General features: G+C 53.3%; 41 protein-coding genes. 14 read left to right on the top strand and 27 right to left on the bottom strand.

The window, feature by feature from the left end; genetic code table 11:
• Window positions 1-276: PD-(D/E)XK nuclease family transposase (locus HQL63_06185; GenBank protein MBF0176423.1), on the bottom strand; the 276-nt coding region annotated here is incomplete at its 3' end.
• 242 nt (window positions 277-518) lie between these two features.
• Between HQL63_06185 and HQL63_06180 the strand changes: the two genes are divergently transcribed.
• The gene (locus tag HQL63_06180; GenBank protein ID MBF0176422.1) at window positions 519-1,472 is read left to right on the top strand and encodes an FkbM family methyltransferase; all 954 of its coding nucleotides are present in this window, start codon (window positions 519-521) and stop codon (window positions 1,470-1,472) included.
• A 33-nt stretch (window positions 1,473-1,505) separates the two neighbouring features.
• Here the strand turns inward: HQL63_06180 and HQL63_06175 are convergent, their stop codons facing one another.
• The 6 genes from HQL63_06175 to HQL63_06150 form a co-directional block, all read right to left on the bottom strand.
• Window positions 1,506-2,600, bottom strand: a complete 1,095-nt coding sequence (locus tag HQL63_06175; GenBank protein MBF0176421.1) for an SGNH/GDSL hydrolase family protein — start codon at window positions 2,598-2,600, stop codon at window positions 1,506-1,508.
• A gap of 77 nt (window positions 2,601-2,677) precedes the next feature.
• Window positions 2,678-4,030, bottom strand: coding sequence for an MBOAT family protein (locus tag HQL63_06170; protein ID MBF0176420.1), 1,353 nt, complete (start codon window positions 4,028-4,030; stop codon window positions 2,678-2,680).
• Window positions 4,031-4,032: 2 nt separating this feature from the next.
• Entirely contained in the window at window positions 4,033-4,983 is a 951-nt protein-coding gene (locus HQL63_06165; GenBank protein MBF0176419.1) for an SGNH/GDSL hydrolase family protein, read from the bottom strand.
• Between the two features lie 12 nt (window positions 4,984-4,995).
• Complete coding sequence (locus HQL63_06160) at window positions 4,996-6,069, bottom strand: hypothetical protein (GenBank protein ID MBF0176418.1); 1,074 nt, start codon at window positions 6,067-6,069, stop codon at window positions 4,996-4,998.
• A 378-nt stretch (window positions 6,070-6,447) separates the two neighbouring features.
• Window positions 6,448-7,209 carry an FkbM family methyltransferase gene (locus tag HQL63_06155; protein MBF0176417.1) on the bottom strand — a complete coding sequence of 254 codons (762 nt, stop codon included), beginning with the start codon at window positions 7,207-7,209 and terminating at the stop codon, window positions 6,448-6,450.
• Window positions 7,210-7,274: 65 nt separating this feature from the next.
• Window positions 7,275-8,813 (bottom strand): hypothetical protein, encoded by a 1,539-nt coding sequence (locus tag HQL63_06150; protein MBF0176416.1) that lies wholly within the window; start codon window positions 8,811-8,813, stop codon window positions 7,275-7,277.
• Between the two features lie 318 nt (window positions 8,814-9,131).
• Here HQL63_06150 and HQL63_06145 point away from each other — a divergent pair, with 318 nt between their 5' ends.
• Complete coding sequence (locus HQL63_06145; protein MBF0176415.1) at window positions 9,132-10,139, top strand: NAD(P)-dependent oxidoreductase; 1,008 nt, start codon at window positions 9,132-9,134, stop codon at window positions 10,137-10,139.
• Here the strand turns inward: HQL63_06145 and HQL63_06140 are convergent.
• From HQL63_06140 to HQL63_06095, 10 genes are all read right to left on the bottom strand, one after another.
• Window positions 10,132-11,115 carry a class I SAM-dependent methyltransferase gene (locus HQL63_06140; GenBank protein MBF0176414.1) on the bottom strand — a complete coding sequence of 328 codons (984 nt, stop codon included), beginning with the start codon at window positions 11,113-11,115 and terminating at the stop codon, window positions 10,132-10,134. The genes HQL63_06145 and HQL63_06140 overlap by 8 nt on opposite strands.
• 37 nt (window positions 11,116-11,152) lie before the next feature.
• A complete protein-coding gene (locus HQL63_06135) occupies window positions 11,153-11,905 on the bottom strand; it encodes a glycosyltransferase family 2 protein (protein ID MBF0176413.1) in 753 nt (250 codons plus the stop codon).
• Window positions 11,906-11,971: 66 nt separating this feature from the next.
• Window positions 11,972-13,072 (bottom strand): hypothetical protein, encoded by a 1,101-nt coding sequence (locus tag HQL63_06130; GenBank protein ID MBF0176412.1) that lies wholly within the window; start codon window positions 13,070-13,072, stop codon window positions 11,972-11,974.
• Window positions 13,073-13,145: 73 nt separating this feature from the next.
• Window positions 13,146-13,943, bottom strand: coding sequence for an FkbM family methyltransferase (locus HQL63_06125; GenBank protein MBF0176411.1), 798 nt, complete (start codon window positions 13,941-13,943; stop codon window positions 13,146-13,148).
• A gap of 618 nt (window positions 13,944-14,561) precedes the next feature.
• Window positions 14,562-16,094, bottom strand: a complete 1,533-nt coding sequence (locus HQL63_06120) for a radical SAM protein (GenBank protein MBF0176410.1) — start codon at window positions 16,092-16,094, stop codon at window positions 14,562-14,564.
• Window positions 16,087-17,073: a glycosyltransferase gene (locus tag HQL63_06115; protein MBF0176409.1), complete on the bottom strand. Its 987-nt coding sequence runs from the start codon at window positions 17,071-17,073 to the stop codon at window positions 16,087-16,089. The genes HQL63_06120 and HQL63_06115 overlap by 8 nt, the downstream gene beginning before the upstream one ends.
• Before the next feature lie 106 nt (window positions 17,074-17,179).
• The gene (locus tag HQL63_06110; GenBank protein MBF0176408.1) at window positions 17,180-19,015 is read right to left on the bottom strand and encodes a carbamoyltransferase; all 1,836 of its coding nucleotides are present in this window, start codon (window positions 19,013-19,015) and stop codon (window positions 17,180-17,182) included.
• Between the two features lie 40 nt (window positions 19,016-19,055).
• On the bottom strand, window positions 19,056-19,205 hold the full coding sequence (locus HQL63_06105; protein ID MBF0176407.1) for a hypothetical protein: 150 nt from the start codon (window positions 19,203-19,205) through the stop codon (window positions 19,056-19,058).
• 41 nt (window positions 19,206-19,246) lie between these two features.
• Window positions 19,247-19,663, bottom strand: a complete 417-nt coding sequence (locus HQL63_06100) for a hypothetical protein (protein MBF0176406.1) — start codon at window positions 19,661-19,663, stop codon at window positions 19,247-19,249.
• A gap of 13 nt (window positions 19,664-19,676) precedes the next feature.
• Window positions 19,677-20,855, bottom strand: coding sequence for an acetylornithine transaminase (locus HQL63_06095; protein ID MBF0176405.1), 1,179 nt, complete (start codon window positions 20,853-20,855; stop codon window positions 19,677-19,679).
• Between the two features lie 218 nt (window positions 20,856-21,073).
• On the opposite strand from HQL63_06095, the gene HQL63_06090 reads away from it, so the two are divergent.
• Complete coding sequence (locus HQL63_06090) at window positions 21,074-21,337, top strand: hypothetical protein (protein MBF0176404.1); 264 nt, start codon at window positions 21,074-21,076, stop codon at window positions 21,335-21,337.
• Window positions 21,338-21,464: 127 nt separating this feature from the next.
• On the opposite strand, the gene HQL63_06085 is transcribed toward HQL63_06090, so the two are convergent.
• Window positions 21,465-22,013: a methyltransferase domain-containing protein gene (locus HQL63_06085; GenBank protein ID MBF0176403.1), complete on the bottom strand. Its 549-nt coding sequence runs from the start codon at window positions 22,011-22,013 to the stop codon at window positions 21,465-21,467.
• Between the two features lie 349 nt (window positions 22,014-22,362).
• Between HQL63_06085 and HQL63_06080 the strand changes: the two genes are divergently transcribed.
• From HQL63_06080 to HQL63_06070, 3 genes are read left to right on the top strand one after another with little or no spacing between them, the layout of a single operon-like run.
• On the top strand, window positions 22,363-23,418 hold the full coding sequence (locus HQL63_06080; protein MBF0176402.1) for a glycosyltransferase: 1,056 nt from the start codon (window positions 22,363-22,365) through the stop codon (window positions 23,416-23,418).
• Window positions 23,419-23,436: 18 nt separating this feature from the next.
• Window positions 23,437-24,789 (top strand): glycosyltransferase, encoded by a 1,353-nt coding sequence (locus HQL63_06075; protein ID MBF0176401.1) that lies wholly within the window; start codon window positions 23,437-23,439, stop codon window positions 24,787-24,789.
• A complete protein-coding gene (locus tag HQL63_06070) occupies window positions 24,782-26,581 on the top strand; it encodes a hypothetical protein (protein MBF0176400.1) in 1,800 nt (599 codons plus the stop codon). Before HQL63_06075 ends, HQL63_06070 begins: the two co-directional genes overlap by 8 nt.
• A 12-nt stretch (window positions 26,582-26,593) precedes the next feature.
• On the opposite strand, the gene HQL63_06065 is transcribed toward HQL63_06070, so the two are convergent.
• The 3 genes from HQL63_06065 to HQL63_06055 all read right to left on the bottom strand — a co-directional run bounded on the left by HQL63_06065 (window position 26,594) and on the right by HQL63_06055 (window position 30,073).
• Complete coding sequence (locus tag HQL63_06065; protein MBF0176399.1) at window positions 26,594-27,814, bottom strand: glycosyltransferase; 1,221 nt, start codon at window positions 27,812-27,814, stop codon at window positions 26,594-26,596.
• Window positions 27,811-29,073 (bottom strand): glycosyltransferase family 4 protein, encoded by a 1,263-nt coding sequence (locus HQL63_06060; GenBank protein MBF0176398.1) that lies wholly within the window; start codon window positions 29,071-29,073, stop codon window positions 27,811-27,813. Before HQL63_06060 ends, HQL63_06065 begins: the two co-directional genes overlap by 4 nt.
• Before the next feature lie 250 nt (window positions 29,074-29,323).
• Window positions 29,324-30,073, bottom strand: coding sequence for an RNA pseudouridine synthase (locus tag HQL63_06055; protein ID MBF0176397.1), 750 nt, complete (start codon window positions 30,071-30,073; stop codon window positions 29,324-29,326).
• A gap of 191 nt (window positions 30,074-30,264) precedes the next feature.
• On the opposite strand from HQL63_06055, the gene HQL63_06050 reads away from it, so the two are divergent.
• Window positions 30,265-33,384, top strand: coding sequence for an SEL1-like repeat protein (locus HQL63_06050; GenBank protein ID MBF0176396.1), 3,120 nt, complete (start codon window positions 30,265-30,267; stop codon window positions 33,382-33,384).
• A 237-nt stretch (window positions 33,385-33,621) separates the two neighbouring features.
• Here HQL63_06050 and HQL63_06045 read toward each other — a convergent pair whose 3' ends face one another.
• Entirely contained in the window at window positions 33,622-34,326 is a 705-nt protein-coding gene (locus HQL63_06045; GenBank protein ID MBF0176395.1) for a hypothetical protein, read from the bottom strand.
• Window positions 34,327-34,434: 108 nt separating this feature from the next.
• Entirely contained in the window at window positions 34,435-34,950 is a 516-nt protein-coding gene (locus HQL63_06040; protein MBF0176394.1) for a hypothetical protein, read from the bottom strand.
• A 624-nt stretch (window positions 34,951-35,574) separates the two neighbouring features.
• On the opposite strand from HQL63_06040, the gene HQL63_06035 reads away from it, so the two are divergent.
• The 4 genes from HQL63_06035 to HQL63_06020 all read left to right on the top strand — a co-directional run bounded on the left by HQL63_06035 (window position 35,575) and on the right by HQL63_06020 (window position 38,815).
• On the top strand, window positions 35,575-36,225 hold the full coding sequence (locus tag HQL63_06035) for a prepilin-type N-terminal cleavage/methylation domain-containing protein (protein MBF0176393.1): 651 nt from the start codon (window positions 35,575-35,577) through the stop codon (window positions 36,223-36,225).
• A 121-nt stretch (window positions 36,226-36,346) separates the two neighbouring features.
• Complete coding sequence (locus HQL63_06030) at window positions 36,347-37,429, top strand: GNAT family N-acetyltransferase (protein ID MBF0176392.1); 1,083 nt, start codon at window positions 36,347-36,349, stop codon at window positions 37,427-37,429.
• On the top strand, window positions 37,413-38,528 hold the full coding sequence (gene thiO, locus HQL63_06025; GenBank protein ID MBF0176391.1) for a glycine oxidase ThiO: 1,116 nt from the start codon (window positions 37,413-37,415) through the stop codon (window positions 38,526-38,528). The genes HQL63_06030 and thiO overlap by 17 nt, the downstream gene beginning before the upstream one ends.
• Window positions 38,528-38,815 (top strand): HNH endonuclease, encoded by a 288-nt coding sequence (locus HQL63_06020; GenBank protein MBF0176390.1) that lies wholly within the window; start codon window positions 38,528-38,530, stop codon window positions 38,813-38,815. The genes thiO and HQL63_06020 overlap by 1 nt, the downstream gene beginning before the upstream one ends.
• Before the next feature lie 30 nt (window positions 38,816-38,845).
• Here HQL63_06020 and HQL63_06015 read toward each other — a convergent pair whose 3' ends face one another.
• The 4 genes from HQL63_06015 to HQL63_06000 all read right to left on the bottom strand — a co-directional run bounded on the left by HQL63_06015 (window position 38,846) and on the right by HQL63_06000 (window position 44,053).
• A complete protein-coding gene (locus tag HQL63_06015) occupies window positions 38,846-40,081 on the bottom strand; it encodes a cation:proton antiporter (protein ID MBF0176389.1) in 1,236 nt (411 codons plus the stop codon).
• A gap of 82 nt (window positions 40,082-40,163) precedes the next feature.
• The gene (locus HQL63_06010; protein ID MBF0176388.1) at window positions 40,164-42,491 is read right to left on the bottom strand and encodes a diguanylate cyclase; all 2,328 of its coding nucleotides are present in this window, start codon (window positions 42,489-42,491) and stop codon (window positions 40,164-40,166) included.
• Between the two features lie 283 nt (window positions 42,492-42,774).
• Window positions 42,775-43,170: a hypothetical protein gene (locus HQL63_06005; GenBank protein MBF0176387.1), complete on the bottom strand. Its 396-nt coding sequence runs from the start codon at window positions 43,168-43,170 to the stop codon at window positions 42,775-42,777.
• A 226-nt stretch (window positions 43,171-43,396) separates the two neighbouring features.
• Window positions 43,397-44,053: a hypothetical protein gene (locus tag HQL63_06000; protein ID MBF0176386.1), complete on the bottom strand. Its 657-nt coding sequence runs from the start codon at window positions 44,051-44,053 to the stop codon at window positions 43,397-43,399.
• Window positions 44,054-44,853: 800 nt separating this feature from the next.
• Here HQL63_06000 and HQL63_05995 point away from each other — a divergent pair.
• The 3 genes from HQL63_05995 (at window position 44,854) to HQL63_05985 (ending at window position 48,075) form a co-directional block, all read left to right on the top strand.
• Entirely contained in the window at window positions 44,854-45,495 is a 642-nt protein-coding gene (locus HQL63_05995; protein ID MBF0176385.1) for a helix-turn-helix domain-containing protein, read from the top strand.
• A gap of 893 nt (window positions 45,496-46,388) precedes the next feature.
• Window positions 46,389-47,570, top strand: a complete 1,182-nt coding sequence (locus HQL63_05990) for an acetyl-CoA C-acetyltransferase (GenBank protein MBF0176384.1) — start codon at window positions 46,389-46,391, stop codon at window positions 47,568-47,570.
• Window positions 47,571-47,781: 211 nt separating this feature from the next.
• On the top strand, window positions 47,782-48,075 hold the full coding sequence (locus HQL63_05985; GenBank protein MBF0176383.1) for a PilZ domain-containing protein: 294 nt from the start codon (window positions 47,782-47,784) through the stop codon (window positions 48,073-48,075).
• The last annotated feature ends 76 nt before the right edge of the window (window positions 48,076-48,151 follow it).

Genomic DNA, 48,151 nt, shown 5'->3' with positions numbered 1-48,151 from the left:
CTGGATTCGCTTCAGGAAGGCGGCCACCTTCTGGACCTGCATCTCGACAATGTAGGATACCCCCCGGTGATCCCGGCACTTCACGTCCAGGATGGAATATTTCAACTCCTTGATCTTCGGGGCCAGGAAGGGATCAAGGATCGTCAGTTCGGCAATGCGGCGTTCCCCTTCCAGCTCCAGGAGGCTCTCCAAAAAACTGACGAGGATATCCTTGGCATCCTCGCTGCCGAAGATTTTTTTGAAGGCAAAGTCGATTCTGGGGTCAATGAATTTCATGGTGAGCTCGTGCAATCAGCGTCGGTTATTCTCGCCACCATGATACGGGAAAGTAACACGGCGGTCATGATGAAAATTGGTTATCATCGTTCATCGGGATCATTTCTGGATAAATGGTTTGACAAGTGGTACAGTCGGCGCCGAGTTCAGCCTCTTGGCTGCCGACAGAGGCAAGGGGGTGGGTGTGATGGCAAATATTCTTTGTAGGACGGTCGCGTTTTTATAAGAGAAAATAGAGAAACATGAAACTGATCAGACTCTTGTGCTTTCTTTATCAACATCCTTATAATCGTAAGAAGCCTGTTTCAGCGCTGCTGCGTTTTGTCGACTGGCATATACGTAAGCGTCTGCTGCATCGGCCATGGACGCACAGAGTTTGGGATAGTTGCGAGGCTTGGTTCTATTCTGACTCCCGGGAGTCCATGTTCCTGGCTTACAATTCTGTCATGGATTGGTCCGATTTTTTGTTTATAAAAAATTTTCTACGACCCGGAAACGTCGTCGTCGACGTGGGGGCTAACATTGGCATCTATACCTTGTGGGCCTCGACCTGCTTGCGTTTCCAGGGGCAAATTTTTGCCTTTGAACCAGATCAAGTCAATTTCGACAGGTTGGGACAGCAAATTATTCTCAATCGTTTGGACATGGTGCATATTGAACGACAAGCCCTCTGGAACGAACCAGGTGTCAAGACTTTTACCGTGGGCAAAGACATGGAAAATCACATCCCTTTCAATGGTGTTGAAGTGGAAGATGGACCGGAAAAGACAGTGAGCATTAAAGTGGATTCTTTGGATAACTACGCAAAAACACACCATATTGAAAGAATAGATCTGATTAAAGTTGATGTGGAGGGAGGTGAATATTTTGTGCTGGAAGGCGCAAAAAATTTTCTTTCCGAGCAAAAAATTGTCTCCATACAATTGGAGTTCAATGAAAATCTGGGTCACGGCAATGTTCTTGGTGCCGAAACCGTCAAAAATTATTTACTGGGTTTTGGCTATCATTTGTATGAGTTCGATCCAGGCATGAACACTTTGCATCCGTTTAAGCTATTTAAGGGCATGGGACAAAAAAATTTATTGGCGATTGCCGACCTTTCACTGGTCCAGACATTGTTGAAAGAAAAGGGCACCGACCTTCGTTTTGGCTGTGCCCCCGAGAAAAACCAACTGACCATGAAAAGGCCCTCCTGAAAGGGGGCTTGCAGGAAACGTTTATCTCACAAACTATTTTGGCACAGTCGAAGCCCGGTGGCCCAGCAGAATGGTATTGACAAATGGCCAACTGGCCCGCCCAATAAGAGAAGCACCGTCTGCGTTGGGGTGTCCGTCGCCTGGAATCCTGAGCTTTGCCTGCTCTTTTTGGTGCGAGCCCAATACGTATGGATACAGATCCTCGTAAGATACTCCAACCTGCTGAAAAAAGGTTCGGGATTGTATGAAAAAGGAGTGATCCCCGCCTCGGGTGTCCACCTCTGGATCAAAAAACCCAGGCGTCAGAACCAATAAGGGGAGATTGCGCCGGTCGGTCCAACTTTTCAGGCGCACAAAGATGGCATTTCCCAACCGTGCCGCATCGACCTGCGGAATGTTCTCCTGCTGCAAAGCATCAGACGCTGCCATGGTAAAGGCATGTGCTGCTGGTTCCGGTTTTTTCCGGTTCAAGAAGGACATTCGAACCCATTGAAAAGCATGGCTGTGCTCCAATAACCACTGATACCCGGGCACTGCATTCATGATGTTTTTAATTTTCATGTTTGTAGATACCGGAAGAGGGCGGAAAGCAAGTTCAAAATTGTGATCGTTTTTTAATTGATAAAAACCATTCCTGATACTGCTGCTGATGTCGTTGATGTTCAGATAAACCAGGATAGCATCCGGTTTGATCAAGTCGCCGTAGCTTTCGATAAAACGGAGGTAGGAATCTGCACCCCAACCACCACCACCTGCGTTTAAAAATTGTACAGTTCCTTTGCCATGTACCGCATGAGCCATGATCTGCAATTGGTTGACGAAGGTGTGATCTTGGGGAAGCAGGAACCCAAATGTATAGGAATCACCCACCACCAGGATTTTTTTGGCATCCGATATCCCTTCCACACCCCTTATGCCAAAAGGGCCAAAAGAGTATTCGATAACTCTTCCATTTTCCTGTTGTCGTGCAGAATGTAAAGGCTTGTTGATCATCAACCCATCAGAATCATAGATCCTCCAAGTGCCCGAAAGATTTTGGGGTGCGACGACACGAACGACAATTTCCGCAAGAGAGAACAGGATAATATTTAAGACGGCAAGTGACAATAAAAAACGAAGTTTTTCCATGACGCGCCCCTGTGTATACGGTTACTGACAGCATAACTAAGATAAAAATACAGGTTGTGTTATGCAATAACACGCAGTCAAAAATCGAAATAAATAAAAGCGCTCGGATTTTCGACCGTCATTGCGGCGCAAACAAGAATCAGCATTAAAATCCCAGGGTAGGCCATCCGGGAGGGAATACGGTGCGCCAGCCAGCGCACGCGGGAGGGATTGTCGTAGGGGTGCCAGATCCAGGTTAAAAAAATCAAAAGTACGGGCAAAGGGTTTGCAAGCAGGGCGCCGACATCCCCGGGAGAGAAGGCGCTGAGAATTAATCGGGCAGCGCTGGTGACATCCGGGGCACGGAAAAGGATCCAAAGTGCGCCAACACCATGAACCACAAGCAGAATGCGCAGCCATCGCGGCAGGTGAATGCGCCAATGACGCCCCACGGCCTCAACGACCAGAAACAAGCCGTGCAGACCACCCCACAGGACAAAGGTCCAGGCTGCACCGTGCCAAAGACCTCCGATCAGCATGGTGGTGAAGAGGGTGAACAAGGTTTGTGCCAGGGAACCTCGCCCCCCACCCAAAGGAATGTATAGATAATCCCGCAGCCACTGGGACAGGGAAATGTGCCAGCGTCGCCAAAATTCCCGGAAACTCGCAGAGAGATAAGGAGAATTGAAATTGATAGGAAACCGCACACCCAACAATAGGGCCAGGGCCATCGCCATGTCGGAATATCCCGAAAAATCACAATAAATCTGGATTGTAAAACCATAAAAAGCCAGCAGAGCCTCTCCTTGGGTCAAGGTTGTCAGACCACGAAATGCCTGTTCCACATGGGGAGCAATCTGATCGGCGATCACCACTTTTTTGAATATACCCAGGGAGAAGAGAAGGCCGGAAAATTTCAATGCTCTTCGGTTCAGTCCCAAGTGTGGCAACTGAGGCAGAATCTTGCGGGCGCGCAAAATGGGGCCGGCAATCAAATGGGGAAAGAAAGCAATATATAAAGCCGAATACCAGAAGCGGCCTTCCCGCGAAGTGCGCCCGGACTGAATATCCAAAATATAAGCGATGACTGTAAACGTGATGAACGAGATGCCCAATGGCAACCGCCAGTCGGCATGAAAATGAATCTCAAACCCACTCAACCGGGCAAAATTTTCCAAAATGAAGTTGGTGTATTTGAAGAGTGCCAAGGGCACCAAACCCAGGGCGACGACAATCCATTTTTGGTGGCGGTTTAAATGGACACGGTTGGCGAAATGGTGGGCAAACAGAGTCAGCAGCAACAATACCGGGACAAACCGGGGTTCCCACCAGGCATAGAAGATGTAACTGGCTACCGTGACGTAAATACAACGCGCCAAACCATGAAACAAAGGCAGTGCCACAAGAAAGGTGACAAAAAACACCAAAAATGGCAGAGACTGGAAAAGCATTTCTACAAACCTTTGATCACTTTTGCCAAACGTTCCGCCATGATGGCGTGTGCGGTGGCATTCGGGTGGGGGTCACCAGGAATGGTCCACAGATCCGGTCCGCTGAACTTCCCCAGATCATCAAGAAAATCAGCGCATGTCCACCCCAATGATCGGGCTTGCTGACACATTTTGGCATGAATGTGAGCAAAGGGATAATGGGTCAGTTGATGTACATCCGGAATGAGTGCCAGAATGACCTTGAATCCATCGTCATGAGACATCTGGTTCATCTGTTCCATCGCGTCTTTCAAGGAGAGGAAGGTCTCTGAGGAGTCGTCGTAAATGGCATCATAGTGCTCCTTCAGGCTCCTCAAATCTCGGCTACCGTACAACAATTTGCTGGCAATATAGTAGAGTGTGACAGCAAACTCACTGTGCCGCATGATCCAATTGCCGCTGGCGGAATCCATGGGTTTTGCATCGTCGATGAAGTAGTCGATGACGACGATCTTGGGTTTGATGATTTGCCGCAAGTCCCGCTCGAACAGACGGATATAACGCGGCAAATTAAAATTGCCGACCGCTGCGTTCAAAACCTGATGGGTGCCACCAAGGTGCCGCTCCAGTTGTGCCCTGGAGCCCTTCTCTTCCGGAACCCCCCAGGCCAGGGTGATGGAGCTGCCAAGCAACAGAATGCGCGGCCTGGCATCGGACTGTAGTTCTGGTCCGCGCATGCCCAAGGAGTTGATGGAAATGGGTATGTTTTGCAACAAAGACGATTTTCCACGCTGGTGGATATGTCCCAGTTCAGGATCCATTTGCTTGAGTTCTCGGGCGTAGCGCCACATCTCAATGGTATAGCTCTTCTGGTTGGCATTTTTTATCCTGACCAGTCCTTCGCCGACCAGTGCGGAGACCAGCAAAGTAACGATGACCGTGGCCATGGAGGCAAAAAGCCGACGCAGGTTCATGATGAGCTCCAATCAGGGGCGCAAAAATGGGTGGAGTTCAGGATGGCGCACGAGCAGATGTCGGGTCATCTCTTCTGCCACCCAGGTTGTGGCCTGGGGGTTGTAGTGGTCGTCCTTCGGCATGCCAAGATCGTGCTCTTTCGAGGCTGTACGACGCAAATCAAGGAGATCCAATTTGGCGTTGGCCTTGTCGAGAAGAGCAAGAAGGCGCTCCGTGGCTGGCTCAACGACTCCGAAACGTGCTTCCCATCGGCTGGGTAGTATGATCATCGTGAAATCCGCACCACACTCCCTGGCCAAAAAATCTATTTTTTGGATGATCCGGGCTGCACGCTCGATATCTTCTGGAGAGTGATCCGGCGATGTGGTTTGGCGAAAACGGACAGCGGGGTCGCCTTTGTTCCCGATTACGCGGATACGGGAGAGGATCAATTCCGACACATGGTGCAACCGTACAACATCCGCCCAGTACAGAGTCTCCTGCGAACGGGCTTCTTCCAGTTTTTTCAGCAACGTTTCCCTGGTCAGACGGTGTCCGTGACGATCCATGGTATGGACCACATGTCCATTCAAGATGGTGGTGGCATCGGCGCGGATATTATCCCATGCGGTATCGTTCAGGTAGAACATATAGTAAACGGCCCGTGGGCGAATGACCGGGCACTCCCGGGCCAGAGTCACTTCGTGGTGCGCTGGACCGTAACCGCTGACGCCGAGATTATAATATCCCACATGATCATCAAATCTTGCCGCAGCTTTGGCGACAAACCCCTCTGCAATGGGCAAAGGCTCGCCGAAGACAAAGGAATCCCCTAAAACCGCTACCCGGAACGATTCATGGAACCGCCACTCGTCACCCCGATAACCGTGGCGATTGATGCCGACCCAAAAGGGGTAACGGGTAAAAATCTCACCCCGAAAACCGGGTGTATGGGCGTGTCCTCTTTCTGGATCCTGTTGGTAAAGCGCACCCGTTTGTCGCGGCGGTTGCGTAAATAAGACGGCCACGGCCAAGTCTGCCATCAGCAAAGCCACGTAAAGGGATCCGATCAGGGCAGCCGGAATAGCAAAAAAATGGTGAAACACCGCATTGCCACCGATCAAAAAAGCGCATAACGGAAAGGCATATGCAAATCCGCATCCGACAGAAGCAATACGGTTCCTACGATGATGGCCACGATCGCCAGCTCAATGATGATCAATCGCATCCATTTTTTTTTCCCCCCTGTTTTGTCAAGCACATTCCACCCCCACCCGAGTCCAGACCATCATGCCCCCATTTTTGGTTTACCTGCGAAACCATGCTAGAAAAAAACGTGCCACATTCGTGGGCGCCAAAAAAAATTAGTCCAGGTTTGATTGATGCGGTTACGTTCGCTGTTGGGAAGCTGTTGTTGAATCGATGACCGGTGGTTCTTTAATGAAGAGATGAAAGATTTGGGTTTGCAGAAAAAAGCTGCATGACTATCGAGGTAAGGCCAATGTGCTGAAAGGGGCTAGGTCAACTGGTTTATTGTCATTTTTTTCCCAATCAAAAATTTGATAGTGATTTTTCTTGAATAGATCAGAAATGAAAGGGCTGTTGAAATCCGACACCTCGCACAAGAAAACAGGGCGAGCATCTCGCAAAACACGTTCCCCTCCTTGCATGACCAAATGTTCGGCGCCTTCTACATCAATTTTGATGATATCAGGCTTTCCATACTTTTCCAGAAGCCAATCGAGAGTGACGGTGACGACAGGATATGTTGTGGAAGTGCCACCTGTCTGACTTGACCCTTTTGCCACGGCCAAATGATTGGCACTGCGTCCACGGGCAGCGATGTGAAAATGGCTGATGCCCAGATCGCTGGCTACCGAAACAGGTAGGACATCAAGCCGTAAATCGGCATTTTCTTGTAATCGTAGACTTTTTCTGATCACTTCCACCAGTCGGGTGTCCGGTTCGATGGCCAGGACACCCCCCTGGGTTCCGGTGAGACCGGCTGCTGCAAAAGAGAGGAGACCGACGTTGGCCCCGATATCCCATACCTGGTGGCCAGGATGGACATAGGTTTGGACAAATCGCAGCAGGTCCGGATCGATCCTGCCAAGATCTAACCTCCAATATTTTAGCGCCGACCCAGGTGTCACATAGATCGGACGACCACCAAATTGCCGAGGCATTCTTCTTTTAAAAACAAGATGATCGCTTACTCTTTCCATAGTCCAGCGTAAAATTGGCATGATGGCACTCTTTGTTGTAGAACAGTGTTGGGTTTTTTATAGCAAAAACGCAAACATCATACCCATTAACGGTTGCTTTTTTGATGTCTGAAAAGCCAGCCATAGATCAGAAGCAATAAAACACCGATTTGTATCAGAGGGATAATGATTTCGACAAGGGCAAATTCAATTTTTGTGACAGAATTTAAAAGTCCGATGAGAACGAAACTGCGCATGGACAAGGGAGGGGCAGTGATATCAACGCGATGGGCGTACCCTAAAACCCATCCAATGAAGATTGAAAAAACAACGATGCCGAACATTCCGAAATTTGCATAGGATTCACCCAGAAGACCTATGCCGATACTTGTCGCGATGACCTCATTGAGCGTGTGGATGCCGTAGTGTATTCCTAAAAAAATAGTGGCGGCATGTCCATCCGGTTTTTCAGGCCAGATAAAACGGGGCACAATCATGGAGATCAGCATGGCATAGGTCGTCCCACCTATAAAAGGAACTTCTTCAGGCGTGCGCTGTATAACCATGCCCAGAACTCCAGAGAAATTGAGTCTGTCCGTCAGCATGGATGTGCTCGTGGTTGACTCCGCCTGGAAAGCGACGAAGGAGATGTTGGTCCAGTCAGTAAATCTCTGAAAAATATCAACAACGGAGGTGATAGGGGTTCCCCAATAGATGCTCCGCGCTGTTCCTTTGCCAATACTGAGAACAGCGATCATGCCCACCAAAAGGACAATGACCTTCAAAGGGATGCGTCCGTGCCCCAGGGTGTACCCAAGGATGGGAGGTAAAATCCACAGAATAATGTTGATGAGCATGAGTCCGCTGGAAATGACGATTGTGCTAAAGAAAATAAGGATGATCGTGCCATAGACCTGGTTCTTCGACAGCTTGCCCTCGCCGATCAAACGGAAAAGGATGTAACTGGAGATGGTTCCAAGAACGTTTGTCGAAAGGATGTTCATGGTGGCGAGAAAATTGCCTATGAGAGGTTGAACAACCCCGAGAACGAATAATAGGTTGTATATGGTCGATAATGCTAGAAATGTTTGGAATATTCCGACGGCAGTTCTGTGAGGAATGACCTTGATGGTCCTGTACGTGTCCCGTCTGGTTGGTTTTTCTGTTAATCGGTAAAACATAGAAGTGATAATGAGGCTGAGTAATACGACAAGGCCTGTTTTAACACGGTTTTCTTGAGTTACAAAAGTGCTGACAAACGCATCGTTTGTGCCAAATATCATAGGGAGTCCATAGTAGACTCCAACGACAAGAGAGTATATCTCAACGAAAGGTAGAAACTTTTTTCTTGATATGTACCATTTAAATGAATAGTACAGCGATATTACAATAATAGACAGTCCAACAAGATTTTCTTCAGTAGATAACGGTTTGTTATTCAGGAATGCCCAGGAACCTATGCTTGCACTGGCCAACGCGGATAAAACGAAAGCGTAAAGTTGAATATTTCTCTGTGGAGTCAGAAGAAAGGGGGGAGTGGACAGGCCCGCAGGGCCAGCGGACGACCCGCTGTCAGATCTGAATGACCTGTGTCCGGCAAGGCCGACAGAGCGATAGGCTTGGGGCTGTGGTCTGCGTTCCATCATTCGACTTCCCTGAGGCCCCCATGCACGCCCAGTGAAAAACACACGCCAGAGGTGAAGAGACTTTCCGCTGGAGCATTTTCGTGCCTGATGCTAGAATCCGACGCTGTCTTTGCGAAGATGGCTGCTGTCTGAACCGACGACCTGAAAGCTTTGATCCCGAGCATGCTAGTTCATTGGAGTTGCCGGGGTCAACGGTCGATTCTTCGTGTAAGGTTTCTCATGGCACACCCTTTCCGGAAAGGCGCTGAATGGCGATGGGCTTTGAATGATTGCTGAATTTTTGACGACATCTCGTCCACGTACTACCGGGGGAAGACCGTGAAGACAATTTTGATTACAGGCGGGTTTGGTTTTCTGGGAACACATTTGACGGAGCTTCTGACGCAGGATCAAGAAGATCGGGTACATGTGGTGGACGACCTTTCCACCTCACCTCTCAGTTTGGAGTACTATTTTTCCAAAATTGGCAACAGACCCAACCTGACCTGGGACATTTTGACCATTCAGAATTTTTTTGCCAGGGGCGTCAAAACCAAATTTGATGAGGTCTACCATCTGGCTTCTCCGGTTGGCCCGGCAGGGGTCTTGAAGTTCAGTGGCGAAATGGTGCGGCAGGTGGTGACGGACAGTTATCTGGTCATGGACTATTGCGTCCAGAATGCGGCAAAATTTTTGAATGTTTCCACCAGTGAGGTCTATGGAGGCGGTCAGGGAGGATATTGTCCCGAGACCACGCCCAAAATCGTGCCGCCGGTTACGACAGTACGCCTTGAATATGCCATTGCCAAGTTGGCTGCCGAGACATCCATCATCAACACCTGCCGGGTCAAGGATCTGCACGCAGTGATTGTGCGTCCCTTCAATGTGGCCGGTCCCCATCAGTCACCCCGGGGTGGGTTTGTGCTTCCCAGATTTCTCCGCCAGGCCCATGCGGGCGAACCTCTGACAGTTTTCAATGAGGGCAATGCCGTGCGGGCGATCACCCACGTTCAGGATATGGTGGATGGCATCGTGCGTGCCCTGCGGTTTGGACGCTCGGGAGAGGCCTACAATATCGGCAATCCGGCCAACAAGGTTTCGGTCCTCGATTTGGCACGCAAGGTTCTGGAAGTGACGCGCAGCCCGAGTGCCATCATCAAGGTGGATCCAAAAACCATTCATGGGCCTCTGTTCGAAGAAGCCAATGACAAATTTCCAGATAACGAAAAAGCCAAAAAAGAGCTGGGGTGGTTTCCCAAATTTACCTTGGAGGAGGTTATCAAGGACGCCTATCAGGATTTTTTGGAGCAACTGGAGAAAAAAGCCACGCTCGATCCCGTTACGTGATTCTGCATCGCCTTTGGCAGCGGAATCCAGTCTGTCCAATCCCTTGTGGCAGGGAGGGCTTGACTGCCACAACCAGCATGGCGTCACCCAAATTGACCGGCACGATGGCGCTCATCAGGGGGCTGTGTCCTTTTTTTCCGTTGCCCTCGGGAGAAACAGCGAGAAAGCCCGCACGTTCGAGCAGATAGCGCAAGGAGAAGTGACAAGTGTGGGTCGAAATACTCAGCACCCGCAGGCCTGACGCTTCGAGCAGTTTTGTGAGACTCCTTTGGGTAAAGAAAAACAGGTGATGTCGTACCAGGTGAGGCCATCTCGGACCGGTGAGGCGCGCAAACAGGCTGCCGAAATCTGGTGTCACCAAAAAAAGTGCCCCCCCGGGACGCAGACGGCTGACGAGGTGGCGCACCGTCCCCGCCGGGTCCGACAGGTGTTCGATGACGTCCCACAGCGTGATGGCCTGGAAGTGGTTTTGGGGGAGTTCGGTCTTCTCCAGAGGCATGTTGATCACAGCATGTTCGCCAAGAAGTTTCCTGGCTTCTGTCGCCGCAGCCACCGAAGGCTCTATTCCCAGGGGGGGGTATTCCGGGGGCAGGGCGTGCAAAAAAAGTCCGGCAGAACACCCGACGTCCAAAACCGGTCCTGGGGAAACATGCCTGCAAACCAGGGCGGCATCGGCTCGGGCAGTTTGTTCTCGGGCACCCTTCTCCGCCAGATAGTGGGTTACGGGCGTCCTCAAGTATTGCCGGGCAAGCCACTCCCCATCATCCGGTGGGTTCGCGTAGACCAGGCCGCACTGCTCGCATTGTACCACAGGCGGATGCTCTCCAGCCGAACCAAAAACGGAAAAATCAGCCTTCTCATCGGGAGTGCGCAACGTTGAGGGGAATATCTCCCGGCAAGCGCTTGTACCACACAGGTTGCAGGGAACCAATCTCGGTGATGAAAAAATTCGATCCTTCAAGAGTGGTGCTTCCATGCCCAACCTCCAGTGTGAGAAGCGAGAACAAACGGCCTCATGTTTCGTCGAGGTTCAAGGATGATCGTATTTTCCAAGTGTTTTTCAGAGTGTGCATGCCATATTTGATCGGCGGGGCGGAACTGTGTACGTTATCAATATAGTTGGGAGGTACACCGACTTCAGAAATGCGGAGCCCCGCCTTATAGGCATGAATCAAGAGCATCATGTCATATTCATACCAACTGGGAAACTCATGTTCCAGAATCCACTTCACGGCGGCACGGTTGCACCCACGCATTCCTTCATGAAAAGAGTGAAGGGACGTTCCCAAGATCATGTTTTGCATGACTGTCAAAGCCATGTGGCCAAACAGCCGGTTGTATGGCATGTTGTGTCTTGCCTTGGCATCGAGAAGTTTCAGCCAACCCTCTTTTTCGACCATCTCCTGGATGAAAATCAAACGGGAACCAATCACGATATCGACATCACCCTGATGCAGACGCTCCAGAACTTTGGGCAAGTTCTCCGGTGGGTGTCCCAAATCACCGTGTAAATTGACGGTAAAGTCCGCATTATGTTCCATGGCAAGTTGATACAACCTTTGGCTGGTGCCGCCGTAGCCAAGATTGGCCTCATTGCGATAAACGTGAACTCTGGGCAAAGATGCGGCGACGTTGAAGGTCTCATCGCAACTGGCGTCATCCACCACGATAATCTCGTCTTCAGCACCCTTCAGTTCGAGACGTTCGACCATTGGCGTCAACAGATGGCAGCAGTTCCACGCTGGAACAAGAATACATGTCTTCATGATCGAACCTCTTCTGAACGGATGCAACGCAAGTGGCGCAGCGCAGATGGTTGATTTTATGTACAATTACACAGGTGCCCTCTTCATGCCTTGCCAGCCCTTGAGGCAGACATGGATCAGATAAACAGACGATACGATCATGGTGAAAGAGTAGTATCTCCACTCGTACAAGGGGAGAAACGTCAGGCGAACAAGAAGAAAAACGATAGAGATGATAAGAATATAATCAAGACGATTTATTTGTTGATTGATTGCCTTGCCAAGCAATATAAAGGCAGAGAAAAAATATATAGAGAAATTGCAGTGACGAAAAACATCAAGAGCGCATTTCATGTAAGGCTTTACGTAATCAAGAACAAGCTTTGAAGCAACAAATTTTGAAGGATAAGGCTCTATTTTGATAAACGTATAGTTGAAGTAATAGAGGAATCCATAGTTAGCGCCATGACTTATCGCAAAAAAATAAGCCATGGTTGACGCGATAAGCGAGATTAATGATGCTGTTTTTGAGACAAAGAAAAACATATACAAAAGTGCAAAAGCGGATAAAATAATATAATCCATCCTTACAAGAGGAAGAAAAGAGATTGTAATAAATGCCAGAGTGTTTCTCTCAGACAAAATACAATACAGGGTTAATGTAGAGAAAAAACATGCCATCGCATCAGCTGTGGAAATTTCAGCCAGATGGTGAATGCCAGCGTAGTAGATGACAAGGATGATAAAAAACTGTGGAATCTCAAGTTGGGAGAGGATCATCGATATCAGGATGACACATGATGACGCAAAAATAATACTCGAAATGCGGGATGCACGAGAGCACGAGACTCCCGTCTTGGAAATAAGACGAATGGACTCAATGTACATGACACGCACGGAAAAAGATTTTGACATCTCGTAAAGCGATCTCCAGTCACGATAAACCGTTGCGGGCAGATATCCAGTTGTGAGTTCGGTAAATTTCTCGGAATCGACCTCATTTTTTACGTCATCATAAGTTTTGGACCTAAGATCCTCTTCTGAATACCCGTCAGAAATATAGGCGGATGCAACATACGGTATCATGTCCCAGTTGTGTGCTGGCCGCAAGGCACCGCTCAGAATGACTCCAATAAAACAAATCAGGACAAACAAATAATCTTTTGCAAGGCGAATATATGTATTCATGATCGAATACCTATTCCAGAACGGGCTGGTGTATGATGATGCAGGGCAAAAGCAGCGGCATGTTTTATGATGGTCATGAGTCAGACGGAACAAAAAGTCCATTGTCATGGAAGCCGACAATATTTTCCGGTCCAGGATCGCGCCCCCAAGAGGAAAAGGTCAGAATTCGGTAGCCAAGGCGTTGCAAAAATTCACGAATGGCCAGACCATTGTCGCCATGCAGTTCAGCATAGATGGCACGAATGCGATGCGACTCCAAAAACTCCATGGCCCCCTCCATCGCCGGGATTTCATGGTCTTCGACATCCAATTTCCAGAGGTCGACGTGCCGGATACCCCGCTCATTGAGAAACCTGTCCAGGCGTACCATCTGGACAGGTTCACCCCTCAATGGGCGTATTTGACTCTGGCCACCGTGGGTATCTTCCGAGCCATGATTTTGCAGAAAAAGTTGCTCCTCTTTGTTGCCTAAACCCAGGCGATGGAGTTCCACCGAGGGGAGGTGTCGGCGATTTTTTTCCAACTGCCCGGCAAGCCAATCAGCCTGGTGTGATCCAGGTTCAAAGGCAAACAAACGACCAACGGGATTCATCTGCCCAAGATACATGGCCATTTGGCCAATGTTGGCACCGGAGTCGACGATGATCCCGTCTTTTGGCACAAAGCGCTTGGCCCACATCAGAAAGTTTGCGTCATAAAGACCATAGACGATCCAGCGGGATGGGGAGTTGCGCAAGTCGAGCTTCCAGGTCAGATGGGCGCCGGTCTCGATGTCGACAATGCCCAGACGCGCCAAAGATTCGCCGAAAAGCCGGTCATAAAGACCATATTTGCGGGGAAACTCAAAACGGCGCACCACCTTTAACAGCATTCTAAGCCACAATGGAGTCGTTCCTTCCTGACGCGCTTGATGGATTGGCAAACTGCAACCCGAAACGGGGATGATTTCACCCCAACACCCAAAGGAAGAATCTGCACCGGAGGGCGTTGTGAAGCAGAACCTGACAGACTCATCCCCGGCAGAAGCCCCCCCCGAATGAGTCATCAGTAGTACAGGAGTTTGGTGTGTGGTGTCAATTCCTTTCCAATATTCTGATGGATCCTGCCCGACCCGTTTTTCTGCTCTTGGTCTAATTTTATATCTTACGTAATGTAGAACTTAACGCGATGATGCGCCGTCCCTCTATGGTTACAAAAAAGATTGCATTGACCAATAGACGCCCTGGACCCTGCAACGTGGATTTCTGACAAGATAATAGAGAAATTCGATCAACCGGGTTGGAAGGTGGTGCCCGACAGGCTTTTCTTGAAAGGGTGGTGAATAGTTGCAACGGAATAATCTGCATCAGCGATGTGGCACAGAGCAAAACCAGACAGACCAGCCCCAGACCGAAGCAACCCCTGCATGACCCCTCGGTAGTACAGGAGTTTGGTGCGGGGTGTCAATTGCCCTGCCGGTGAACACTGCGCGGAGGCAGTTTGCACAGAATCATTTGATTCCCTGCAAGATGCGTCGCGTCACTGGCGCCAGAGTTTGCGATTGCAGAAACAGACTGTATAAACGTCGTTGGGTATTTTGTGGAATATGCGTGCGCGCAAGAAAGAACGCAAATAAACGAAGGAAATAAAACACAGAACTTGCCCTGGAGTGTGTTTGACGATACAATCGCATCTTGTGTTTGAGATCCTGAAAATAAAGATATTGACGTAAGCTTTGGACCATGCGAACACAAGCGCGTTTTTCCCGGAGCGTACCCGGTATGATCGGGAGGGTGTTGTAATTGGTGGGTTGAGATGGAGTGTCCTGCTCGGGCGGGAGCAAACCTTCGCGCTGGCACAAATCATAAAGCTCCGTGCCCGGAAAGGGATAAAAAAATGTGCAGACCCCCGTATCTGGCCCGATTTGACGATTCAATTCCAGGGTATCCCGCATCTGCTCCGTGCTCTCATGCGGGAAACCCATAATGTTGAAAGTGAAGAGCTTGATGTTGGCCTGCTTGATCAGGGCAGAGCGCTCAAGGATTTGCCGATTGGTATGATTGCGTTTGAGCATGGTGCGGCGGTACGTTTCATTGCCGCTTTCCACGCCAAGAAAAGCCATGACGCAACCGCTCTCCCGCAAAGCGGTCACAATCTCCAGGGAGATGCACTCCGTGCGCACGTTCATGCGGTAGGGGAGGCCAATTTCCAGACGATAACGTTCAGCAAAGTCAATAAACCAGCTTTTGCGGGCAATCAGCAAATCATCTTCGAAATGGATGAAGCGTACTTGAGGATAGCAAGTCAATTGATGTCGGATGGCCGCGAGGGCGTGCTGGACGGATGGGGTGCGAAAATAGCCCCGTGTCGTGTCGTATACGCTACGCAAAGCGGTGTTGGAACAAAAGGTACATTGGTAGGGACATCCCCGGCTCAGGATCAGGCTTAACGAGGCATCGCTGCCAAAAACAACTGTTTCCAGGTCAAAAACAGAATAATCCGGAAAGGAAAAGGCATCCAGATCCCGGGCAAAGTGGGTCGGTGGCCGGCGGAGGATGCCTTCGGGTCCATGCCAGTGAAAACCATCCACGGAAAGGCGCTCACCACCCGACGCAAGCGTTGTGAGCAACTGGAAAAGAGGTGTCTCCCCTTCGCCGAGACAAAATCCGTCGACACCTGTTCCCGGCATGTCCGGTTGCAGGGTGGCTCCGCTGCCGCCTGCCAGTTGCAGAAGGTTGGGGTAATGCTGCCGCAAGGCCATGGAGAATTTTTGCAAATAACCCTGTTGCAGGGATGTGAGAGAGTAGCCGACAACGTCCGGGGCTATGTCGGCAACCCGGGCTAGAAAATCCTCCGTGGAAAGGTGCGATGTCAGATTCATGGCGCGAACGGCAAAACCAAATTGCCGCACAACAGGGACTAGACTGGCGATGCCGTGATGCACGCCCTGATAGCCACCATCGATGGCAAGGTTGACAAAAAGAAACATTTTTTCGCTCATGCCTGCCATCCCTTCCAACGACGGATTGCCGTTTTTATGCATGGGCCTCTTCCAGGTAATGTAAAAATTGGCGAGTGGAAAGCTCCAGGGTCAGGTTTTCCAGGATATAGTCTCTGGGCGCAAAACGATGGGTGTGCAAATGATCCATGAAATGGTCCAGAACCTCCGGAAAAACCCCGGAATGCACAAAACGCATACCGCACCGCTCGTCGAAGAAGGGGACCGAGGAGGCAGGTATATGAGGAACACCCCATTGAAAGCGGCTGGGATCACGGCACTCTCCCGGATCCCATGCCAGAACTGGCACGCCTGAAGCCAGGGCCTCCTGGTAGGCAATCCCCTGGCTCTCGCTCTCGGAAAGAAAAATCATGGCGCGACAACGCGCCAGGGCCTGCCGATACATGTCAGGTCGATAGGATCCATAGCGGATTTCCATCGACCGAAGACCGCGCTTGTGTAAAATATGACGAATCGGATCAATCAGTTCAATGCGCCTCTCCTCTCTGCACCAACTTATTTTATTGTAAATCAAAAAGTCGTAGTCTTTCGGGATTTTGTCATGGGTTGGTTGCCAGTAGTGAGTGTCGATACCGGCTGGCCAAAGGGCGCAACGATCACCAAAATAGGGCTTGTAAAGATCGTTGGACCAGGAGGAGTGCTGTAAATAACGAACGACTGGATAATCGTCGCACAACGTTGGCCACTGGCTGGGGTGGCTCATGAGGCTGATGCCAGCCACAATGGGAAAGGGGTGGTTGTATCCATTCAGACAGTTCAGTCCCAGGCCAAGAACTCCAATCCGATCCCCTTGTTCAAGGTCGCCAAAAGGAAGGTTGACGCAATACGGCACCCGCAGGTGATCCAGACCCCGGCACAGATTGGCAAAAACCTGCCCTGGACCGGTTGGAGGCGTGGGGCCGCGTAACAAGCGTCGAATTTTGGGCCGAATGTGGTGATCTCCACGGAACCAGCGATCTTTTTCCGGTTCGACGATGTAGTAGAGACAGATTCTGCTCATCATCACATATCCCTGGTGTCGCCATCACCTGCACGGTATCTGTTCAGTACCCACCCAAAAAAACGATTGGCAACTATTCAGTACCCTTTGTGGGGTAAGGACAGGGTACTCAATCCGGGGCGAAGTTTTCCTGGATGGGCGCCACGGAGGATGGCTTCTGGTCTTCCTTGCGCAGGAAACAGTTGCCCACGACCAGGGCTTCGATATGGGTGCGCATGAATCTTTGAAAGGCCTCCTCGGGTGTGCAGACGATCGGCTCGCCACGGACGTTGAAACTCGTGTTGACCAGAAGCGGACATCCGGTTCTGGCTTTGAAACGTGTCAAAAGGGCATGGTAACGAGGGTTGGTCTCTTTGTGGACGGTCTGGATGCGGGCCGAGTAATCGACATGGGTGACAGCCGGAATTGTAGATCGCGGCAGTTTGAGTTTTTCGATGCCAAACAGTCTGTCGGCTGCTTCGGAGTGGGGGAGCCGCCGGCTTGCCGTAACGTCGTCCACCAACAGCATGTAGGGACTGTCCCCATTCAGGTTGAACCATTCGGCTACATCTTCCCGCAAAACAGAAGGGGCGAATGGCCGAAACGACTCGCGGAATTTGACTTTAAGGTTCAACGTTGTCTGCATGGTCGGAGAGCGGGGGTCTCCCAGGATGGAACGGTTGCCCAAGGCGCGTGGACCAAACTCCATGCGTCCCTGGAACCAACCCAGAGCCTTGCCTGCCTCCAGGGCGGTGACGCTGGCTTCCAGGAGGGAGTCATCCGTCAGGGTCGTAAAGACCGCCCCCTCGGCACGCAGGCGCTGTTCGATGTCATCCTGGGAAAAATCCGGCCCCAGATAACTTCCCTGCATGGCATCCGCTTCGCCTGACGGGTGACGGGGTTTGTTCTGAAACCAGTAATAGGCTCCCAACGCGGCCCCAAGGGCACCCCCGGCATCACCCGATGCGGGCTGGATCCAGATGCGGTCAAAGTGGCCATCCCGTAAGACCTTGCCGTTGGCGACACAATTCAGGGCCACCCCTCCTGCCAGACAAAGATTTCTCTTGCCGGTCTCCTGACCCAAGGCCCGGGTCAAGCGCAACATGGCCTCCTCAACCACCACCTGGACCGACGTGGCCAAATCCATGTGACGTTGCTCAAGAGGATCTTCCGGACCCCGGGGGGGGCCGCCAAACAGCTTGGCGAACCTGTCATTGGTCATGGTCAAGCCGGTGCAATAATCAAAATAGTCGAGGTTCAGTCGGAACGAACCATCGGCCTTCAAGTCGATGAGGTGTTCAAAAATTTGTCCGGCAAAACGGGGTACCCCATACGGAGCCAGCCCCATGACCTTGTACTCCCCGGAGTTGACACGAAAACCCGTATAGTAGGTGAACGCCGAGTAGAGGAGACCGAGAGAGTGGGGAAAATGGATCTCCTTGAACAGCTCCAGACGGTTGCCGTCGCCGATGGCCGCAGAGGTGGTGGTCCATTCGCCGACGCCATCCAGGGTCAATACCAGAGCCGACTGAAAGGGAGAGGGATAAAAGGCACTGGCTGCATGGCTTTGGTGGTGCTCCAGGAACAACAGCCGCTCCAAAGGAAAGGCCTGATTGCCCAATCCGGTGAGCAGGTCACCCAACAGCTTCTTTTGGAAAAGTTTTTCCTTGATCCAAACCGGCATGGATGCCAGGAAGGATTTGAACCCTCTGGGGGCAAAGGTCAGGTAGGTTTCCAGCAGGCGCTCAAATTTAAGGAAGGGCTTGTCATAGAATGCCACAAAGTCGAGATCACCCAGGGTGATCCCTTCCCGGTCCAGGCAGAATTGAATGGCATGGCGGGGAAAATTGGGGTCGTGTTTTTTACGGGTGAAACGCTCCTCCTGGGCGGCAGCGACAATCGTCCCGTCGCGCACCAGAGCGGCGGCGCTGTCGTGGTAAAACGCAGAGATGCCAAGTATGCGCATTTTTTTTCCAGAATGACCGGGCTGCCACCCTGCCCCGGGGTCAATACAGGGTGTAGATGAAAGGAGCCAACACCGACCCCTGGCTGAAAGTCAGGAGCGCACCAAAAAGCCCCATCAACACGATCACCGGCAGGAGCCAAAATTTTTTTCTGACCCGCAGAAAAGACCAAAACTCCGAAAAAAAAGACATGTCGAAACCTCCGGCATTCAGGTCTGGCAGCAGCCCAAGACTCAAAATTGATTCTTACAGCTCTCCGGCTCAGGGCCAGGTGGGGTACGGATTATCCAGTAGCTCGTGGCTTTCGCGTCGGTTCGGAGTCGCAGGGTATCTTTGCCAAAAAGACGCATGAGCAGACTGATAGGGGTGATGACCACAAAAAAAACAACGCCCATGATTATTGGGTTCATGACATGGTGCAACAGATCGCCAAAGGCCAGCCAGAGCCTGTTGAAGGGGTGCAGGAGGGCAGGAACCGCAAGGGCAACGGTCAGAAGGATCCCGGCAATAACCAACAGCAACACTCTCGGCGGAGCCCCACGCAAAACAGGGATGAGGCCCACGCAACCAAAAATGACCGCAAAGACGAGACCGAAGGCTCTGTCGGAGCTGGTTTTTTCAGAAAAACTCATCGTATCATTCCGCACCATGTCACATTGTTGGTCAAAGCAGCTCCACCAGGATGGCCGCCAGGATGGTGACCATCTGGTCGATGGAATCCCGGCTCACGTTCAGGGCTGGCATAAAGCGCAACGAATCCGGCTGGGGTGAGTTTAAAAGCAGGTTTCGTGCCAATGCCATCTCGGCGATCTGGGCGCCTATGGGTTTTTTCAAATCCAGGGCCAACAGCAATCCTCGCCCGCGAACGGACCCCAGGTCATGCTCCTTGGCTATCTTTTCCAGGGCTTGGCGCAGGTATGATCCCTGGGCATCGACTTGTTCCAGAAAACCTGGTTTGAGGAGTTCTTCCAGGATCGCCAAGCCTGCGGCTGTCATCAGGGAGTTACCGTTGAAGGTTCCCCCCTGGTCGCCGTGTTCGAAACATGCGATATCTTCCCGGCACAGCAGGGCAGCCAGAGGCACGCCTCCTCCCATCCCTTTGCCGAGGGTCATGATGTCCGGTTCGATGCCGGCATGTTCGTAAGCGAACAAACGCCCGGTTCGACCCATGCCGGTTTGGATCTCATCGACGATCAGAAGGAGTTTTTCCTGGCGCGTGAACGCACGCAGCTCACGCATGAAGTCATCCGTGGCCGGAAAAACGCCGGCCTCCCCCTGGATTGGCTCCAGCATGATGGCAACCGTTTTGGCGGAGCAGGCTTGGCGCACGGCGTCAAGGTCGTTCAAGGGAACCTTGTGAAAACCGGCGACCTTGGGTTCAAACAGCTTTTGCCAATGGGGCTTGCCGGAAGCGGACATGGTGGCCAGAGTCCGGCCATGAAAGGCATGGTCGAAAGTGATGATTTCGAAGGCCCCGTCCCGGTGCAACCCGCCCCACTTGCGGGCCAGTTTGATGGCGCCTTCATTGGCCTCGGCGCCACTGTTGCAAAAAAACACCCGGTCAAAGCAGCTGTGGGCGACCAGAAGGCCGGCCAAGGCCAAGGCCGATTCATTGAAGTAGGCTGGGCTGCAATTGATCAGGGTGGCAGCCTGCCGATGGATGGCGTTGACAACAGGAGTTGGACAGTGTCCCAGTGCATTGACCGCCCACCCTTGAATAAAATCCAGGTAGCGGTTTCCCCCCTGGTCCATCAGCCAATCGCCATCACCTTTGGCAAAGGAAATCGCTGGACGCCGTGTGATGTCCATGAGGACTCGAAAGCTCTCCTGATGGTCCGTCATCTGATATTTCTCCTGACTGCTTCATCCAGCCTTCACGGGGGTCTGTTCTTTGGTGTATTGTGACGGCCAAATGTTCAATTTTCCAGTCCGCATCGATAATTTTTTGTTTCGATTGGGGGCCTCTCACTCTCCGCAGGAAAAAATGGTGTTGGAAAATGAGGGCTTCTCGGTGCGACAACAAACGGTCAAGGTCCATTCGATATTTGTCAGGAGGTATGATGCGCAGGTTCCAATCTGTTCCCCGGTTGATTGTTGCCGCTGTGGTTGCGGCGGTTTTCCTTGGTTTGTCAGCGTCACCGGCATTGGCCGTGGACGAGGGTGTCCCCGCCTATGATTCAGGCTATGGCAGCCAAACCGATCTTCAACAACAAACGAAGAAGAAAAAATACGCCCTCAATAAAGTCAAGAAACATTCAAAAAAGAAATATCAGAAGAAAAACAAGGCAAAATCAAAAAAGGTTGCCGCTCCCCCCTTGTCATGAACTCGTGTTGACGGACCGGGAGACTCCGGTTCGGATGCGTGGAGACGGCCCGGTTGGGTTGTCTCCACGCCCTGCCCCCCGCCGTCTTTTTCTGGGGCTGCCGGAGGGTTCCCTGCCTCGCGTCAAATCACGAGGCAGGGAGGGACCGGTCCGCATCTCCGGTCTTTTGAGCCAACGCGGGTTTGCGGGCGTCCACATAAAGGGAGTATGCCCGGTGCTCGGACCGGTCGATGGCCAGGCGCGGGTCAAGTGAGGAGCCAAAGGATTGTCGCGTAATGGATGCGAACCCGGCTTGGCGCAGAACCAGTTGCAGGCTTGCGAAATCATAGCCGAAGAGGTGTTCGCCGTTTTGATGGAAAATGTGGTTGATCATGTGCATGGGGGTCGGCATATCCTCCGGGAGCCTGGCCCATCCCAGTTGGTCCCAGAGAACCGGATCTTCGAGGACGTAAGCGCGCAAAAATCGCTCTGTGTCAGGTACAATGATCCGCATGACGCCACCAGGACACAGGATGCGGTAACATTCCGAGAGAGTTTTTGGCATGTCTTCGCGCTGATCCAGATGCTCCAACACATGCTCGGCGAAAATACCGGAGATCTGTCCTGTTTTAAAAGGAAGCTTGCGGCGAATGTCAAGAGCCAGATGAACATCCTCGCATGTTGTACGGGCATCCACGTTAATCCAGCCTGAATGACCTCTTCCCCCGGTGCCGATGTTAAGCAGCTGTCCCTGTCGTCTCTTATAGGAAAACACCTTCCAGTGATAGGAAGGATTGATCATGTTTTTAAACCGCTGAACCAGGCATCCTCCTTCAAATCGGAGTATGCTGAAAGTGCGTTGATTGACGGGAAGTAAAGGCTGAAGTGTTTTGTAGATTTTGTGTTTGATGGTCATTTGGAGAAGATCCCTGTCACGGCCACGATTCCTCCTGCGTCTATAGCATGATTGAAACACGCTTTCATTGGTTTTTGGTCCGGTCATTCACTATTTTTTCCCAGACGGGTGTGGTTGAGAGTTGGGTGCCATGCGAATCCTGTTGACAGCCGATCCATTCCTGCCGGTGCCGCCGCTCTTGTATGGGGGTATCGAGAGGGTTATTGACGCGTTGGTTGCCGGTTTGCGCCGCAAGGGGCATGGTGTGGGTTTGGTGGCTCATCCGGAGTCGACGGTCGCCGCCGATGCTTTTTTCCCCTGGCCAACCCTGCAACCCCAGCAGTCGCAGTGGCGTCTGGATCATCTGAACAACGTTCGTGCTCTTTTCCGCGCTGTGCGCCTGTTTCAGCCCGAGGTGCTTCACAGTTTTTCCAGGATATTGTACCTGTCTCCCTTTTTGTTGCTCCGTCGTCCTCCCATGATCATGACGTTTGAGCGGCCAATCTCCTTTTCCACCACCCGTTGGGCGCACCTCCTGGCGGGCAAGGCGCTGACATTTACCTGTTGCAGTGCCGATCTTTGCCAAAAAGGTCAACGTGCCGGTGGTATTTGGCAGCCCATACATAATTTTGTCGAATTGGGCACCTTCACTTTCCGTGAACATGTCCCTGACCATGCACCCTTGGTGTTTCTGAGCCGTGTGGAACGTTTGAAGGGGGCGCACACGGCCATGGCCATAGCCAAACAGGCCGGACGCCGGCTGATCATTGCCGGCAACCATGCCGAGTCCGGTCCCGAGGAGGCCTACTGGCGTTGCGAAATTTTGCCCTGCCTGGGGCGCGATGGGATCGAATACATTGGGCCGGTGAATGATGCGCAAAAAAATGCTTTGTTGGGTCAGGCTGCGGCCATGGTCGTCCCTATCGAGTGGGATGAACCTTTTGGCATTGTCTTTGCTGAATCCCTGGCCTGTGGTACCCCCGTCATCTCCACACCCCGCGGCGCACTGCCGGAGATCGTCCGTGAAGGCGTGGATGGTTTTCTGATCCGTTCGGTCGAAGAGGGGTGCCTGGCAGTGGCAAAACTTGCTGCTGTCGACCGGAACAACTGCCGTCAACGGGCAGAAACGCTTTTTTCCGAGGCAGTCATTCTGGACCAGTATGAGGCGCTCTATCGGAGAGTGGCCGTGGCAGGGCGGAACGTATAGGTGTTGAACAGTCACTGTATGACAATCTTGCCGGAATTGCGTCGGGTGTTGGTGGTCTCTCCCCGGTTTCCACCCTTGAACTCCGCTGATTTGCACAGGGTGCGGATCTCCTTGCCCTACTTCAAGCAGTTTGGGTGGGAGCCTCATGTCCTGACGGTGCGTGTGGAGCCGGGCGATGGCCTCCTGGATGACGCTTTGTTGCAAACGATTCCTGATGATGTTCCCATACACAGGGTCGATGCCTTGTCTCTGAGACGTGCGGCACTGCTGGGCTTCAGGGATGTGGGGCTGCGGGCCCATTGGGCCTTGTATCGGCGGGGGCTGGCCCTGCTGCGGCAACAAAAATTTGATGTGGTCTATTTTTCCACCACCGCGTTTGTTAGTACGACCCTGGGGCCCCTTTGGCAACGACTCACTGGTGTGCCCTATGTGGTGGACATCCATGACCCATGGCGAGGCGCCCGCCATTTTCAATCCAGACTTGCGGATATTCCGGGTGGACTGTGCAAATTTACACTCAAATATCTGTTTCTCGGCCTTTTGGAACGATGGGTGATGGGTTCGGTGGCGCACGTCATCAGCGTCTCGGATGGTTATTTTGCCGATTTGAACGCACGTTTTCCGCGCCTAGGGGCTGATCGTTTCACGGTGCTGCCGTTTGGTGCTTCAGATCTGGATTTTCAGCTCTTGTCCCGCATGCAGGTGACGCAACGCTTCTTTGACCCCGGTGATGGTCTGATTCATTGGGTTTACACGGGACGCAGCTCCATGGACATGGTGTTTGCGTTGCGGCTTCTGTTTTGTGCTCTGGCCAACAATCGGCAGCGCAACCCTTCCCACTGGGAGCGCGTTCGCCTCCATTTTGTCGGTACCAGTTACTCTCCCGGCACTTCAGGCACCAAAACCGTGGCGCCAGTGGCTGCGGAATTCGGTCTGGAACATGTCGTTGTCGAGTACCCTCAACGTGTTCCCTATTTTGAGGCCCTGCAACTCCTCACGGAGAGCCATGGGATCCTGATGATCAGTTCTGACGACCCCTTCTATTCGGCGTCCAAGGTCTATCCTTTGATCTTGGCCCGTCGGCCTTTGCTGGGTTTGGTACACAGGGAGAGCATGGTGGCGGATATCATGACCAAATGCCAGGCCGGGTTTTTGGTGCGTTTTGACCCCGCCAATCCGATGGAACACTTTGTTGCCGAAGCGGAACTTTCTCTGGATCGTTTTTTGAACGCCTCCATGTCAGGATCTCCCGTCAAAACGAATTGGGAAGCCTTCATGCCCTACACGGCACGGGAGATGACCAGACGTCAATGCCTGGTTTTGGATCAAGTCATCAACGAGGGAACCGTGGAGTTGCAAAGTGATGAATAGAGGGAAAGGCGTTTGGCAACGTCCTGGCTATCAACTCCTCATCGGATGGGCCACGGCAATGTTGATCCTCCTCCTGACTGCACGAACGCCGCAGGGCCTGGGTTTTGATCCTTCGGTGCAGGTGTTGGCCGTTGAGCAATATCTGCAAAAGAGTGTCCCGACGCCCAACCACTATCGGGAAGCTGACCAGGATGACCTCTCCCGTGATACCGTCAAATGGATCAAGAACTGGCCGCCGGGGATGCAACTCCTCTTTCTGCCCCTCAAGATGATGGGTCTGGATAGCGGATTGGCCCTGCGCGTTTTGACCGCCCTCTGCTTTCTGGTCGGCTCGGCAGGCTGGTCGCTCTGGTTCGGTCAGTTCAAGATTGCAGGGATCATGGGCCTGCTGTTGCTTATGTATGTCCCCACGCTCCGTTTCGTCAACAATCATTTGTTTACCTATAGTACTGAAATAATTGTCTATGCCATCAGTCCGTGGCTGTTGTGGGGTGGCTGGAGGCTGGCTTGTTCCGGTACTTCAATCCAAAAAAAAGTGACAGGGTCCGCTGTGCTTGGATTTTGTTGTGGTCTTCTGTACATGGCGAAATATTCAGGCGCTTTTATCATAGCTGGTGTTCTTGGTTTCTTGTGGATGAATCTCGTCATTCCATGGCTGTTGAATCATGCCCGGTTTCGTAAATTTTTTGAAAATTGGATCAAAAGTCAACAGATTGGCAACGGACTCACGTCAAACGAGGCAGGCATTGTTGCAGGAGGCTTGTCTGGCCATTTCAAGGTTGCGGTTGTGGCCTCAGGGGTTTTTTTGATCTTTTTTTCGATCTGGGGTGGAGTCAATGTATACCACAGTGGTTATGTTAGCCAGTTTGATGTCATGCACCAGTACGGCGGTCATTCGGTGTGGGCTGCCCTTTTTCATGTATTGACCTATCCTGCCCAGGTTGTCGGAGATTCCGAGGCATTATGGAGCTATCTTCTCTATCATCCGGTGCATGGTTTTTTTCGTGGTGGTTTTGAACATGATCGATTCGACGCACTGATCAATAACCTGATCGGATTGCCGGGTGGGGTTCTCCTGGCGTTCCTTGTCTCTCGTCCTGCTGCCTGGCGGGGCCCGGGTCAATTGGGGTTATGGGCCATGTTGGCCGGCATGATGGGCATGGTTGTGGTTTGGACCTTTGCCCAGGTTGGTTTCCAGGGCGCCTATCTTCAGATTACGTGTTTGGCAGCGCTGCCGGCCATTGTTCAGGAGGCCTTGCGCATCGGGTCGTTACCGAAGACCAGAAAGTGGCTGCGTTTCACCCTGACGATTGCGGGAATCTTCTATTTGTTGATTCCCGCCTGCTACGGCGTGGTCGCTCTGATTGGCAAGGTCGAGCGCGTGCCAACTGGTTATCAGACAGGGATCAGCGGTCTCTATAATCCCTTTTTCTCTTCATCCACACGATTCCCGGCTGATGTCGCCGCAGAGCTTGTCCAAAATTTTGACCCCAGAACGGATGTTTGGTATACGCCCAACGTCAACATGAAACTGGATCTGCCCGGTCGCGCCTTGATGACCTCCGATTGGTGGCCGCTGGAGGTGTGGCAGACATTTCAATTTCGGACATCCCGACCCGTAAGACTTCTTGCCTTGATACCGAAAGTCGATGAAACAAACGGCAAGGCGCGGGCGATCCGAGAAGCTTTCGTTGGGGCGGAATCCTGGCAGCATGTGCCGTTATCCAGGGTGGATTTCGATCTCTGGATCAGTTGGATCAGGCCCGCCGGCGCGGATCGGCACAGGGAGTGAGGGCTATGACGATCAGGTTCGGTGTGGGGTAATGTTTCCGCTCAGGATATCGCGATAAAGGGTTGCCATCTTTGTGCTGACAGCATCCCAGGTAAAGTGTTCCTGGACAGCGCGTTGACCCCGGCGTCCCAATTCTTTCCCCACTTCCGGATGGTCGAGAATGTGCTGGAGCGTTGCGGCCAGGGAGGCTGGGTCTCCCGCAGAGACCACCCCGCAAGAGGTTTCTGCAACGGTGCAGGCCAATCCAACTTCTTCTGTTACCACCACCGGGCAACCCATCTGCATGGCCTCAAGAATGACGTTGCCAAAATTTTCCGAATAGGATGCCAGGGCCAACACCCTGGCTTGACGCAGAAGTCCCCACTTCTGACGTTCGTCAACGGCGCCGATGAAATGTACGCGATTTGTCAGTTGCAACCCGGCGATCAACGGATCCAGATGGCGCCGATACCCATCTTCATCGTTGCCCGCAATCACCAGAACGCCCCCCTGAATGGCAGGAAGGGCCTTGATCAGACGGTCCAAACCCTTTTTCCAATGGACACGTCCCAGAAACAGGATAAACCCACGCTCCGCTGCCAGAAGGGCGGGAGGGAGGCGTTCGGGATCCAAATCCTGTGGCAGGTCAGGAGGATCAAGGCCATTGGGGATGACATGGCAAGGGGCAGTTGCCAACCCCAGTCGGGTCAGATCTTCCGCCTCCCGGCGTGTGGTCAGGTGCAGGGCAGCAGCCCGGGTCAGGGTGCGCTGTTCCACCAGATGAATCCACAGGGTTTTGAGCAGGCGGTTACGGCGGTGAATCAACTCCGGCACCAACATGCCCCGTGGAGAAACGATGTAGGGGAGTCCGGCCTGACCGGCCAACCGGGACGCTGCCCAGGTGGACCAGAGAAAAACACCGTGCAGATGCAGGATGTCAAAGTGAACGAGCTGCTCGCGCAAAGCGACCAGCAGGCCAGGATAGCGGTAGAGGCGGCGGGGCCAGCCCGGTGGATCGTATCGCACCATGACTCCGTCCAGATCGACCGGGGAGGCCAGCGGCACATCCAATTCGCCGGGGCCATCCAGACTGGAGGTGAAAACGTGGACATCGTGACCTTGCCGTGCCAAGCCACGGCAGAGACCATGGACGGATCGAATCGGGCCACCGTAGCGCCAGGCGGGAACATATGTCGGCACGATGTGCAAAATGCGAAGCCGGGCCGGGTTGAAACCGGGCGATAGAGGCTTCATGGCCCCGGCCTTGTCAGCAGTTCTTGCAGCACTTTATGCCAGCCATCCAGGATCACGCGCCGGCTGAAATGTTGCTGGTAGACAATGAAGGCGTTGTGTTGCCAACGTGCCATTTGTTCGGGATGGTGCGCCATCTCCTGGAGGCGGACGACCGCCTTGTCGATCGACTGCGAGTCCAACCTGAGTCCGATGTCAAAGGCCTCGATCCATTGGCCGATGGCGGAGTTTGCCGAGCCGGCATAGAGGAGGGGACGCCCGGTGGCCAGGGAGCCAAAAAATTTGGAGGGCACCACGATACCATCCCAAGCGGAGCGCAGACTCAACAGATGGATGTCCGCTGCCGCCAGACGCTGGGCCAACTCCGACTCATGCACGAAAGGGGCGAATGAGATATTGGTGTCTTCGGGTTGGACAGCTGCCTGGAGGGAAGCCAGGCGATGGCCTCGGCAGGAAAAGACCAAACGAATGTCAGGATGGCTGTCACGCAACCGGCGCATCAACGCCAAAAAAAGGTCAAAGTCATGCGCACGCCCCATGCTGCCGGAGTAGAGAAGAGCCAACCGGCAATCGGCGCCAAAAAGCCGCGCCCGGATCCCAGGGTCAGGGTGATCTACCCCTCCGGGCTCCACCAGGGACCAGGGGGTCAGGGTGCATGACCGCCCTTGCGGACCGTAAGTTGCCAGGCGTTGACGCATGCAGGGACCGATATCGACCAGTAGATCCGCCAGACGATAGAGTGGACCGATCAAATGTCGGAATCCTCTGGCCAAGGTGGCCAACGCGCCCCCCGGCTGGTCGGCGGCAATGGCCTCCGGGTAGAGGTCAAAACACCACCAGGCAATGCGGCTGCGTGGCGACACCAACTTGAGGAGGGGAAACAACAGTTGAGAAAACTGTGGATCCGTTCCAATTAAAAATATATCTGCTTTGGGGGCGCCCATGACGCGCCCTGTCCAGCCGAGCATCATCCACAAAGCATTCAAAAGGCGCAGGAGATACCCACCCTGTTCAAGTCCGAACCGGGGGGTGCGGATGATATGGACACCCTCCCAGGTTTCTGTTTTCGGACCGATACGACGTTTGGGGTCACTCCAGGAACGGTTGCTGGTATGCACCGTGACTTCCCAGCCATTTGCCCGCAGGTCTTTTGCCAGATCACTGAACAGCCGGGCGCTGACCACGTCGTCTGGATAAAAAAAGTGATAGAACAGCGTGATTTTTCCGGGGGGGGGTTGCAGGTATTTCGTATCAGGGTGCATGTTTCCTGCGTGGGGTTGCCAAAACGGTTGACGAATAAGGGAGTCTGTTCAGCACCCACCCAAAAAACGATTAAAAGACTGGGATGGAGGTCCAGGAGGAAGGACTGCGCCCTTCCTCCTGGTGGGGTTCGAGGCAAAGCCCTGACAAAGGCTTTCATATCCAAGCCTTTCTTGAAGGGGCGATGACTGATCGCCTCCACTCTACCCCTGAGTGACAAGTCGGGTCAACGCCGATGGTATCTCAACGGGTTCATTCAGATGGGTAGCCACAGGCGATCAACAGGGGAAGCATGTGCCGGGGTGGGGGGGCAACGACGTTGATCGGTTTTTGGTTGGTGTAGAGCGGCATGGTGATGGAGCGGGCATGCAGTTGCAAAAAGGGTGAGCCACTGCCGGCGGCCAGCCTGAGACCATAGAGAGGATCACCCACGACGGGGCAGCCCATGTGGGCGCAATGGACACGAATTTGGTGAGTCCGACCGCTGCGTGGGCGCAACTCCAACCAGGAGAGGGCGCCAAATGTTCCCAAAACCCGGAAATCCGTATGGGCTGAATGTCCATCGGGGTGGACCTCCATGCGCCCATTTTGGGAAGGTGTTTTTCGGCTCTTCTCCGGACAGGGACGCAACGGAGCATCCAAATGTCCGGATGGTGTCGCTGGAATCCCAGACACCAAAGCCCAATAGCACTTGTCGACCTGGCCGTTGGCGAACAGTGTTCCCAGACGGCGCAATGCCCGGTGATGGCGTCCCAGGACAAGACACCCGCTTGTAAGCCGGTCCAGGCGATGGGCCAACTCCGGCGCTGTTTTTGGACCAACATCTGGCGCGCGAACGTACTCTCCAAGGTGAGGCCCGCCGCCCGGACCTTGATGAACAGGGATTCCAGCCGGTTTGTCGATCACCAGCACCCAGTCATCCTGGAACAGAATCAGATCCTGCAACCCGACTGGATTCAGGAGGTTTTCCGGGGTGGGACGTTTCTGTCGGCGTAAGTGCATGAAGTTCGATTTGGTCATGGGTGGAGACTGTGCTTTATTACACACGGGCAAACCATGAATGTAAACCTGGAAATTCAGGCTTGATTCTGGCAGACTGAAAAAGATAGGATCGGACGCTCTTTTCTTTTCTTGTAAAGAGTGCTGAATCGTTACAAGGTTTCTTTGTTTGCGGGGAGGAGGTTGCAACCCTCATGAAGTTTGGCGATGGAGCATCGGAAGATTCAGAGGATTCCGGAGAGACCCGGGTCGTCCCGACATCTAGCCTGTCTCAGGGGAGCAAACTGGGCGCAGAGGGATTGAAGATTCCTCCCTCCGCTGTCCTTCCCGAGGATGATGATGGCGCAACTGTACAAGCTCTCCCACAAATTTTGGGAAGATCCGAGTCGCCCGCCGTTTCTAATGCTGATGACGGCGCAACGGTACAGATCCTTCCACAAACTATGGGAAGGTCCGAGGCGCCTGCTGCTTCCATCGATGATGATGGCGCAACGGTACAAACCTTTCCACAAACCCTGGGAAGGTCCGGGGCGCCTGCTGTTTCCGACGCTGATGATGGCGCGACGGTACAAACCTTTCCACAAACTTTGGGTAGGTCCGGGGTGCCTGCCGTTTCCAATGCTGACGATGGCGCGACGGTGCAGGTTATGGCCATGCCGGCTGGCCGGGTGACGCAAGCGGCAACTGGAGGGGTCGATTACGGCATCTCCAACCAGACGGCGCCCACCGTCGGTGCCGCAGGTCAAGAAGAGGTGAAATCTCGGGCGGGATCGCCTCTGGAAAACGGCGATGCACTTCCCATCGGCCATATGCTCATGTGGTACAAGATCGAGAAAGTTCTCGGGCAGGGTGGGTTTGGACTGACCTACAAAGCGCATGACACCCGTCTGGACAATTATGTTGCCATCAAGGAGTTTCTGCCAACGCAGTTGGCTGTGCGCCGCTCGGACAAGACAATCCAGCCCAAGTCGCCCCAACATGAAGAGTTGTTCGTCAAAGGACGCAATCGGTTTCTGGATGAGGCGCGTACCCTGGCAAAATTCAAACACCCCAGCCTGGTGCGGGTAGCCACTTTCTTTGAGGAGAACAACACGGCCTACATGGCCATGGAGTATGAGGATGGCGAGTCTTTGTCGGCTGTTTTGAAAAAGAAAAGGGTGCTGGACGAGAAAGAGTTGCTGACCGTCGTCATCCCGTTGTTGAGGGGGTTGAGCGTTCTGCACGAAGCCAGCATCATCCACCGGGATATCAAACCCGATAACATCTTCATACGCCACAAGGATGGGTCACCGGTTTTGCTGGATTTTGGTTCGGCGCGTAAGACCGAAGATGGTGGAGGGGGAGGGCACATGACTGCCATGCTGACCCCCAATTATGCCCCCATGGAGCAGTATTTCGAGGACGCCAGCCGCCAGGGACCATGGACGGACATCTATGCGATGGGCGCCGTCATGTATCGTTCCATCGGTGGACGCAAGCCCATTGGTGCGCCGCAGCGCAGCAGCGCCATTATGAGAAATCAACCGGATCCTCTTGTTCCGGCAGTTGAGATTGGCAAGGGAAGCTACTCGGAGTCCCTCCTGCAAGCTGTTGATCTTGCTCTTAAAGTTGTCGAGACCGACCGCCCGAAGACCATCCATGCCTGGTTGGCTACCGTCAAGGTGAGTCAGGAGGAGGGCGGGGAGCAGTCCGCCACCGAACTCCTTGGGCTTGACCTGGGCAAAATGCCAACCAAAACACGCGCCGTTCTGGGTGCGCTTGCGGCCATTGTTTTGCTGGGAATCGGTTCCACGTTCTGGGCACTGACAAGAGAGAGTGGCCCCCGTGTCCTCACTGCCCGGGAGGTTCTCGTTGAAAAGCTGGAGCAAAACCGTTCCGCTGCCGCGTCCGGGAACCCGGAGGCCATGTTTCGGCTGGCCGAAGCCTACGAGAAGGGAGATGGCGTAGAAAAAAACTTGTCCACCAGCATGGATTGGTTGCACAAGGCCGCCGAAAAGGATTGGGCCGAGGCCCAGTATCTTCTGGGTATGGCACATCTTTCCGGGTCTGGTGTACCCAAGGATGCGAAGGAGGCGGCTCGCTGGCTTGCAAAGGCGGCGCGAAGTGGTTCGGTTCAGGGGCAGTACCAGTATGCCTACGTTTTGCAGAATGGTGTTGGGGTTGCTGCCAATCCTCAAGAGGCCATGGCTTGGTATCTGAAAGCAGCCGGGGGTGGACAGCCGCAAGCCCAGTTGCAGGTAGCCAACAGCATCATCTCCCGCAAGGGAACTCCCGATGATGATCGTAACGCTTTTATTCTGTTCCTCAAGGCAGCCGAGCAAGGGGTGGGTGAGGCTCAATTGCAGGCGGGCATCATGTTTGAGACAGGCCGTGGAACACAGGTTGATCAGGAGAAGGCGAACCTGTACTACCGGAAAGCAGCTGCTTTGGGCATCCTGGACGCACAAATTCGTCTGGCCAACCGGTTGCGGGAAGGGATTGGCGAGCCACGTAATCTGGCCGATGCCTTTCAACTCTACCTGGAGGCAGCCAACAGAGGAGATCTGGAGTCCCAGATTTGGGTCGCCGAGGCCTATGCCAAAGGCCATGGTGTCAATATGGACCAGATGTTGGCCAGAAACTGGTTGACCAAAGCTGCGGAAGGGGGGTACGTGCAAGCCCAGTATTTGCTTGGCGAAAAATTCATGAAGGGGGATGGCGTCTCGCCTGACCCGGAAACGTCTGCCAAGTGGTACTATCTCGCGGCGCAAAAAGGTCATGTGCAGGCGCAAACCCGGTATGCCATCCAAAAAAAACTTGGTATGGGAGTTTCTCGTGATTTGCCGGAGGCCATGGCCTGGTTCGCAAAATCCGCCGAAAAAGGGGATCCGCAGGCGCAAAACCAGCTTGCCAGCATGTACGAAAAAGGTGAGGGGACGGCTGTTGACGCTGCCAAGGCTGTTTATTGGTTTCAGAAGGCTGCTGAACAGGGTTTGAGTTCGGCGCAAAACAGCATGGGCTGGATGTACGAGGAGGGTCGCGGTGTCGAAAAAAATCTGGCCACGGCGGCGAAATGGTACCTGAAGGCGGCCATGCAGGGGGAGATTCGCGCTCAAAACAGTTTGGGGTGGATGTATGAGGAGGGACGCGGCGTTGGGAGGGATCCCATCCGCGCCTTTGCCTGGTACAGTTTGGCATCCCTCAAGGATGACAAGGACGCCCTGCGCAATCTGGAACTGATCAGCAAAACCCTGAGCCAGGAACAGCGCCTCAAGGGTCAGGAACTGGCGCGTGAGTGGCTCAAGGCGGCTGGTTCACCTGGCAAGGAGAAGTGATCCGAAACCATTTGGCAAGGCGGCTGGTTCACTTGGCAAGGAGAAGTGATCCGAAACCATTTGGCAAGGCGGCTGGTTCACCTGGCAAGGAGAAGTGATCCGAAACCATTTGGCAAGGCGGCTGGTTCACCTGGCAAGGAGAAGTGATCCGAAACCATTTGGCCATGATCATTGTTTCAGCCACGCCACGAAAGCCCAACGAACCGGCTTATCAAGCAGCGGCAAGAGTGCGTCAGCTCATTGGCCCTGCAGGGCTTTCATCATGTCATTGTAGCCTTTGAGGGCTTGAACGCCTTCCTCAACAGAGCTGGCGGGCTTTTCCTTGGCGGCGGCTGCGGTGGTGGGCGCACCCGATTCTGCGGCTGTCGCTGCCTTCGTGGCTACCGCCTGGGTCACAGGCGCAGCTTTGACAGGATCGACAGGGTTAAGCACGTCAAGCCATTGACGAACGTCACGCCCGGCGATCAACACCTTGTCGGCGTGAATGGTCCGAATCTTGGCGCCGGTATCGCCGAAGTCATCGCCTTCTCGATACAAACGCCCATCGATGACGGCAAAGCGGTTCTCTCCAGCGACATAGGCCATGGAAATGATTCTTTCCCGATAATCCTCATTCGTTTGGTTGAGGATACGCTCAGACTGTTCCAAGGCCTGAAGGGAGAAGCCGACCAGTTTCAGGTTGACGTCGCCAGCGGCGACCTGCTTTGGATTGTGCAGTTGGCTGAGTCTGGGTTGCAGCTGGCCGATTCTGGCCCGAAGCACCTCATCTATATTGGGAACCTTTGCCGCCTCGTCCTCACTTTTCGGGGCCACCATGGCCTCGGTTTTCTCACCGGAGAGATCTTCCCCCAGGGCGACTCTATACCCCTGCTGAGCGGCAACACCGGCACAGGAGAAACCGAGAAGGATGACCGATACCAGACCGAAGGAGTTGTTTTTCATATGCTTTACCCAACCAGATGCGCTTTCGGGGGACCAGGACCATCCTGACGCCACCACTTGAAGGAAAAGATGACAGACGGGCCTGATGGCCAGAGATGAGCAAGACGTTCAGACACGCTTCTTGGCGACCAGATACTCTCCCTTTATGGTCATGATGACCTGTGCTCCCTGGGGGGTGTCCTTGGAATCCGTACCGGCAACCTTCAAACTCTTGTTAGCCTTGATTAGCTTGTCAAATTCGTCGGAAATGTCAGTCAGGATTTCGATACGCTCCGGACTGAAGTAGTAGTCGTTCCCATGCATGATGTTGGCGATGACCAGGCGAAAGTCGTTGGCATCAAGGACGCGGGACACATTGTCGATTTTGAATGAAATCCAGTCCCCTTCCGAAGTGTCCCGGCTTTTTGCTTCCGCCAAGAAGACATCGACCTCCTTCATGAAGGATTTGTAGGTCGCGGCCTGACTCCGGTACCTCTCGATGGTGGCCTGATGTTCCTTGACAACAACCAAGCTCTTGTTGGCCTGGTTGTACTCACTGTATGAATCCATGGTCAGGGTCAGGACGTAAGGGAGTGCGCCGGCACCCAGGATGGACAACACGAACAGGACGATGCGATTGATCATGCGGATTCACTCCAGACAAACAAGCCACGCCCCGACATTATTCCGAGCTCGACGGGGCCTGAGATTGACGGGGCCTGAGATTGACGGTGCCCGAGCCTGACGAGAACCGCGTCTACCAGGAGGGCAGGGCAACCACGCGCTCAACTGGGTAACAGATAACCCCGCCATGCTAGCAAATTGCCGGTCACTTCTCCAGGTAAATTATCAATTATCGCTGACACGGCCACTCCCCAGTTAGGTCGTTCAGGTGGGGTTGCCGACTTCTGAGCCGGCAAGATCCGTGAGCATTTTTAATACCAACTCTGGTGAACCAAAGGGTGCCATTGTGTCGGGGTTTCGGCTTTTGGAAAGATTTAATTTCTGGTCTGAAAATTGCTGGGAGATTTAGGGGTTGCGGACCCGGGGCAGGCGAGCACGGCGTGGGTTTCATCGGAGAAACCTCTTGACATGGGGTGTCGTCCTGCCCTAGGATCAGCGAAAGGGATCTGCACTTGGGTATGGAGTGCGGCGGCTTCAGGCGACGGGATGCGTCCCGTTGTCTCGCCGTTCGTACCTCGGGTGGTGGGAGCTTTTCCTCCCATAGGTATCATTAAAAGGTCGGACAAACTAAGGAGACGTTCCAACATGTCGAACAAAAAAGAACATGGCTTTTCCATGGTCGAGTTGGCCATTGTGTTGGCGATCATTGCCCTGATCGTCGGCGCCGTGGCCGTGGGCAAGGATCTCCAGCGCAACGCGGAGTACAGAAAGATCGCTAACAAGTTTGTTGGTCAGTGGGCCCAGGCCTACAACCAGTACTACGAGCGGACGGGTGTCGTCATCGGTGACAGCTTCGACTCTCCGACGGGCGTCGTCGGTGGTAAGACCAGTGCGGCGGGGACCACCATGGGTGGATCGACCCTCGCCAACGAAATGATTCGCTTCGGTATCCGTCTGCCCCAGGGCAATGGTCGTGGCACCGACGAGACCAACTCCACGAAGTCGACCATCTACCGCTATCTCGACCAATCCGGTATTCCTCACCTCCTGACCATCGACTTCCGTTATACCTCTACCCAGGTTAACGGCATCGTCGGTAACTACATGTACCTCCAGAACGTGACCCCGAAACTGGGCTCCACCACCGACGCCATGATTGATGGTGTTGTCGAGTACAACGGCGGCTACTTCCGTGGCAGCGCCGACTGGGCTGATACTTCCAGCGCCACAGCCAGCAAGGCGGCGGAAGAAGCCAAGGAAATCGATGTGACGGCTGTTTGGAAGATGAACCAGTAATCGCTGCTTTTGCGAGCCTGGATGCGTGTGGAAACGGCCCTCTCGGGGGCCGTTTTCTTTTGCGGAAAGCCTCAGTACTTTCAGAGGGGTTATTTTTTTTGCCTTGTCTTCCGGCAGCGCCATGAGCGACGAATTTACCGAAAAATCCTTTTTTCTCTCAGCCTTTCACGGGACAACCCTCACTTTTGCCCTGTCGGGGGAGAGTCAGGTTGAGCCCGCAGCCATGGATCGTTTTCGCCATGTCCTGGAGGAGTTGATTGCCGCAGGCGCCCGTGTCTGGATTCTCTACCACGACACTCTGGAGATGGGTGCTGCACTGCATGAGTGGGTTGCCACAAAAAATCAGCCACCCCACAGTCGAAATACCCTTTCCCACACATTGCAAGACCTGTGTCAGGGGGAAAAGTCCATGGTGGTGACGGGGGTCGGTGGGCAGGGTATGGGAACATTCTGGGAACAGGTCGTATCACTGACAACCCGTTTTCGCGTTTCGCGGCTGGTCTTGCCACACTCTTGTGGAGGCGTGGCCGATCCCCAAGGTCGCATCATGAGTTACGTGAATTATCGTCTGTTGGGGCGCATGACACAAAACAATCACCCGGTCCTTGAACACATCCTTGCCCTGCTGAATGGCGGCGTCTCGGAAGTCAGTTTGTGCCGCCTGGCGGATGTCGGACAGGAACTTTTTACCTATCAGGGGAGTGGTACCTTTTTCTCCTGGCGTCATTATTGTCGTGTTCGTCCCCTCGTTTTGAATGACTTTCCCCGGGTGGAGGCGATCATTCGGCGCGGTGAACGCGAAGGGTATCTTTTGCGGCGTTCGGATGATGCTCTCCTCGACGTTCTTTTTGGAGGGTATGGGGCCTTTATCGGCGGTCGCCATCTGGCTGGTGTCTGCGGTTTGTTGCACGAACCCTACAAGGAGCATCACGCAGGTGAGATCGTCTCGCTCTACGCCATGACCCGCTTCAAGGGTGAAGGTGTCGGGGTTCATCTTGTGGCCAGAGCCAAACGGGATGCCCGGCGTATGGGGTTGCACTACCTTTTTGCCTGCGCCTGCCGTCCGGGAGTGGTGGACTTTTTTTGCCGTAACGGTTTTATCCCGGTTGCCCACGAGGATGTGCCTCCTGAAAAATGGCAAGGGTATGATAAAGAACGAAAAATGTCTATAAACTGTCTGCGGATGAATGTGCGGGAGCTTTGACTTGGAAGATGTGGTGATCATCGGAGCTGGCGTGATTGGGTGTGCCTGTGCCATGCGGCTTTTGCAGGCCGGTTTTTCAGTCACCCTGCTGGAAAAATCCCTTCCCGGCGCTGAATCCTCGGCGGCGGCAGCTGGCATCCTGGGCGCCCAGTCCGAAGTTTCAGGCACCGGCCCCTTCCTCGAACTCTGTCTGGCCAGCCGGAAATTGTTCCCGGACTTTGCCAGGGAAATTCATGAGATATCGGGCATATCCGTTGGATATGAAACATCTGGCGTCCTGGAAGTGGCCCTGGATCCGGGTGAAGGGCGTCTGGCCGCAGGACGCGCCCAGTGGATGCTCGACCAGGGTTTGCGTGTCGAACTCCTGGATCGTGCCGAGGCCCGGAAACTGGAACCAGCCTTGACACCTCATCTGATCGGGGCCAACTACTATCCCGATGATCACCAGGTGGATCCCGTTGCGCTCTCCCGTGCCCTGGCAGCGACAGTTGCCAGGCTCGGTGGGCGGTTTCGGGGAGGAATCAGGGTGCGGGGAGTTCAGGTGGAAGGGAAGAGGGTGGTCGCCGTTCAAGGGGATACCGAGTGCATACCGGCCTTTCATGTGGTGGTGGCGGGAGGGGCCTGGAGCACCCATCTGGCTGGCTTGCCTCCCTTGCGTACCACCGTCAAACCCATGGCTGGCCAGATTGTCCAGGTGGAGACCCGCCCTCCTCTGTTTCGCCATGTGGTCTATGGCTATAAGGGATACATAGTCCCCCGCCCCGATGGCCGTATTTTGCTGGGGTCCACCTTGGAGGACAGAGGATTTGACAAGGCAGTGACCGTGGCCGGATTGCAGCGCATTACCCATATGGCCGTGGAGTTGGTTCCGGGGTTGGGGGAGGCGCGCCTTCTGGATACCTGGTCCGGATTGCGTCCCTCTCCCGCTGATGGTCTTCCCCTCCTCGGCGCCAGCCCGATCCAGGGGCTCTACCATGCGACAGGACACTATCGCAACGGCATTCTTTTGACACCGGTGACCGCCGAGGTGATCACCACCCTGGTAAGCGGTGGCGCACCCGCCTTGGATCTCTCTCCATTCTCCGCCGGAGCTTCCTGATGGATCATTTATTGATACCCGCCGATCAGGATCACGTCGAGAGGGAGCGGCGCAAAGCCAAACTTCTCAAACGGTCCCAGTGGTGGAAAAACGTCGTTGGCCAGGGGAAATGCGCCTACTGCGGTCAACGTACTCCCCCCCGCGAATTGACCATGGACCACGTCCGACCCCTGATTCGTGGGGGGTTTTCCACACGCGGCAACTGCGTTCCGGCCTGTCGGATGTGCAATGAGAGAAAACAGAATCTGCCAGCCGAAGATTGGAAAGCGCATCAGGAAGACGGTTGATGGGGTGACAGGGCCAAACGCCAACCTGGATCACGCTTTCCGAACCTGTCCTGTCAGCTTCAGCACGCCCCGCAACATGGGCAGGGTGAGAAACGTGGTGATGATGGCCATGAACATCATGGCTGAAAAACAGGAGTCGGAAATGATGCCAGCCTCCCGAAAAATGGCCAGGATCAAGACCTCCATCATCCCTTTGGTCTGCATGAGAATACCCAGCTTGATCGCCCCGGCCCAACTCTCTCCGATCCAACGCGCAGGGAAAGTGGTGCCGACGAATTTGCCCACGATCCCGACGACGGTCACAATCATGGTGATGGTGACCAAATGATCGGAGGTGACATCGAAGGAGGTGCGCATCCCCGTCAGGGCAAAGAAAAAGGGGAGCAGAACCACGACAGTCAGCGGTTCAAGACGATCGATCAGGGTTTGTTTATGGATCCGGGGCATGACGACACCGATGATGAATCCACCCAATGCGACATGGAGTCCAATCCACTCCGTGGCCAAGGCAGAGCCGAAGACCGAGATGCAAACCGTAATCAAACCGGTATCTCCCCGAATGCTCTCATGGGTCAAAGTACGCCGCAACATCGGCCCGATGACCAAAACCATGATCAGCAGATAGGGAACGATGGCCAGTGGCGCCCAGAATGATCCACTGAACTCCTGCCCACTGCTGGTCGCAGCGGCTAAAAAAACGGCTAAAATGGCCCAAAGGATGGCGTCGTTGACAGCGGCCATACCCAGAGTGATACGCCCCAGACGATGCTCCATCAATCCCGTTTCGCGCAAAATGGCGCCCAGAACCGGCAAAGCCGTCACTCCGCTACTCAGACCAATGGCAATGGTGAAGTACCAGCGGGTGGCGTTTGGGCCCATGCTTTCCGGGAAATGCTCGGCCACGAAGGCTCCGGCCAGCCCCCCTATCAGGCAAGGTACAAGAAAACTGAACAAACTGACAAAGGCAAAGCGTTTTCCAAGCAATTTCAATTCGGTGGAGTCAAGGTGCAGGCCCGTCAGAAAAGTGAACAAAACAATGGCCAACCATGCAGGACCGGTGAGTCCCTTGATGGCGTCGTTGGCAAACAGAGTCGCCCACGTCTCTGGGGCCACGCTACCCAGGACCGAAGGCCCCATAGCCACGCCGAGCAGAATTTGCAGCACAACCAATGGCACCATGCCATGCACACCCGGCAGTCGCCACACCACATAAGGCAACCCGATCACCAGGAGAGACTGGGTAAAAAATACGGCGCTTGTGGTCATATCGCCTCAACTGAATACAACAACACACCTCGCAGGGTACCCTGCCCGGCAGTAACAAGAAAATACTGAAAACAATAGCCCGTCAATCGATAGATGCTTCCTCCCCTGTGGCGTTGGGTTCATAGAAGATAAATCCGTTGCGATTGTGATCTTTTGCCTGGTACATGGCCTGATCGGCTTTTTTGAGCAGGGTAACGGGGTCACGTCCGTGTTCAGGGTGGAGCGAGATGCCGATGCTGGCTCCGACATGACACGGCTGGCCCTTGATCAAAACCGGTTTGCGAATTTGTTCGATGATCCTTTCCACCACACGGACGATGTCGTCGCGACGGGAGGGTTCTTGCAATATCAGGGTGAATTCATCTCCCCCCAACCTGGCGACCGTATCTCCCTCCCGCAGGCAGGAACAGATACGTTTGGCGACTTCGACCAACAACTGGTCGCCCGCTTCGTGACCCATGGTATCGTTGACTTGCTTGAAGTGGTCCAGATCCATGAAAAGAACGGCCAAAGATCTCCCCTCGCGACGGACCTGGGCGAGCGACCGCTGCAAAAGCTCCTGGAAAAAAAGCCTGTTGGGAAGACCTGTCAGGGGGTCATGATGGGCTTTCTGGCGCAATTTCTCTTCAGCATTTCTGAGATGCTCCTCGATTTGCCGTCGTTCGATGATGCCTGCCAAAGTGTTGGCAATGGTGGTCAAAAAGGCATCTTCCTCAGGGTTTCGCGGGTAACCATCCGGAATGTAGAGATTCAAAACACCCAGTAACTTTCCTTTGGATAGAATGGGTACACAATAATGCCCATGCGGCTTCATGCCGGAGTAGGCGATCTCGTGATGTTCATCGATGTGGTTGACGAAAACAATCTGGCGTGTTTCAGCCGCACGACCGCACAGGCAACGCCCGATTGGAATGCGCCCGCAAGAATCCAGAAGTGGTTTGGCAAGATTTCTCTGGGCAGCCATGACCAGTTCGCCTGTGTCCAGATCTGTCAGAAAAATGGATCCTTCCGCAAGGATGGACAACCAGGAGACGGCAAGGATGATGTCCAGGGCAACCTCCAGTTGCCGGACAAGGGTGAGATCTTCCAAACCTGTTTCCAACAGGGCGCTGACGGCGATGCGGGAAATTTGACTGTGTAAACTTCGCTCCTCCTCGATTTTTCGATCGGTCACATCGCGGAAGACCACGACGGCGCCTGTCACGTCATCCCCATCGAAGAGGGGAGAACTGGCATATTCGATGGGAAAACTGGCGCCGTCCTTGCGCCAGAAAACCTCGTTCGTTGCCTTTCGGGTCTTCTTCTCCCTGATGGATGTGCAGACCTGGCATGTCTGGATTGGATGAGGCAGACCGTTTTGATGGGTGTGGTGAAGCAGTTCATGACTGTTTTGTCCCAGCATCTCCTCTTGAGACCAGCCGAGCATCTGCACCGCAGCGGCGTTGACAAACGTCATGTTTCCGTTCAAATCCACCCCGAAAATACCCTCTCCGACCGTGGAAAGGATCAATTCGGTTTGGTGTTGAACCTCACGTAACTTGGCATGGGCTTCCTGGCGCCTGGTCAGTTCTTGTTCGAGAAGGAGATAACTTTCGGATAACGCCCGGGTGCGCTCCTGGACTTGATTTTCCAAAACCCCCGACAACTTTTCCAGGCTTTTGTTCCGATCGGCAAGCATGGTATGCGACTCCAGGAGACGAGTACGCATCAGGTCGAGGGATTGGGCCAGGTTGCCCAATTCGTCCCTGCTTTCCAGGGAGATGGGGTGGGTGAGATCGCCATCCATCAGCGATGCTGTTTGCTGCTCCAACAAATGCACCGGTTTTCTGACGATACGATTGAAGACAATATTCACGGCCAGGAGCAAAGTCAGAAGTGCAAGGAGCATGTCCCAGGTCAGGGCTTCCATCTGGGAGGCAATGACGCTTTGTGCTTCAGATGTAGTCAAACCCAAAACGACACTGCCAATGGATTCCGTGGGATTGACAGGCGAGTGGATCTTTGCAAAAAAATATTGGGTGTCCGAGGTTTTTTGGCTGTTGGAGGTTCGTTCGGTTTGGATCTCCATCGCGCCGGATTGATTCAATAAACGAACAGAAGTAACCTGATTGTGACTTGCCGGAAAGCGATCCGATAAAGATTTTAAGACTGCCGTATTGTTGTCCATAAGAGGTTGGGCAACAAAAATTGCCGTCAAATCAGCCAAGGATTGTGCGTATTGATTCCATTGCAGCCAAAATCTATTTTGAACGCTGTTGCGTGAATCCCAATGAAAGAGCACGAGAATGATCGACATGACGACCATGCTGACAAAACCAATTTTGAGATCCAAACGCAACGTACGCCAAAAAAGCATCATGGACTGAAAGCGATTTGCGTCTGGAATTTGTTGTTCTGACATCGTTGGCATCCCATTTTTTCCCAGACATCGCATGCCCATTCGCAAGTGCGTGGCAGGGGATATCGTGCGGTCACCCTGTCACCACCAGATCCACCCTTTCTCACGGCACATCACACCACACTCGACTTCCGGCCAAGAGTCAATGGAAGTGTTTGAACACAGGCGACTGCCACCCGCAAGCGTCATGGGTGCATGCGGAGGCTGAAAACACGGCGGACACCGGGACAGGAGAATCCCCGGGAGGTGTGATGGACCGGGGTTCCTGCCATGGGAAGAGAGGTCGAGGTGGTCTCTACTTCTTTTTTTTGTTAAGTTTTCGACGGAGAGCATCATTTCTTTCGGAGAGCTGTTTGACCTCCTCGGCCACTTTGCGCCCCAGTGCGGCGTGGCGGTTTACGACCTGTTCAAAGCCGGATGCCATCTTTCGGGCCACGGCATCGTTGCGGTCGGCGAGCTGTTTCACCTGCTCCGACACTTTGCGATTCAAAGCGGAATTGCGGTCAGCCAGTTGTGTCATGGCGTTACCCAGCTTGCGGTACAAGGCCTCATTGCGTTCCGAAAGTTGCTGGATACTCTCGTCCATTTTTTTCTCAAGCTTCTTCAGCCGCTTGCTCAACTCCTTGAGATCGTCGTCATCTTTTTTGTTTTCGTCACTGATTTCATTGTTTCTGATGTCTTTTTTGCCCATATCCACTCCTTTCGACGTTGGCCACGTTGGCCGGACTTGGTCCAGTGTGACAAAGTACCCACGTGGAATGCGTGCGCTTACTGTTTGCTGATACCGGTGGATCCGGTATGAAGTTCGCCCGACTTCGCACGTGCGAGCATGATATCGAGGGAAAATGGATTTGCAAACGGTCGATTCACTCCCCCTGAAAAAATAGGATGATTTCAGGGGGAGCGAGTCTCATTGTTCAGGATTCAGACATGGCCTGATAGATGATTTGCAGGGCGACATGTTCCAACTCTTCCAGGTGTTCGGAGAAAGAGTGAAACCGAAATCCCCAGCGGTAGCGCCACTGGGCTTGACTGATCTCGAGTTGCCGGGCGCGGGCGCGGCTGCTGGGTGGGCGCCCCAATCCAGTGCCCTGGCACTCTCGGCAAACGGCTGGCTCTGGATCATTGGCGAAGAAGAGGATTCCCTTCTCGACAGGCCTGTCAACTCCTTTGCAGAGTTTGCACAGGCGTGGCGCAAGTTTATCCAAGACGGCCATTTCCGCCAATTTTTGGACCGTTGTGGCCGAGCGATATTGCCACCCCTTGGTGGCAAAAAATTCTCTGGCCTCCATTCCGGCCCACCAAACCAGATCGCTGAGAAAACGCTCCTGGCCGCCATATTTCACTCGGAGAAACAGACTGGCGGTACGATTGTTTACCCGGGCAAGGGCCCAGGACACATCACTCCAACGCCACATCCAACCTGTCGATACGGCGCAAGTTGCATCCATGCCAGTGGATTGCAGGGACAGAAGCCGCAACGCAACCCTGGGACTCACGTTGACCTTCTTCTCGCTGGTTCTGTCACACCCGAGTTCCGGGGTGGAACAAGATTTGTTGCTCTTGCTAGCCATAACTAAGAAACCTCTCTCGCCCTTGACCGCTGTGGTGCATGACCAAGACTCACGAACGCTGGACACCATGACCATAACCCGCAACAGACGCTTCCCCAACATCTCCAGGATATTGGCACATTCTGCCGGGTGTATTTTTCGGATGCATTTCTGGAATGGTGTAAATTTTATCTCATATCCATGGCTTTCTCCTGGTTGTGGTTGTCCCTTCTGCCAAACGGCTACAAATCAGTCATCAAAATGGACCTCCGAACAAAATCTGCCCACGTTCCGGACTCTCCTGCGCGGCATTGGATAAAGCGGAAGTGATGTCATCGTGTTCTTGGATAAACATATATTTTGACGGTCGGACCGACCAGTTCACCCTTCCGGCGCCTCCTGTCCGTATAGGCTGGATGATATAAAAAAATATTGTTTATTAACAAGAATGCGCAAAATTTCCAAAGATTTTGGTGCATCGACCCCGTGCCAGATCCATGGCTGTGTGTAGGAATAAATTACAATCTCATGTGTTGCTGCAACAGCAGGATGTGCATATTGGATTATTGAAACAAAAACAAATACATAAGTATGAAAAAAACTGTTTACCTTGACGGGCGCATGCTTTGCATTGGCGTGCAATGAACATAAAATCCTCCTCGAAGCTGGTGGGATCATGAAGATTTTTGCAATAAACAGTAAAAACTTACAAATAGAAAAATATAGATAATAAATATCAATTGAAAGTAGCAAGCAGCTTGCATTGCGTCAAGAAAAAAATTTGTTGGTCTTAACCGAACGCTTCGGATACACTTTAAGGCATGGACACATTGCAAAAAAGATTGATCTGGGCTCGCGAAAAAGCCGGCATGAACAAATCGGAGTTGGCTCGCCGTATTGGCGTGAAGCCACAGTCGGTCATCCAGTGGGAGTCGGGTCGTACCGGGATCGCCAAACGGAATATCATGTCCGTCGCGGAAATCCTCCAGGTCTCCCCAGAGTGGCTCCAGTTTGGACGTACCGTTCTGGAAACTACAATGAAAAACCTGGCGCCCGGTCCCGCCACCTTGACGCGAGTCCCGCTCATCTCGTGGAAACAGGCTGGGGTGTGGATCGATATCGTGGATAACCTCCACACTCCCGGTGAAGTCGATCGTTGGATCGATACCACCCGCAAGGTGGGCAGTGCCTCTTTTGCCCTTCGGGTCGTCGGAGACAGTATGGAACCAAAAGTTCCCGAGGGGGCCATCATTGTCGTGGATCCCGAAAAAGATCCCATAAATAAATCCTACGTGGTCGCATGTCTGGATCATGAGGATGAAGCGACGTTCAAACAGTTGGTCATGGACGGCGGCACCAAATTTCTGAAACCCATCAACCCGCGCTACCCGGTCCTCAATCTCGAAGGGCGCGTGGTCAGGGTTTGTGGAGTGGTCCGACAGGTTTTGATCGATCTTGACTGAAAAAGATGACTGTTGACATGTTTTGTTGTCGACATCTGTCGATATTCGCTCATGCAAGATCATTATGGCGCCACGGATGTACATCATTTCATGTGTTGCGCTTGATTGAAATATCGCGCAACGTCTCATATTTTACTTTATGACGCCATGACGCCCCCAGCCAATCTCTATCGACTTGGCGCTATTTGATTTAGATTCTGCAACTGTTTTTCTGCCAAGGTCGCGACGCCTGGTGTATGTATCGGCAAAAAGCGGGTGTGCATAAGCTTTTTGTTATTGATTGCCTTGTGTGCGCAAAATCCTACAAAATTGTAAGGATGCGGCACTGAAGCGCACGTTTTTATAAAAATTTGTAAGTTTTAGACTGTTTGTGCATATGTTACCGATGTTTTTTCTTGTATTAGCCATAAAAAATAATTTGTTATTATATAAAATACTCATTTGCCGAACAAATTAAAAATGCTTGACAATTATTTGAGGTATATTGTTGCTTGAACTGTTTTTCTTGAGGAAAAAATAAAATTATCCTTATAAAACAATATGTTTATGACGTTTTGTGTGCGATATAAAAATGGGTGTCCACAATTTTTTTCGATAGCTCTTATGTCGTATTCAAACCAGGTCAACGTGCCATGCTCGTCTGACCTGGCGCAGAGTTAAGAGAAGCTTTTTGCCTGGTCATCAAAGATGAAGGTTGGACAAGCGAAACTGGAAGATACATAATCCAGAGATGGAGCAGGGTGGCCGGACGCCCATGTGGCAGCATGACTGCAAAGTTCCGTCACGGAAGATTCGCCACCTATCCGTCTCCGGGGTATTGGTTTTGGAACCGGTGGCGGGTGTCAGGTGTATTCGTCGCTTAAAAACCTTTCAAAAGAGTGGGAGAGTTCTCGATGGAAGAAGTCGTTGTCGTTGCTGCTGGCCGCACGGCCGTCGGAAATTTCATGGGCAGCTTGGCGTCCGTTCCTGCCCATGAGTTGGGCGCTACGGTGATCAAAGGTCTTCTGCAACGGAGTGGGTTGAAACCCGACCAGATTGACGAAGTGATCATGGGACAGATCCTCTCTGCGGACTGTGGCCCCAATACGGCCCGCCAGGCCGCCGTGGCTGCCGGAATTCCTTACGAAACCCCAGCTTTGACCGTCAACCGTTTGTGCGCAAGCGCCATGACCGCCGTCCATCTGGCAACCCAGGCCATCCGGCTCGGGGATGCACAAATCATCATTGCCGGTGGCCACGAAAGCATGACCCGCGCCCCGCATACCCTGGGCAACAACCGCGAAGGGGTAAAAATGGGCGAATGGACCATGAAAGACTCCCTGTTCCGTGATGCCCTGACCGATGTCTTCGGCAACTATCCCATGGGGATGACCGGAGAAAACGTCGCCAAGCAGTGGAAAATCAGCCGGGAAGAGCAGGACGTGTTGGCCCTCCGTTCTCACAACCGCGCCGAGGCGGCCCAAAAGACCGGTCGCTTCAAGGATGAGATCATCCCTGTGGTGATTCCGCAAAAGAAAAAAGATCCCATCGTTTTCGAAAATGACGAGTTTATCCGCTTCGGAGCGACGGCAGATTCCCTCGCCAAACTTCGCCCCGCCTTCGCCAAAGATGGTACCGTGACGGCTGGGAACGCCTCCGGCATCAACGATGGCGCCTCCGGCCTGATCCTGGCATCCCTCTCCAAGGCCAAAGAGTTGGGTCTCAAACCCATGGCCCGTATCGTTGCCTACGCTGTTGCAGGCCTCGACCCAGCCATCATGGGAGCTGGTCCCATCTTCGCGACGCGCAAGTGCCTCCAGAAAGCCGGTTGGAAAGTGGAAGATTTGCAATTGGTCGAAGCCAATGAGGCCTTTGCCGCGCAAGCCTGCGCCGTCAACAAGGATCTGGGTCTGAATCCCGAGATTGTCAACGTCAACGGCGGCGGCATCGCCCTGGGTCACCCTGTGGGTTCGTCTGGCGCCAGAATCATCGTGACCCTGATCTACGAGATGCAAAAGCGCAAACTCAAAAAAGGTCTGGCGACGCTTTGCGTCGGCGGTGGCATGGGCGCTGCCACAGCCATCGAGGTCTATTGAACTTTTGACGGGCGCTTCTCGCTGACACCCTTTTGACCCGCCATATGCCGGCCCGATCCCTTTTCCGGAGAAGGCCGGCTTTTCTTTTGATCGGACCGTCTGCCTCTACCTTGCCGCGACTGTTGCCAAATCCTTCATGTTGCTTGGTGTCAGCTGCCGACCGGGGCGGGGGTGTGGATATGTCGTTGAAAACTCACGCAGGAGCTTGCTCATGGGTCAATCCCAGGAAAAACGCCAATTTGAACGGATTCCCACCAATGAACCAGCCACCCTGATTTTTTCCGATGGACGTCGTATCCCGGGTGTCACCAGAGATATTGGCATGGGCGGGTATCTGTTTGTACCAGACCACCCCGATGTGCTTCCCAACTCTGGCGAAGCGTGCCGCATTGAGGTCGAAATCTTCTATGGCCGCTTTACCGATTTGCCCTGCACTGTGCTGCACGTCGGCAAGGATGGGATCGGTGTCAAAATTCAAAGGCACTACCCGGCGCCAGATGCGTGAAACATACCTGCCTGGCCTAGGGGCTCAACCGACATGATTTGAAGTGTTCACTTTTCGTGATTATTCCGCACTCTTT

The organism is Magnetococcales bacterium, from assembly GCA_015231175.1.
In the GTDB taxonomy this organism is placed as follows: Bacteria; Pseudomonadota; Magnetococcia; order Magnetococcales; family DC0425bin3; genus HA3dbin3.
Note: the sequence above shows the minus strand (reverse complement) of the source record. Positions and strands in the feature narration are given on the sequence as shown.

Bases quoted from the DNA above. Each gene is read 5' to 3' on its own strand.
- HQL63_06180 (MBF0176422.1), top strand. From the start codon at position 519: ATGAAACTGATCAGACTCTTGTGCTTTCTTTATCAACATCCTTATAAT.
- HQL63_06175 (MBF0176421.1), bottom strand. From the start codon at position 2,600: ATGGAAAAACTTCGTTTTTTATTGTCACTTGCCGTCTTAAATATTATC.
- HQL63_06170 (MBF0176420.1), bottom strand. From the start codon at position 4,030: ATGCTTTTCCAGTCTCTGCCATTTTTGGTGTTTTTTGTCACCTTTCTT.
- HQL63_06165 (MBF0176419.1), bottom strand. From the start codon at position 4,983: ATGAACCTGCGTCGGCTTTTTGCCTCCATGGCCACGGTCATCGTTACT.
- HQL63_06155 (MBF0176417.1), bottom strand. From the start codon at position 7,209: ATGCCAATTTTACGCTGGACTATGGAAAGAGTAAGCGATCATCTTGTT.
- HQL63_06150 (MBF0176416.1), bottom strand. From the start codon at position 8,813: ATGATGGAACGCAGACCACAGCCCCAAGCCTATCGCTCTGTCGGCCTT.
- HQL63_06140 (MBF0176414.1), bottom strand. From the start codon at position 11,115: ATGGAAGCACCACTCTTGAAGGATCGAATTTTTTCATCACCGAGATTG.
- HQL63_06135 (MBF0176413.1), bottom strand. From the start codon at position 11,905: ATGAAGACATGTATTCTTGTTCCAGCGTGGAACTGCTGCCATCTGTTG.
- HQL63_06130 (MBF0176412.1), bottom strand. From the start codon at position 13,072: ATGAATACATATATTCGCCTTGCAAAAGATTATTTGTTTGTCCTGATT.
- HQL63_06125 (MBF0176411.1), bottom strand. From the start codon at position 13,943: ATGCTGTTAAAGGTGGTGCGCCGTTTTGAGTTTCCCCGCAAATATGGT.
- HQL63_06120 (MBF0176410.1), bottom strand. From the start codon at position 16,094: ATGCATAAAAACGGCAATCCGTCGTTGGAAGGGATGGCAGGCATGAGC.
- HQL63_06115 (MBF0176409.1), bottom strand. From the start codon at position 17,073: ATGATGAGCAGAATCTGTCTCTACTACATCGTCGAACCGGAAAAAGAT.
- HQL63_06110 (MBF0176408.1), bottom strand. From the start codon at position 19,015: ATGCGCATACTTGGCATCTCTGCGTTTTACCACGACAGCGCCGCCGCT.
- HQL63_06105 (MBF0176407.1), bottom strand. From the start codon at position 19,205: ATGTCTTTTTTTTCGGAGTTTTGGTCTTTTCTGCGGGTCAGAAAAAAA.
- HQL63_06100 (MBF0176406.1), bottom strand. From the start codon at position 19,663: ATGGTGCGGAATGATACGATGAGTTTTTCTGAAAAAACCAGCTCCGAC.
- HQL63_06095 (MBF0176405.1), bottom strand. From the start codon at position 20,855: ATGACGGACCATCAGGAGAGCTTTCGAGTCCTCATGGACATCACACGG.
- HQL63_06090 (MBF0176404.1), top strand. From the start codon at position 21,074: ATGCGCAGGTTCCAATCTGTTCCCCGGTTGATTGTTGCCGCTGTGGTT.
- HQL63_06080 (MBF0176402.1), top strand. From the start codon at position 22,363: ATGCGAATCCTGTTGACAGCCGATCCATTCCTGCCGGTGCCGCCGCTC.
- HQL63_06075 (MBF0176401.1), top strand. From the start codon at position 23,437: ATGACAATCTTGCCGGAATTGCGTCGGGTGTTGGTGGTCTCTCCCCGG.
- HQL63_06070 (MBF0176400.1), top strand. From the start codon at position 24,782: ATGAATAGAGGGAAAGGCGTTTGGCAACGTCCTGGCTATCAACTCCTC.
- HQL63_06065 (MBF0176399.1), bottom strand. From the start codon at position 27,814: ATGAAGCCTCTATCGCCCGGTTTCAACCCGGCCCGGCTTCGCATTTTG.
- HQL63_06060 (MBF0176398.1), bottom strand. From the start codon at position 29,073: ATGCACCCTGATACGAAATACCTGCAACCCCCCCCCGGAAAAATCACG.
- HQL63_06055 (MBF0176397.1), bottom strand. From the start codon at position 30,073: ATGCACTTACGCCGACAGAAACGTCCCACCCCGGAAAACCTCCTGAAT.
- HQL63_06050 (MBF0176396.1), top strand. From the start codon at position 30,265: ATGAAGTTTGGCGATGGAGCATCGGAAGATTCAGAGGATTCCGGAGAG.
- HQL63_06045 (MBF0176395.1), bottom strand. From the start codon at position 34,326: ATGAAAAACAACTCCTTCGGTCTGGTATCGGTCATCCTTCTCGGTTTC.
- HQL63_06040 (MBF0176394.1), bottom strand. From the start codon at position 34,950: ATGATCAATCGCATCGTCCTGTTCGTGTTGTCCATCCTGGGTGCCGGC.
- HQL63_06035 (MBF0176393.1), top strand. From the start codon at position 35,575: ATGTCGAACAAAAAAGAACATGGCTTTTCCATGGTCGAGTTGGCCATT.
- HQL63_06030 (MBF0176392.1), top strand. From the start codon at position 36,347: ATGAGCGACGAATTTACCGAAAAATCCTTTTTTCTCTCAGCCTTTCAC.
- thiO (MBF0176391.1), top strand. From the start codon at position 37,413: ATGTGCGGGAGCTTTGACTTGGAAGATGTGGTGATCATCGGAGCTGGC.
- HQL63_06020 (MBF0176390.1), top strand. From the start codon at position 38,528: ATGGATCATTTATTGATACCCGCCGATCAGGATCACGTCGAGAGGGAG.
- HQL63_06015 (MBF0176389.1), bottom strand. From the start codon at position 40,081: ATGACCACAAGCGCCGTATTTTTTACCCAGTCTCTCCTGGTGATCGGG.
- HQL63_06010 (MBF0176388.1), bottom strand. From the start codon at position 42,491: ATGCCAACGATGTCAGAACAACAAATTCCAGACGCAAATCGCTTTCAG.
- HQL63_06005 (MBF0176387.1), bottom strand. From the start codon at position 43,170: ATGGGCAAAAAAGACATCAGAAACAATGAAATCAGTGACGAAAACAAA.
- HQL63_06000 (MBF0176386.1), bottom strand. From the start codon at position 44,053: ATGGCTAGCAAGAGCAACAAATCTTGTTCCACCCCGGAACTCGGGTGT.
- HQL63_05995 (MBF0176385.1), top strand. From the start codon at position 44,854: ATGGACACATTGCAAAAAAGATTGATCTGGGCTCGCGAAAAAGCCGGC.
- HQL63_05990 (MBF0176384.1), top strand. From the start codon at position 46,389: ATGGAAGAAGTCGTTGTCGTTGCTGCTGGCCGCACGGCCGTCGGAAAT.
- HQL63_05985 (MBF0176383.1), top strand. From the start codon at position 47,782: ATGGGTCAATCCCAGGAAAAACGCCAATTTGAACGGATTCCCACCAAT.